The organism is Paenibacillus sp. MAHUQ-45, from assembly GCF_058133325.1.
Genome location: NZ_JBYUPV010000003.1, coordinates 526,629 through 583,280 on the forward strand (window position 1 = coordinate 526,629; position 56,652 = coordinate 583,280).

Here is a 56,652-nt window from a genome sequence, read left to right on the forward strand (position 1 = left end):
TCGGTCTTGCAATGACAGCATCAGCCATCTTCGGGATGAAGTCACTTGTCATTCTGGGTTATATCGCGGTTCCGGCGATTGCCATTCTTGGTGGTTACTCCATGTTCGAAGGTGCAAGTACGCTTGGTGGTCTGCAAGGGTTGTTCGATTACACGCCGACTCAGAGTCTCACTGCGGCAGCGGCATTGACTATTTGTATCGGATCATTCATTAGTGGCGGAACGCTGACGCCCGATTTTGCCCGGTTCTCCCGGACGTCCAAGCAGGCGGTTACTGCAACGGTAATTGCCTTCTTCCTGGGGAACTCACTCATGTTCTTGTTCGGCGCAGTTGGTGCAATGGCGTATAATCTGGCAGAAATCTCCGAGGTTATGTTCCTGCAAGGTTTGATCATTCCCGCGATCATCGTTCTGGGGCTGAATATTTGGACAACCAACGATAACGCTTTATACGCTTCCGGACTGGGCTTTGCTAATATCACTAAAATTTCGAAAAAGTTCTTCGTCATCGTAAACGGCATCGTGGGTACCGTATTCGCTATGTGGATGTACAACAACTTCGTTGGTTTCCTGAATGTACTGGGTGCGGCAGTACCATCCATCGGGGCTATCATCATCGCGGACTACTTCTTCGTGAAGCGCAGAAACTATAAACCGTTTGCCGATATGACTTTCAAAAGTGTAAACTGGATAGCGATGCTGGCATGGGCTATCGGTGTTGCATTCGCCCAACTGGCTCCTGGAGTAACACCACTAAACGCACTGATCGGTACGGCGGTAACCTATATCGTGTTGATGACTATCGTTCCTGCGAAAGAATCCAAAGAAAAGGGGAAGAAAAATGATTATACAGAACGCCAAATTGCGGGGTAAAGAAGGACTATGGAATATCCTTGTTAAGGATGGAAAGTTCGAGAAAATTACACAAACGCTTGAAGCTACTGCAAATGAGGAAGTAATTAACGTTAATGGCTCGCTTGTGCTGCCACCGTTCATTGAACCTCATATTCATCTGGATACCACACTAACGGCGGGCGAGCCGGAATGGAATTTGAGCGGAACGTTATTCGAAGGCATCCAGCGCTGGTCACAGCGCAAGGCATTCCTGACGCATGAAGATGTTAAAACGCGTTCCAAAACGGCACTGAAATGGCAAGTTGCACAAGGTATCCAACATGTGCGGACACATGTGGACGTTACAGACCCAAGTCTGACCGCAGTCAAAGCGCTGCTTGAAGTGAAAGAAGAAATGGCGCCATACATCGATATCCAACTGGTTGCGTTCCCACAGGAAGGCATTCACTCTTACCCGAACGGTGCGGCATTAATGGAAGAAGCATTGAAAATGGGCGTTGACGTAGTCGGGGGCATTCCGCACTTCGAATTCACACGGGAATACGGCGTTGATTCCATGAAGGTCGCATTTGATCTCGCAGAAAAATACGACCGTCACATCGACATCCATTGTGATGAAATCGATGACGAACAATCCCGTTTCTTGGAAGTGGTAGCGAAGGAAGCTTTCGAACGTGGATTGGGTGCCCGTACAACGGCAAGCCACACAACGGCGATGGGCTCTTACAATGACGCATATACGTACAAATTGTTCAGATTGCTGAAGATGGCTGACCTGAATTTTGTCTCCAATCCTTTGGTCAACATCCATCTGCAAGGACGTTTCGATACATATCCGAAAAGACGGGGACTTACCCGTGTCAAAGAATTGCAGGAAGCCGGCTTGAATGTATGCTTCGGTCATGATGACATCTTCGATCCATGGTATCCACTGGGCACGGGCAACATGCTGCAAGTGCTGCACATGGGTATCCATGCCTCGCAATTGCTAGGTTACGATCAGATCGTGAATTCAATTGATCTCATTACAAAGAACAGCGCTAGAACATTGCAGATCGAGGAAGTGTATGGCATTGAAGAAGGTAAGCCGGCCAACTTCATCGTGCTAGAAGCAGAGAATGAATATGAGGCCATTCGCAAACAGGCCGGAGTGCTTTATTCCTTCAGAGGCGGCCGCAAAATCGCAGAAACAAAGCCGCGGGAAACGTCGATTATTCTTGAGAACGGTTCGGAGAAGGTTACTTTCAATAAATAATGTAATGAAGCAAGCAATGCAACAAGCAGAGCCTGCGCATTAGTCAAAAATCCCCTCGTAGTGAACAGGGTAACGAGAGTTAGCGTGATTCTAAACTCTTCCTGTAAACTCGAGGGGATTTTTGAATTCTGGTAGGATGGAATCCTTTTTCACATTTCCACTGAAATAATGTATGTACACTTCCCATTTTCAAAATTTTGAAGTCGCCCAGAGTTTGCTTCAATAACCTTTCTTGATGATATGTTTAATTCATTACAGGTTAAGAGCAATTCTCTAATTTCCTTCTGTTTTGCCGCCTTAATCAATTCATTAAGAATAATCCTCCCGTATCCCTTGCCCCTCTCGCTTGGTCTAATGGTATAGCCGATATGTCCTCCTGATCTTCTTAAGTCGTCATTTAGATAATGGCGAAGCTTACCAATCCCGACAGGTCTCGAATTAATCAATAACCAGTATGTTGTTTGGGGGACACTCGACAATCATTTCATAAATGTCTTCACCGTCATCTTCGTTAGCTGGGCGTAACTCAATTAACAACTATCCCAACCTCCAGTCATAATATCGAGTTATATTTTAATTACACTAACCGTATTCCCGTGGTTCTTAATAACACTTAGTAAATCCTCAAGTGCAAGCCAGAGTGTGGCTGTATTTTCGTTGGGATGGATTCCAATGTTGATGAGCGGGAATAAATCCTCATCCATAATGACCTCGACTTTTCGATCTGTATCGTTCAGTATACCGAAAGGGGAAACTGCTCCTTTTTTTAAGCCCAGGTAATTTGACAGATCATCTTCTGAAGCAAAGCTGAGTGGTCTTGAATGAAGCAGATTACGCAATTCTTTAAGGTTCACCGTTTTATCCTTTTGAATGGTTAGCAAGAAATAACTTCTCTTTTTATCGTCTCGAATAAATAAGTTTTTCGCAATCTGATCTGCATGGGGCATTCCAAAGCTATCCATATCTTCAATGGTGTATACGGGTGGATGCTCAATGATATTATAGCTAATGTTTGATTGTTCAAGTAATCTTAGAATCTCATGTTTATTCATTTTCTTCGCCTGCCTCATAGAATATTAGGTAACATTACTAAATAGATTCCACTTTGTTTAATGATTTTGCCCAAAAATAGATCCCCATCCCGCATAAAACCATTAACCCACCTGCGAGTTGGAAGAATGGTATTGTTTCACTTAAGAATAAGTAAGCAAGAATGATAGCGAGAATAGGTTCGCCAATAATCCCTACTGAGACTGTGGTTGCCCCAACGGATTTTAACAATAGATTAAAAATATGTTGTCCAAAAATAGTTGGAAATATCGCCAGTAACAAAAAATAGGTCCATTCGCTAGAGTTGTATTCGATCAAGGAATACTGATTCAGCCCATTATAGACCAATAAGACAGCGCCACCAATGATAAAAACAATAACACTATATATATTTGCGTCTATTTTATGGCTTACTTTTTGTCCCGCCAACATATAGGTTGAAAATAATAGCATTCCTATAAAAGATAATACATCACCAAATTGCCCAGAATGTCGGTTTTAATCATGTCACTCATTTTATTCAATCTTTTAAAAAGCATCAGAGTAGAACGCCTAAAGAATTTCGTAAATACAGAATTGAGCAGATTCAATAAAGTAACCTGATCTAACCCGCAAACCCATTAGGTGAGATACAGGAAGGCAATAAAATGATTTGTATATGAAAACAAGAGCCGTGGGATAACTCCGGCTCTTGTTCGTCGTTTATTTCTCTTCTGCTTTTTCAAAATACACGATTTCACATAATCGAATGTGATGCTTTTTTCCTTCAACTACAAGAGCAACATGATCAAGGAAGACGTCATCCAGAGTACCTACCAATTTGCCGACAGTAGTTGTGATAACAATCATTAATCCTTTGTTATAAATTGAATTACACATCTATAACATATGACAAATACCTGCATGCTGTTAGAGCATCTATAAATCTTTTCTTAGGAAAAAACAGAGATCAAGGAACCACCGGCTGCCGATAACAACACGATCACCCAAGGGGGAAGCTTCCATAACATAAGTAAACCGAACGCTGCGATAGCAAGACAAAAGTCGTAAGGCGTTTGAATTGCCTTCATCCATACGGGATTAAATAGTGCAGCGAGCAAAATACCAACTACTGCGGCGTTAATCCCTTTAAGGCATGATTGAAAGTTCGGACGTCGGCGAATCGTATCCCAGAACGGTAATGCACCAGTAATCAACAGAAAGGACGGGAGAAACATCGCGATTAGAGCGATCAAAGCGCCGATCCATCCGTTCATAACGGTACCTAAATAAGCAGAGAAGGTAAATAAAGGCCCCGGTACAGCTTGGGCTGCACCATAACCGGCAAGAAATTGGGAATCCGTTAACCAGCCGGAAGACACTACTTCAGCTTGAAGCATTGGAAGCACAACATGGCCGCCACCAAAGACAAGCGAACCAACACGATAAAAGCTGTCAAACACAGCCAGCCAATGGGAAGAAACCACTGTTCGCAATAGCGGTAGTCCGATCAACAATCCGAAGAACAGAACCCAAGCACCAACCGCTGTACGGCGGCTAACGGATATACGAATATCAGGCGTTTCCGGAATTTCAGATTTTTTAAAATAAAATAAGCCAAATAGTCCAGCAGCGGCAATGAGTATCAATTGACCGTAAGCGAAAGGCCATAATAAGGTAAGGATAGCGGTTAAGATAGAGATCGTTCCCCGAGTACGATCAGGGGCGAGGCTTCGGGCCATCCCCCAAACAGCTTGTGCAACCACGGCGACAGCAACGATCATCAGCCCGTGAAGCCACCCGGCATTGCCTACATCGTAGTTGTTTAATGCCAATGCGAAGATCATTAATGCTAGTGCGGATGGCAAAGTAAATCCGATCCATGAAGCGATTCCGCCAAGCAGCCCGCCGCGCATCATACCGATAGAGATTCCGACTTGGCTGCTAGCCGGTCCCGGAAGGAACTGACACAAGGCGACCAGGTCGGCATAGCTTTTTTCATCGAGCCATTTCCTGCGTTTTACATATTCGTCGCGAAAATAACCTAAGTGGGCGATTGGACCGCCAAATGATGTTAAACCAAGTTTTGTGGATGCTGCAAGAATTTCAAGAATAGAACTTTTATGTTGCTCCTGGGTTTGTGTTTCAGTAAGCGATTTAGCATCCGTTTGGTTCGCCATCTTTTGTTCTCAACCTCTTTTAACAATTTATTAGTGATTACTAAAATCACCTAACTTAGCAGCTTGTTCTGGAACTGAATATATACATTTGATATACTAACCGAAAGCTTGTGTATGGAACTGTCAGATCCTAATAATGAGAGTATAACAAATTTAAAATAGAATGAGTTAGTGATTCTAAATCAGTTCTGATCGAAATGGGGATTTCAAAAAAATGATTTCATTACGGAATGTTCAACTTACGGATTTGGAGCATCTGCTTTTCATTGAAAATGAAGGTTTTTCCAAAGAAGAAGCGGCCACCAAAGAAGCTTTTGTGGAGAGAATTGGATTAATCGCTGACACTTTTATTGTAGCGGAACAAGAAGGGCAAATCATTGGTTATATTAATGGACCTATTATTAGTCAACCGTATATAACAGACGACCTTTTTACGAAAATAAAAGAAAATCCAAAGAAAGGAGGTTATCAAAGTGTTTTAGGATTGGTAGTATCCAAGCAGGCGAGAAATCAAGGGGTTGCGAAGTACTTAATTGATAAAATGGAGTATATTTCTTTAGAGAATGAACGATCAGGAATTACTTTAACGTGTAAAGAAGAACTTGTCCCTTTTTACGAGAAGTTAGGATTTGTGAACCACGGACTGTCTGAATCCAAGCATGGTGGGATAAGCTGGTACAACTTGCTGAAAGTCTTGTAGTAAAAAAGAATTGGAGAACTGGTTTGACACACTTAGCTTTTAGTTTGGGCAGTAAGGAAAAAGTCGATCTGTTAACCTGTCAACTGGCGGAGGCTGGATATAGAACGCTAAGGGGCCCCCGAACAGCAGGTGACGGTTACTACGAAAGTTGCTTCATTGGACTAGTGAATATCCAAATTGAACTTACGATTTAACTTAAGCCTCGGATAATATTTCCGAGGTTTTTATATTTCATCCTTGACAAAATGGTGGGGATCGAGCATATTAATACATAGTCTTTATAAAGTGTGTTTATTAAGTGGTTGAAGAATAAACCGATTCAGCTTCAGGCGTATTCACAATCATCAAGGGGGTAAAACTATGGTATACGTTATTTTATGTGCAATCATCTGGGGAGCTGCTTATGCATGTTTGTCCTTATCTAACGAGTCTGTAGAAGTAAAACCTATTCGCTCAATTAATGATTTGTTTGAATGATGTTTAATTGAACAAAAATTTAATATTCCCACTTGGGTTCGAAGATAAAACAAACCTATATCAAGGGGTTGTATAGATGACAGAAGAAGAGCGGATTTTTCGAGGCATGTTTTTTAGTCCTGGCCACCCTGAACTAAAAAAGATCAAACGGCGTGCTCACAACCTTAGCCAACAATATAGCAGTACGTTCGAGGAGCAGACTGAAGAACGTGAAGCCATCCTTCGGCAATTGGTTGCTCGTAAGGGAGAACACGGCTTTATGCAGGGTCCAATTTTTTTTCATTATGGAGTCCATACCGAGATCGGCGATCATTTCTTCGCCAATTATAACCTTACCGTGCAGGATGATGCCAAGGTTACGATCGGAAATCACACAATGTTTGGTCCCAATGTAACCATTGTCACCCCGAGTCACCCTTTCATTGCTGCAGAGCGTCAACAGATGATTGACCAGCATGGAGATATCAAATCCTTATGTTATGCAAAGCCCGTAACTATCGGAAACAATGTATGGCTCTCTGCCAATGTGACGGTTTGTGGAGGTGTAACCATTGGTGATGGATGCGTGATTGGTGCAGGGAGCGTTGTAACACGTGACATTCCAGAAAACTCATTTGCTGCAGGTGTTCCGTGCAAAGTGATTCGTTCTATTACCGAAGCAGATAGCATGCGTTATAAGCCCGAAATATTAGGGGATTGTCATATTCTTGAATGAAATCTGTAATCGGTGGGAATGCATGTGGTAATGAAGGAGAACTACTATGGATCATAAATTAACTATTAATCAAATTAGGTTATGGCGTCTTGCAATCTACGTTATTTTTGCATTGCCGGGTTTTGCAATATCCTCCTGGATTTCACGTACGCCAACAATTCGGGATGCATTAGGTGCTACTACATTACAAATGGGCTGGATTATTTTGGGCTTGTCGGTAGGCTCCTTTATAGGTTTGTTGTCTGCTAGCCATTTGGTTGCTCATAAAGGTGGACTCTTTATTATTGCATCAGGTTTGTTACTCAGTTGTATTGGAATATTCGTTGTAGGCATAGGCGGATCATGGTTGCCCAGTAGCATCACGGTGTTTCTGGGGTTAGCAATATACGGATTCGGGCATGGGATATGCGGCGTCGCCATGAACGTGGAAGGAACAGCTATTGAAAGAACTGTACAAAAATCCATTCTGACCAGCTTTCATGCTGCTTATAGCTTCGGGATGTTATTGGGTGCATTAGCCGGTGCCGGTGCAATTAAGCTGGGGATTTCAGTTCCAATTCACATGGGTTTTGCTATTGTAGTTATCATTGTTTGTGCTTTATATTCCTGGCGGAACATACCTGAAGGCACCGGGAAAGAGAACGGAGCTGATGTTACAGAAACGCCAATGAGTGCTAAGGAACGGATGGCCGTTTGGAAAGAGCGCCGAACCATTCTGATTGGAATTATCGTCCTTGGCATGGCTTTTGCTGAAGGTTCAGCAAATGATTGGATTCCACTTATAATGGTGGATGGGTATCATGTTACACCAGCTCTAGGCTCTATTGCTTACAGTCTATTTGTAGCGGCTATGACAATATTCCGTTTAACAGGCGATTTCTTGCTTAATCGGTTTGGTAGAGTTGCTATCCTGCGACTTTCATCCATTTCAGCAATTATTGGTCTACTCATTGTAATATTTGGCCAAAGCTATCATTTTGCTATTGTTGGCGTTGTGTTTTGGGGAATAGGCGCAGCATGTGGCTTCCCGGTAGGAATGTCTGCAGCTGGAGATGATCCACGCGGTGTAGCAGCAAGAGTGGGTGTAGTATCGACGCTCGGTTATCTAGCTTCACTCGCCGGACCACCTTTAATAGGAGTGATAGGGGAGTCTGTTGGTTTGCTTCGTGCGCTCATGATTATACTTATCGCGGTAACCATTGCCGGTTTACTGTCACAGGCAGCACGGCCCATTAGTGTGACAGGAAAAACTACGGGTCAATAAAATTAGTCGAATTTAATTTCCTTTCATAGGAAACAGCGGAAGTCTGGGATTCTTTTCTCTCAGGAATTCCGCTGTTTTTTTAATAATTCATTCAAATTTAGAGGTTAGCAGATTATTTCAAAGCTTTTATATACCACGCATTCATAGCAGAATGCTCAGAACCTGACAGTGGTTCAGGTAAAAGTGTAAACCCAAATTTCTCATATAGTTTGCATGCAGCTTTTAATTCATGCTGTGTTTCTAAATAGCACTTTGTGTAATGATCGGAGGCAAATAACAAAGCTGTCTCCATGAGTTTTGTGGCAAGTCCTAAACCTTGGGCTTTGGGGGTTAAGTAGAGCTTTTGCAATTCGCATACTTGTTCATGTTCGCTGAACGGTGCTATACCTATACCACCAACAACTTCGTTTTCCATTTCTACTACCCAGTAATTTGCGTGTTTAATATTATTATAATAATGATGAAGGTCGTTAAGTTGAGGGTCAAAGTAAGCTGTCCCAGGAATATCTAAGCCAAGCGATCGTAATGAATCTTGTATGATTTTTTTGATTTGTGCATTGTCTTCATCTTTAATTTCTCGAATATTCATATTTGATCTCCTTCATTTAAATGTTAATACAATGCAAGTAATTTATACTTAGAAAGTTGACTTAGTCCACGTTTAAAAGATATAATTATGTTAATGCTAAATGTGGACTATGTCAACTAAAGGAGCATGTGATGGATAAAAAAATGATTTATGAAATCAGAGAATTCAATCGATTTTATACAAAGATACTCGGTTTGTTCAATAATCATCTTTTAGATACGAATTATTCATTAACTGAAGCAAGAGTGCTATTGGAGATAAGTGCGAGGACTGATTGTATAGCGAATCAACTCGTGCAAGAACTTAATATTGATAGAAGCTATATGAGTAGAATTTTACGTAAATTAGAGAGGGAAGAATTAATAGAGAAAAAAAGCTCAACAACGGACAGTAGAAAAAGCTTTCTCTTGTTAACAAAAAAAGGTGAGGAAATATTAGGTGAAATTCATAGGCAGTCTGATAAACAAATTGATCAATTGTACAATGGACTGAGTGATAGTGAGGTTAATGAAATTCTTAATTCGATGATGAAAATAAAAGAAAAATTAGACAGTAAAATTAAACGCACATAAAGAGCTTTAAGTGGATGTTTATTTAGACAGATAGGGAGGAACTATAAATGGATTTAGGATTAAAGGATAAAGTTGCACTAATTACAGGCGGCAGCAAAGGAATTGGACTTGAGACAGCAGTAATCTTAGCAGCGGAAGGCGCAAAGGTGGCGATCGTTGCTCGTAACGTAGAGGCGCTTCAAGCTGCGGCCCAACATATTAAAGAAACTACAGGAGCAGATGCACTTGTCATCTCCGCAGATATTTCTGTAGAAGCAGAGGCCCGTGGTGCGGTAGAACAGACTGCACAGCATTTCGGTGGATTGGATATTTTGGTCAACAATGCCGGAAGATCTGCGGCGAAGCCGTTTGAAGAGACCAGTGCCGAAAGCTGGGCAACAGATTTGGATTTGAAATTGTTAGGACCCGTCCAAAGTTCAAAGGCAGCAGTTCCTCATATGCGTCGAAGAGGTGGCGGTGCCATTCTGAATGTGACAGCGATTCAGGGAAAGACGCCATCTGCGTCGTCTTTGCCGACATCAGTCAGCCGGGCTGCAGGACTTGCGCTTACGAAGGCCATGAGCAAGGACCTTGCCGGGGATAATATTCGTGTTAACGCCGTGTGTATCGGTCTGATTCGTAGTGATCAGATTGAGCGGATGTGGCAGGCTTCAGCACCAGAGCAAAGTTGGGAGGAGTTCGCGTCCAACCCGCGCCATGGTATTCCATTAAAGCGAATAGGTCAGACGGAAGAAGCAGCGAAAGTGATTGCTTTTCTGGTGTCGGGAGCTGCCTCCTACGTGACAGGAACTGCCGTGAATATAGACGGGGGTACATCAGCTGTATTGTGAGGAAGGCCGAGCTAGAATATATCAGAAGACAAGAACATAGTTTCAAAAGAACCCGCGCCCCGCGCGGGTTTTCTTTTACGCTTTTGTATTAAATTATTTATGTCCCTATCGTTTTTTCGCTTTGATTACAAACGTTACAGGGAGCATCTTTGCTTTTTTGGCAAAATCACTGCTTTCATCATGCGATTGCAAAATATCTTCATCGGATTCCTCAATCATTTCCTCTATGACAAATCCCGCTTTTGCCAGCGCATTCACATAGGTTGATAGTTTGCGATCCGATAAGGTTATTTCACCCTCACCAAGAGATACCGAATACCAAGATTCATCGAAATAACATTTTTTAAAAGCAAGCATATCATTTTCTGCAGCAACACATTTATGTATAGGGTGAGACCAGCTGAAAATAAACATACCGTCTTGTTTAAGATAAGAAGCAATCCGGCTAAAAGTACCCTCAAGATCAGTGGTCCAGCCTATGGCATAAACGGAATAAACAAAGTCAAAATAAGCCACGGGTATGCCACATTCTTCTTCCATAGGAGAACAGATAAACTCTGCTGAAAGACCGGAGGCCTCTAAATATTGCGCCGCCTTTTCGATTTGTCGTTCTGAGATATCTGTACCCCATAGCTCAGATGCTCCCCGTTCCCCCAGATAGTGTAAGGAATGTCCGCTTCCACAGCCGATCTCCAGCACTTTTTTCCCTGAAACATCACCGAAAAGCTGGAGTTTTTCTTCTGTGACAAATGCTCCATAGAGAGGGAGCGCGGTTGCTCCTATGACGTCATTTCCTTGTGTGTCCCAAAAAACACTGTTCGTTTTATGAATAGAATCCCTATCCATGTCAACCGAGATAGCGCTACCAACCTCACCAGCACCTATAATGTTTGTTCGATAAGCAGAATTGTTAGCCATGTCGATACCCTCCCAAATATAAATAAGATGAGACAAAATGTATGTCCCGACTTGCCCGTGATGCCAATAACACATATCGAACACGAACACCTGTGCTATTGATCCCAAAATAATGTACCACTTATCTATGTGAAAATCTACCCAAAATTATCCATTCGTACATTGTAGTCAGACTTAATCTGACCGTTCTTTCAATGTAGGGTTGCATTTCTAATATAGGTTAGCTATAATCCTTGATATATCAATTGATGTATCAATGATTAATGAGGTGATAATATCGTTAGGAAATGTTCTGACCGGGAAAAGGCGTTTTATCGCTTGCATGTATTGAATAAAGAAATGAACCAAGCCTTTAGCGCACAAGTTAACACGAGCTGCACCAAGCTCGAAATACTAGACTACATTCATGATCGTGGTGAGCTTAGCCAACCTGATTTGCAAGCGTTGATTGGTCTGGATGCTGCTGCCATTACAAGGCATTTACAGCAGCTGAAGCAGCAGGAATTGATTACAACGCGCAAGAGCGAAGCCGACAAGCGGATTACGCTGCTTTCACTGACCAAGCTGGGTGAAACAGAGCTGAAAGAGCTGTGGCAGCGCAGTGAGGAATTTTACCAGAAGATGACTGATGATTTTTCTGACGCCGAAATTCAGGCACTGACCGACTTTATTGAGCGTATATCACGCAATGTACACCAGAAATAAGGAGGTTTTACAACCTATGACAACCCGCAGCACACGTTTATCGATCCTTGATTTGGCGCCGGTAATAGAGGGCAAGACGCCTGCCGATTCTTTTCGCAATTCCGTTGATTTGGCACAGCATGCGGAGAAGTGGGGTTACCACCGCTATTGGCTGGCCGAGCATCACAATTCACTAGGTGTAGCCAGTTCGGCTACTTCATTGATTATTGGGCAGATCGCTGCCAATACAACCAAAATTCGCGTAGGTTCGGGAGGCATCATGCTGCCTAACCATGCTCCGCTGGCGATTGCTGAGCAATTTGGTACGCTGGAATCAATGTTCCCGGGACGTATAGATCTTGGACTCGGTCGCGCGACAGGTGCTGATTCTTCGGCCATACGCGCACTTAGCAGAGGCTTATCTATCAACAGTAACGATTTCCCCCTACAGCTGAATGAGCTTCGTTCCTATTTCAATCCAGCGCTTGGCGGCGCGGCACCTGGCGTCAGAGCCGTGCCCGGCGAAGGCTTGGATATTCCAATTATTTTGCTCGGCTCCAGTGACTTCAGCGCACAGCTAGCAGGTCAACTGGGCTTGCCGTTTGGGTTCGCGAGTCATTTTGCGCCCGACTATTTGCTGCAGGCACTGGAACTGTATCATCGGCAATTCCGTCCTTCCGCAGCACTGGAAAGCCCGTATGTCATTGTTGGTGTCAATGTGGTAGTCGCTGCTACGGATGAGGAAGCGGAGTGGCTGGCAACCTCGCAACAAATGCAATTTTTAAGCGTACTGCGCGGCAGGAACGGTCGCTTGCAGCCACCGACTGACAAGCTGGATGAAATGTGGAATGCGCAGGAAAAGGCGGTAGTCCAAGGCAGAATGCTTCGCTATTCCGCGGTTGGCAGTCCAGAAACGGTGCGGCGCAAGCTTGAGGCTATCGTTGAACAGACAAGAGCCGATGAGTTGATTGCAGCAGCCATGATTTATGACGATCAGGCAAGATTGCGCTCGTTTGAGCTGCTTGCAGACCTATTCTAACCAAGCTGTGAACAGGGGGGAAGGGAGAGTGGACATGGAGAATTTAATTAACAGGATTAATGAACTGTCCCGAAAAGCAAATCCAGCGGCTTGAACGAGCAAGAACTTGCTGAACGCGATGGCTTGCGAAAACAATACTTGGCAATTTTCAAAAGTAACTTCCGACAGGAGCTCAATCGGATCGAATTCGTCGACGATAACACAATCAAGCACTACTAGATAATTTGAAGGCCCATGGTGTTATACGCCATGGGCCTTTTCTATTTCCGTTAATAATCTTTGATGGTTCCTCATAATCCCAGTATCAAAGATCATACTTTTACATCCAAAAGACCTAACACCCTAATAAACTCCCGGAATGCGCTCGTCTTAGCAATATCTTTATGGTAAACGAACTTTGTTGACACCTTAGCGTATTCATTTGGCAATGCAAACTGTTTGATATTTTCATCCTGATTAAGATGTTCTGCAGCAGATTTGGTTAACAGAGAGATACCCAACCCTGCTTTAACACAACCGATCATTCCATCCAATGTGTTTAGTTCCATTAATTTTGATGTACCAATCCCCTTAGATTGTAACCACTTTTCAAATGTGTCCCTGTAAAAACACCCCGACTCAAATACGATCGTTGTTTGATTCTTAAGCTGGTCAGAATCTAGATCGGATAAAATGTTTTTCTTCGCAATGATGACCAGCTCTTCCTCAAAAACCTCTATTGCCATTAACTCCGAATGATTGACTTCCCCGGCAACAAAGGCTCCATCGATCTCACGATTCAATGCTGCTTTGATAAGGTCTTCTGTGGTTCCGGTTCGAAGAGATAACTCCACCTGAGGACACTCTTCGTGATACGTCGATAAAACATGGGGTAACCGTGTAGCAACAGTAGTCTCCATAGAACCGATAGATAATGTTCCGCTTGGGAATTCTGTGCTTTTCAATGTTTTTTCCGCTTCGTCCATCAATAGTAGAACTTGTTCGGCGTAAGACAAGAGGATCTTACCTGGAGAAGTCAGTGTGACACCATATCTGTGCCGATAAAACAGTTTATTTCCATAGAATTCTTCAAGTCGTTTCATTTTTGCCGTTACATTAGATTGAACAAATTTTAAGTTCTCAGCTGTTTTTGAAATATTACCTTCTTTAGCAACTTCTTTAAAGACACGCAGATCTTCGAGATTCATTTCTTTCTCTCCCTAATCAACCTAGATATTAAAAATAATGATGCCAAACAGCAAAAACCATCATTTTACTAGATATTATATCAGATTTATAATATTCCTAGGAAGCAATTAAACGAATAATTGCTAAAGGAAATAAATCATATTATATCCAAGGAGTGGACCCACATGAGTACAAAGGTAGGAAAAACAGATGCATTTGAGGAACTGATGGCCATTCGAGATGGGGGCAAACTTTCAGAGAAGGAAGTTACCTTCACCGGGGAAGATCCTTTGTTTGAAACTCCATTTCGTATCGGGGAAACAATAGCTGATGCATTAGCTGCGCGAGCTGTTGCCGCCAATGATTTATGGGAGCTTCGAACCGGCAGAAGACAAGCTATCGATATCAATGTGAGAGCTGCCGCGGCTACATGCCTCGGGGGAGAAGATATGACTCAACGTCGCAATGCCGATGGTCAGTATCAACCGATTTCCATATCGGATGATGTGGAGCACATGGTTGCGCTAACTCAGCCCTGGAAAACGGCGGATGGACGCTGGTTCGTACCACACTTCAACCTCCCACATCTTGAACGACGGGTACTGGATGTATTGAAATGTGAGCCTACACCGGAATCTGTTGCTAAAGCCGTAAGCCAGTGGAATGCTGACGATCTTGAAGAAGCTATAGCTGCCGCAAATGCCTGTGGAGGAATTGTTCGTACTCCAGAAGAGTGGCTTAAGCATCCTCACGGTGCATATCTGGCTACACGTCCTGTGGTCGAAATCACCAAAATCGCTGATGGGGAACCGGAACCACTTCCCAGCGATGGCTCTGAGCCGTTATCTGGACTTAGGGTGTTAGACTTAACCCGTATCTTGGCCGGTCCTACTGCGGGAATTGGAATGGCCGAGCATGGTGCGGATGTGCTAATGGTCACAGCTCCCGATCTACCACAAGTAGCAGGTTTCGTTCGGGATACAAGCCATGGGAAGCGCAGTTGTTTCCTAGACTTTACTAAAGCTGATGAAGCAGCGAGACTTAGAGAATTAGTACAAGAAGCTGATGTATTCATCGAAGGATATCGTCCTCATAGTCTTGAAGCTCACGGTTTTGGGGCTGAGGAACTTGCACAACTTCGTCCAGGCTTGGTGTATGTGACTGTGAATTGTTTTGGTTCTGGAGGACCTTTTGCTTCACGCGCTGGGTGGGATCAGGTGGCTCAAGCAGTGACTGGTGTCAGCTATACTCAAGGTAATGCAATAGAGGCTGGTCAGCCTAAGTTAACGCCCGTGTATCTGTGTGATTTTCTTACCGGTTTCCTCGGCACATTCGGTGCAATGGTTGCATTAGCACGTCGTGCCAAGGAAGGGGGATCCTACAGAGTGCAGGTCTCATTGAGTCAATCAGCAATGCTCATTCAGAGACAAGGATTATTGGAACACTTTACTGATGCCCCAGGACAATTGACTCCAGAAGAGTTTGAAGCGTATGCTGTATACGATAATAATACCTCCTACGGAGATTTAAAAAGCTTAGGACCCGTGATTCGAATGAGCGAGACTCCTCCTCAGTGGTCTAGAACTACTCCGGCGCTTGGTAGTGATAAAGCTGAATGGTTGCCGCGATAAAGAAATATTTCTCGATAACAGGAGGCGTTCATCAGTGTTTGAAACGGAGTTAACACGTACGCTTAAAATTAGGTATCCAATATTTCAAGCACCGATGGCAGGTGGTCCCACAACGCCTGAGTTAGTAGCAGCTGTTTCGAATGCTGGAGGCTTGGGCAATCTAGGAGCTGGATACTTAACGCCGGAACAGATCCGAAGTACGATCCACAAGATCAGAGAACGAACAGATAAGCCTTTCGGTGTAAATTTGTTTGTGCCTGAGCAACCGGAAGAATGTGAAGAAGCAGTCGTTCAAATGATGGATCAACTCAATAAATACCATGTCAGATATGGAATTACTCAAAATCCAGTGACCCCTAAGACTTTGGTATCGTTTGATGAGCAGGTGCAAGTATTGCTTGAAGAGAAGGTTCCGGTATTTAGCTTTACTTTTGGTATACCCGCACAAGATGTGATTCAAGCCATGAAGCAGCAGGGGACAGTCGTAATAGGCACTGCAACAACAGTTGAAGAAGCTAGACATTTAGAGCTCGCTGGTGTAAATGCAATCGTAGCTCAGGGATATGAAGCAGGAGGGCATCGCGGCACATTTTTAAAAAATGTCTCTGAATCCCTGATCGGTACCATGGCCCTTGTTCCACAGATTGTGGATTACGTGTCGGTTCCGGTCATCGCATCGGGGGGCATCATGGATGGTAGGGGACTTGTTGCAAGTCTCGCATTAGGGGCTGGAGCTGTACAGATGGGAACTGCATTTCTGGCGTGTCCAGAGAGCGGTGCTCATCATACGTACAAACAGAAGATCCTCTCATCCAATGAGGACTCCACTGAAATTACATGGGCATACTCGGGAAAAGCAGCAAGAGGGATTGTAACAAAGTTTATGAATGACATGCACCAATATTCCGGAACAATCCCTGCCTACCCCATTCAAAATGCATTAACGCGAGAACTTCGACAGGCAGCCGCAAAAGCGAATGACCCTGAGTATATGTCGCTGTGGGCAGGACAGGGTCTTAGGTTAGCCAGTAAGCAACCTGCAGAAACAATCGTCAAACAAATCATCGAGCAAGCAAGTATCGTACACAAGAACTTCCGCTAGTTAATGATTCAATTAAAAAGGAGATAACAACTATGCCGTTACTTCGTTTTGATCTTATTGAAGGGCGCGATAAAGCAGAACTGAAAAAGCTTTTAGATGTTGCTCATACTGTAGTCGTAGAGGTATTCGACGTTCCTGAGCGGGATCGGTACCAAATTGTTCATGAACACCCCGTAGAGCATATGATTATTGAAGATACGGGTCTAGGATTTAACCGTACAAATAATGTGGTTGTTCTATCCGTTGTAAGCAAAGCCCGACCAAATGAGAAGAAACAAAATTTCTATTTCTTACTTTCCAAACGGCTAGAAGCTGAATGTGGTATCGCTCCAAGTGATTTGATGATAAATATCGTAGAAAATACAAGTGCGGATTGGAGTTTTGGTCTGGGCGAGGCACAATTTTTAACCGGTAAGTTGTGAGGTGGAAGTATAAAGGAGACGATTTCATGGGAATGGGAAAGACATTTCAAGCTTTAGTCGTCGATAACAACGACACTTTCTCCGTCGGTATCAAAAATGTCTCGTTCGAGCAATTGCCGGCGGGAGGTGTGCTGATTAAAGTAGCATATTCCAGCGTAAATTATAAAGACGGTTTAGCAAGTATTCCGGATGGGAAGATTGTCAGGTCGTATCCTTTTATCCCAGGCATTGATTTGTCTGGTTATGTAGTTTCCTCCGCTGACCCTAGATTTCATAAGGGTCAGCGGGTGTTGGTCACTGGTTATGGATTAGGGGTATCACACTACGGCGGATTTAGTGAATATGCGCGTGTTCCAAGTGATTGGGTTGTGCCGCTTCCAGCCGGATTGACCTTAAAAGAAGCTATGATCTACGGTACGGCTGGGTTTACTGCGGCTTTATCCATCATGCGCTTGGAAGATAACGGAGTGTCTCCAGAGAGAGGTAAGATTTTGATTACAGGAGCAACTGGTGGTGTTGGCAGTGCAGCTGTATCCATGCTGAATAAGAAAGGCTATGAAGTTGTTGCTAGCACAGGAAAGCTGGATGCTATAGAATACTTGAAGTCACTCGGAGCAAGTGAGGTTATTTCTCGCGAGGATGTTTTGGAGAACAGCGGTAAGCCGCTCAATACACAGGTATGGCAAGCCGCAGTTGACTCTGTCGGTGGTCATATGCTCGCTGCCATTCTGAGCAAAAGCACGTATGGAGGTTCTGTTGCTGTTAGCGGCTTGACGGGAGGAACAGAGGTGCCGACAACCGTGTTGCCGTTCATTTTACGGAGAGTCAATCTATTAGGTATCGATTCTGTTTATTGCTCTGCAGAGCGGAGAGTTAATCTGTGGAAACTTATGGCGCAAGATTTAAAGCCGGAACAATTGGAAGCGATGGTGGATCGTGAGGTCACTCTGCAGGAACTGCCTGAAGCGCTCTCTGATATTTTGAAATCTAATACTTGTGGCCGCATTCTGGTACGTGTGTCTCAAGAGGAGGCCAGAATATGATCATTCTAATAGATGCTTACACGGAAGAGAAACTAACGGAAAGTCTGGCAGGACATCCCGGTTTTTTTAAGCTTTTTTATGATACCGAAAATTGCGGATGCAACGGGGTGTTGGCCATCGATATTCTTGAGCAACCGCTTGACACTGACATTACGGTTACGGTAAAAAACTTCACATTTCTGATCGACAGGCAGCAGGAAAGCTTGTTCGACAATGTACTGAAGCTAGAAGCAGACCCGACATACCCGTCATTCAAGGTGACCAGTGATTCGGCATTATACAGTACCAATGTCAGAATTAGAGACGTTAGGGACATCGCTAATAGGGAGTCACTTAGAGTTAGATGAACACTGGAGTATGTGTAATAAGACAAGAACAAATACACTTAATAGCCGCGTACTTGCGGCTTTTTGTGTTTTGTCTTCAAATGATTGTTTTGTATACCGCAAACATTTATGGGGTTAGATTTAAAGCGGCATGTAGCTGGCTATGGTGATATGAAGATGATGAAGCGCGTGCTATTGGAAAAGTTAGGTAGAGTACTGGCGCACCCAAAGAATTTTGGCATCCAACAAGTATTAGAGACTATAAAGAAGTACATGGTACAGTTAATCTAATAGAAGAAGCCTGTTCTCGATTGAGAGATGCTCTCCAGCGTGAAATCGCATAGTTCAGTTAAAACCATTTATTCAATTTTATTAAATTTTCTGTATGTTATTATTAAAATCAGCAATGCAAATTATGTTGTATGAAAATACAAACCAAAGATATAACAGGGGGATATTATGAGCGGAAATAACTTTCTGAATGATGTCGCTTTTGAAAAAATTAAAACAGAAATTTTAAATACTTATAATGTAAAGAACAATGTAACAAAACCAAAGGTGATTTTTAATGAAATTGATATAGCAAATGATAAAGAGCGAATGTACGATTCATTTTCTGATTCCTACATTCCACTGAAATATATTCAATTTGCAGACGGTGAAATTGTAATTTCAGTCATATCTGACTATATAGACTTCGCAAAAGGTTTTTATCGATTATTTTCTGAAAATCTCTTCAGTGAAGAAGCTTTTGATTACGTATTTGAATTTTTAAGTGTAGAAGTGAAAAGGTTTAAATTAGCCCCTTATACAGGGCATCAGGAAAAAGAAAAATATTTATCTATATTTGGATTAAGTGCAAAAGCTAATATTACATCCTCGAACATTCAAAATTCAACGATTCCGTTCAATTCAGACACTTCAAATAAAAACATAACCCATTCATATGAAGAATTAATGCTAGATAGAGTTTATTACGGTACTTTACACGACAATAAAATTGTTTCAATTGTAGGCTGTAATAACGCACCCTCATTATCTCCTATTGTTGTGGACATTGGCCTTGAAACACATGAGGATTACAGACAAAAGGGCTACGCTCTTTCAAATGTTGCCGCAATGTCTAATTATTTAATCAGCAATGGACATGTCGTTAAATATTGTTGTAATAATAAGAATACAAATTCAATCAAAACAGCTATTTCGAGCGGGTTTAAAGTCGTTGCAAATGAAAAGACCTTTTGGTGTGTAAATCCGTGATGATTAAGCTAGCTTTAATCAATTAGTTTGAAGAAAGGGGAAGTTTATGAATCCCATTTGTATTCGTGGTGCAAAGCTACATAATTTAAAATCTCTCTCTATAGATATTCCAAAGGGAAAGTTTGTCGTCATCACTGGCGTAAGTGGTTCAGGGAAGTCAACGCTGGCGTTTGATCTCATATATCAGGAAGGTAAGCGCAGGTACGAGCGTGCAGTTGGTTCATCTTATTTTACAGAAGAGGATAGTTTCGACGAAATAACGGGTTTAGTACCTACCGTGGCAGTAGAACAGAGAATCATTCGGCAGTCAAATCCTCGAAGTCTTGTAGGAACACGCACGCGATTACTTAGTCTGATGCAAATTGTATTTTCCTTGGCGGGAAATTACCGCTGTATTTGCGGTGGTGAGACGGATGAACAAAGGCTCTGTCATGATTGTGGCCTGACGGTAGAGCCGTTACCAGCGGCATATTTTAATTTTAACTCCCCGCTTGGAATGTGTTTGAAATGTTTCGGCACAGGACAAGTATCCACCTTATCGGTAGAACAAGCAATAAGTGAGCGGAATTTCGATAGATCGTCGGTTTTGCGCGGCACACCTGGCAAGTTGAAAGATGGAGTGAAACGACTTGCGAAGGCTTACGAATTCGATCCAAATGGCTCTTACTACAACTTGTCTGATAAAGCCAAAGCCGCATATCTAAATGGAGATTTATCTGCAGGGTATGAGGGATTGATGCCTTTTTTACATCGGATCAGCATTGGGGCAGAGGGGGGCGTTTCTTCTGTTTGTCCTTCCTGTCACGGCTCTAGAATTGGGCAAGAGGCTCAAAATGTGACCATTGAGGGATTACATATAAGTGCATTAGCCGAGAAAACATTAAAGGAACAAGCGGATTTCTGGGACGATGTATCGGGTACTATACTCGAAATAGAACCGTCTCTTCAAGGCGTTCTTAAGCGAATTGTGATGCAAATCAATCATCTATGTGACGTGGGACTCTCCCATCTATCACTGTACCGGCGGATGCCGACTTTAAGCGGTGGTGAACTGCAGAGATTATTCCTCGCAGCACATCTAGAATCAGAGTTGGAAGGACTAATTTATATTTTCGATGAGCCTACCGTCGGATTACATGAAAGTGAGAAAAATCAGCTTATAAAGAGGTTGACAGAATTACAAACTCAAGGGAACAGTGTCATCGTCGTTGAACATGATCTTGGCGTTATTCGGTCAGCTGACTGGATCATTGAGATTGGACCTGGCGCTGGAGAGGAAGGGGGAAGCATTGTCTATCAGGGGAATTACGCAGGCTATCTGAATTGTACGGATTCACAAATTACCCCTTTTCTTAGTCGGGATAACGAAATGACATGTGCAGGATTTCAGAGGGAACGACAAGCTTTTACTTTCACGGATGCAGTACCAAGGCTGAAGATTAAAAACGCTACAACCCATAATTTAAAAGACATTGATGTATCCTTTCCCTTAGGGTTCATGGTAGGGGTAGCTGGAGTTTCAGGGAGCGGCAAAAGTTCTCTGATTGCCTCAACGCTAGCGCCATTGCTGACTAAATCTTTTGGTTCTGTTAGTGCTGATAATAATCAGGAAACAGATGCGGAAGATGAACAAGGGTTCGCAATAGAAGCTAAGTCCGCTGTGCTTGAAGGCACTAGTTTATTGAAAGGGGTATCATTCATTACTCAGTCGTCTATCGGACGATCAAAGACATCTACACCTGCCAGTTATATTGGGATTTGGGATAGAGTTCGAACCCTATTCGCTAATCAGAATGAAGCCAAAGAGCTGGGGCTAACCTCGGGGGATTTTTCTTTTAACTCAACTGGCGGATGCTCTGAATGTAATGGAGAAGGGACGATCAAGAAAGAAACCCGGGGATTTACATTTGTATGGCCGTGCCATGCTTGCAATGGAACTCGCTACTGTTCGGATGTGCTAGATATCACTGTTAGTGGAAAAAACATTGCAGATATATTAGAAATGTCTGTAACGGAGGCTGCGGATTTTTTTCGTAATGAGGCCGTTATTTCTGGACCACTTCAGGTACTGGAAAAGGTAGGCATGGGATATTTGAAGTTAGGCCAATCCTCTACGACCATTAGCGGCGGGGAAGCTCAACGGATTAAATTAGCCAAGGAGCTAGGACGCAGCCGTACAGGTGGGATACTATATATATTGGATGAACCAACAACCGGACTAAGTTGTGTGGACGTGGAGCGACTTATGGAAGTATTGAGAAACCTTGTTGATCTAGGCAATACGGTGCTAGTTGTTGAACACGACTTGTCCGTTTTGCGCAAATGCGATTGGCTCATTGAGATGGGACCTGGCGGTGGAGACGCAGGTGGGTTGGTCATTGCGGAAGGTACTCCCGAAACGCTTGCCTTACTACCGAATTCTATCATCGGTTCATATTTTAGAGGAGGTGGGGGTTAATGTCGTGGAATATCTTAACTCCTGACGAAGGAAGACTCGATGCCTCGAAATTGGCACTTGCGGATCGAGAGATATTCGCTAAATTCCCCAATGTCTTAAGTATGTTAATCGTGCGAGACGGATCTATTGTGTACGAGCGATATTATCGAAATATGGGCCCGGATGATGCGGTTCCAGTTATGTCGGTGAATAAAAGCATCTTATCAGCATTAATTGGAATCGCGCTTCAAAAAGGAATATTATCTAGCCTTGATCAGCCTGTGTTAGACTTTTTTCCGGAAATGGTTATTCAGGATATTGATCCAAACGTACTAATCTTGAATTTGAGGCATTTACTTACCATGAGTTCAGGGTTGTATTATCCACGTTTAGCAGGTGACTCCCAGCCAATATGGCAGAGAACGATACTTAGCCGTAATTGGATTGAATTTAGTCTGAAGTTACCTGTACGTGATGCAATGGGGATGCAAGTTAACTACAAAAATACAGATGCTCTTATACTAGCTGCTTGTTTGTGCCGGGCGACCGATGCTACAATAGGCGATTTGGCACAGGAGTGGTTATTTGAACCTCTTGGTTTAAACATTCATCAATGGGAAGCAGAAGATCCTCAAAGACTTGGCATTGGAGCTTTAAAAATGACTGCGCGGGATATGGCAACATTCGGCCAGCTTTATTTGCAGAAGGGGACATGGGAAGGGTATCAACTAATTCCTGAAGAATGGATAGTAACATCTACAAGCTCTCAACTGGGGAATTTCGGATTTTTGTGGTGGATTGAAAAGGACGGTTTTTCTGCTTCCGGCGCTGGTGGTTCATTGATCAGAGTAATTCCTGAGAAGCGAATTGTAGTCGTATTTCAAACCAAACATCTCAAGCGATTCAAGGACCCGCGAGATATTATAGATCGCTACGTAAGGGCCGCAGTATATTAGATAACAGCTGTATGCATTTTTGCTTTCATTTTTAATTCTTCTGTGTACGCTTGAGGTGTCTGTCCTTTTTTTATACAAAAACCCCCTCCAAGTTCACTTGTTTTCTCATGTTAACGCAAGGTTATTTTGAGTGTCTATTTAAAGGGGATAATACCAGACCCGCGCTAAGCGCGGTTTTTTTGTGTTAAGGGATTAAGTTCTTGTCCTTTCGTAATTAGGAGCAAGGTATGTTTGATTAAGATTTTGATCATTATTCTGGTTTGTTGCCCACATTAAGATCGGTGACGCGGGTTTACCTTATTGCTTCGGGCTACCGGCGGTTTCTTTAGTAACCTTTAGGATTACGAAAAAAATTTATTCTAGACCGTTATTAAATCAATTAGAGGATTTCTGCTAATAATATGTATAGTTGGAAATCCTCTTTGTTTATGTCTGGCGTGAAGAATTTGTGGAGAACCATGAGCGGAATTGTAATATTAACATCACGATTTGCTCAAACTTGCTCCCTAGAATGAAGAAGAGACAAACAAGTTAAGGAGCGCTTAATGATGTGTGGAATTACTGCAATATATAACCGAAATCAAGTACCTGTACAGACACAAATGCTCAGACAGATGACGGAAATCATCACTCACCGTGGGCCTAATGACTCCGGTATACATGTGGATGGACATGTGGGACTTGGCTTTCGAAGACTGAGCATCCTTGACCTGGAGCATGGCGCACAACCGATGCACAATGAATCAGGTGAAATATCGCTTATTTTCAACGGTGAAATTTACAACTACCGTGAGCTTCGTGAATCGCTACAGAAGAAGGGGGTTCACTTTCATACAGAAAGCGATACAGAGGTCATTCTTCGGTTGTACGAAGCGGAGGGAGAGCGCATTGTCAAACAGTTGCGCGGAATGTTCGGGCTTGTCATCTGGGATCAAAGGCAGCAATTGTTGCTTGCAGCCCGTGATCCGTTCGGCATCAAACCCGTTTATTACTGTGAAACGCAGAGTGGAATCATGATCTCTTCTGAGATCAAATCCCTTCTAGCATCAGGCAAGCTTGACAGGGAAGTGGACGGACAAGCCTACTCCCATTATCTGACCTTCCAATACGTTCCGGAACCGGCCACGATGTTTAAAGGCATTAATAAATTGATGGCTGGACATATGCTAATCATCAAGCAAGATCAATTCTCCATCAAACCTTACTTTCAGGCATCTTTTTACGCGGAAGACAGTGTTTCTTTTTCCGATCTTGTGGAAGAGACCCGTACAGTGCTAATGGAATCAGTTCAGCTTCACCGGAATAGTGATGTGCCCAGAGGCGCCTTCCTATCCGGAGGAATCGACTCCAGCGGTCTGGTAGGAATGCTGCAGCGTTTGGAGCCGACCCGCACTTTCTCGGTTGGTTTTGATGTTCAGGGTTACAGTGAGTTGGAGCTTGCCCGTAAGACTGCTGCTTATCTGGGTACAGAACACCATGAGGTATCAGTAACTGCTCAAAGCTACCTCGAGGTACTTCCTCATATTCTTTGGCATATGGATGAACCGGTTGCTGATCCTTCAGCAGCTGGAATTTTCGTTGTTTCTGAACTGGCAAGCAGGCATGTCAAAGTGGTTTTCTCTGGTGAAGGAGCAGACGAATTTTTCGGCGGCTATAATATTTACCGGGAACCGCAATCCTTGCGTATGTTTGACTATATGCCAGCATCAGTACGGAAGCTTGCTGGTGCAATATCTAAAGGGATGCCGGATGGAATGAAGGGGAAGAGCTTTCTGGAGAGAGGGAGTCTAAAGTTACAGGAACGTTTCTATGGTAATGCCAAGATATTTCTCGATGCCGAGAAGAGAGAAATCATGCCTGATGACCTGACGGGAGCCTTTCAGCCGGCACAAGCAGTGACCATGCCGCTTTATGAAGCTGCTACCCATTATGACGATATCACTAAGATGCAGCACATTGATATTCATACTTGGCTACGCGGTAATATTTTGATGAAAGCGGACAAGATGTCGATGGCGCATTCTATTGAGCTTCGGGTCCCCTTCGTGGATCATCGGGTCTTTGAACTGGCTTCCCGTATCCCAAGCAAATACAAAGTGAATAGGGCAACAACCAAGCTGCTTTTGCGGGAAGCGATGAAGGATTTCGTACCGCCGGATGTGCAGAGTCGCAAAAAATTGGGCTTTCCGGTTCCCATCCGTATTTGGCTCAAAAACGAATGGTACCCATGGGCTAAAGAGGTTATCGGTTCTGCGGAAGACATCCCATGGCTTAATACAAAGCAAGCGCTTGGCATGCTGGAAGATCATCGATCGGGCAAAGTGGATGCAAGCCGCAAGCTATGGACGATATTAGTATTTATTTTATGGCATCAAATGTATATTGCTGCTCCAACGATTACAGGTACATTACACTAAAGGTAACGCAGGATGATTAAAGATTCCTTTAATCCGATCTGTTACTGCTACCGTTCTTGGTAAAATTCCGACGATGCTCGTTTTCACCTTTGTTGGCGTTTCCGCAGTATCCTTGGACGAGATTAATGGTAAATATACAGAATTACACTCATTCGAGAACGATCGGTAAATAATTAATATTGACCGATCGTTCTCAATATGATAAATTTGCTTTGAAAGGAGATGGGGTAGACAAACCAAGTCAAATTAAGCTTGACCTTAGCAAGGTGTCATCATTTCAAACTACTTCAATTCGGTTGCTACTTTCTTGTCGAATGTTCGACTTAAGCTAGTGCTGAGATTGTAAGTAGCATGCTATTGCCTTTTTGAGAATGATCGTTCTAAATTATTGTGCCGATTGTTCCAGCTAATTTGTTTTGAAGGGAGGGAGAAGGATGCCCCGGACAAAGGAATTTGACGAAGATGCTGTTTTGCTTAAAGGCATGCGGTTATTCTGGGAACAAGGATATGAGAAAACATCGTTACAAGAACTAGTATCACACATGGGAATTCATAAGAGGAGCATATATGATACCTTTGGCGATAAGAAATCCTTGTATATCAAAGCATTGAAACGCTATAGCGAAAAGTTAGAGCGATCGTCTAAACTTCAGGTGGATGGGCTTTCGGCAAAGGAAGCCATTCGAGTGTTGTTTGAAAGGGTGATTCATCCGGGGGAGGAGTCACCTGTGGGCTGCTTCATAGTGAATACCGCGGTTGAGTTGGCAAAACGTGATTCAGAGGCAAGCGAGTATGTTCATCAGTTTTGGGACTATACGGAACAGTTAATACATGACCTTATCATACAAGGGCAAGAGTCGGGGGAACTTTCCAAGACACTCGACGCCAAAGGACTTTCTCAATATTTTAACAATTCACTGATAGGACTTCGCGTTATGGTGAAAACTATAAAGGACAGGGAAAAATTACAACAAATTATTGAAATGACTTTGTCTGTATTAAAATGACGATAATCTAATGATGCTATAACGCTGAATAATAAACATTAATTGTTGAACAATATCAGGATGGGCGTTTCAATGATAATGGGATCTGGAGCGAGGACATCGGGTTTCTTTTTGAATAAAAACTATTGTTAACAATAAAAGGAGTGTACATCCATGACAAACGTGTACGATAAAACAACGACAGGTCTTCTTTTGGTTGATCCTTATAATGATTTTTTGTCAGAGGAAGGCAAACTTTATCCTCGTACGAAAGAAGTATCGGAATCCGTAAACATGATTGAACATTTAAAGCAGACCGTTGAAAGTGCTCGTAAAGCCGGCATTCGTGTTTTTTATGTGCCTCATCACAGATCTGAGCCGAATGATTTTGATACTTGGCTACATCCAACGCCTTATCAACTTAAAGCAAAACAAGGTCAGGTGTTTGCTAAAGATTCATGGGGAGGCGAATTCCATCCAGATTTCCTGCCTCAACAAGGCGATGTGATTATTAAAGAGCATTGGGGCAGCAGTGGATTCGCGAACACAGACCTGGATCATCAGCTAAAGATGCATGGTGTGCAAAAAATTATCGTTGTTGGTATGTTAGCCAATACTTGCATCGAAGCGACTGCGAGATTCGGTATGGAGCTCGGCTACCACGTTACGCTCGTCAGAGATGCTACATCAGCTTTTACAAAAGAAGCACTACATGCGGCGCATGAAATTAACGGCCCGACATTTGCCCATGCCATACTCACAACAGAAGAACTTCTTGCCAAACTATAAGAATCGATTTAAAACTTCTGATTCTGACTGACGTTATTGCAGCGATCATTCTTCCAACTGGTAGTCGTAAGAATGATCGCTGTCCATATCAATTTTGTGGAAAACTTGGCTTTCAGAAGTTCATCATTTGATAAACTGACCCTTAACGTGAGAGAATGCTTCTCATTTTTTCTTGAATAAACCCGTCTAAGCAGTCTGATAATAACCATGAAATTAAATTAATGAAGGAGGCTTTTGGAATGCCCGTGATTCGCCAAGACCTTACACTTACCCAATCAGTCTGTAGTCATGTTATCGACGTTCCTGTTGAGAAAATCGATATTGGGAAGTGGTTGTTCTCGCTTTCCGATGCTGAATATCAACGATGCTGCCCCCCTGATCATATTGCAGTAGGTGTTACTCAAACGGAAGATGGTCGTCCAATGTCTATCAATGTTGAGACAATCGGCACCAGTCTCGCTGTACAGCATTATGTCGGAGAAATCGTCAATAAGGATTTTTGCCGGCTTGTCTCTACATCTGACATCTTCCTTACCAACGGAAGAACACAAATGCAAGTCATATGGGAGCTTAGCGCAAAGCCCATTAATGACAATCAGACAGAATATACGAATTCTGTAAAATCACATCCTACCGAGGATTTTTTGAAAACCATCGAAAGTCAGGGGTTAGTATTCGAAGAGGTTGCCAAAGCTAGGCAAAAAATCGTAGAGGATCACAACGAACGTGAAACACCTCTTTTTGCAGAAAGCATCGCACGTGCTGCACGAAAGTAATTTCATCTGATAGTTCGCAACCTTTGATTACGGAAACTTGAAGATTTAGTTCTAATCTTGAGAATGAACGAGTTAACGAACGAAATATTACTTTAAAGTAGGAGGCTTGTTTATGTCCAAGATTCGCGAAGACCTAACGCTCGCAAAATCAAGTTTTAGTCACATTATCGATGTTCCAGTGGAAAAGGTCGATATTGGAAAATGGATATTTTCACTTTCTGAGCCCGAATATCAACGATGCTGTCCCCCGGACCATATTGCGGTAGGAACAACCACGACGGAAGACGGACGTCCAATGTCGATAAACGTGGAGAAAATTGGCACCAGTCTCTCGATCCAGCATTATGTCGGAGAGGTCGTCGAAAAACACAAATGCCGGATGGTCTCCACGACCGATATCTTTATTACGAACGAGCAACGAACCCAAATGCAAGTGATTTGGGAGCTTAGTGTAAAACCCGTCAACGCCAATCAAACCGAATTTACAAATTTTGTGGTAACCCATCCGTCGGAACATTTATTGAGTATTTTCGAGAGTCAGGGACTTACGTTTGAGCAGGCGGCCGAGTCCCGTCAAAAAATATCGGAAGATCATAACAGACGAGAGGCTCCTCTTTTCGCAGAAAGTATCGCGCGCGCTGCACGTGGGGAAGTGCATTAGATATTAGAAGCGACAAGATCGTTATCCTACCACATTTCTTCCAAAAAACCATCGTCAGTGGAAATTGACGATGGTTTTTTCGGTTTCGGTAAACCGAAAAGGTTAGAGTTAATGTATATGAAATGATAGTCTCATCCATCATCATAGAAAAGAAACTATATGTTATACTAGCCAGTATAACGAAATTACACTTCGATGAAGGGAAGGAAAGCACCAGTGCTTCAAGATGAGAAATTCATTAAAGGGGGCGGTCCTCCATGGAAGCTCTTTTTCGGGCTCAAGCTCATATTGGGTCTACTCGTCTCCGGCATTTTTTATTTTGAGACGTCAATTGAGGCCTTTTGGCGGTTCAGTTTCCTTGTATTTTCGGTTGCTGTGTTCCTTCTCGTTAATCTGTTCTACTCCAGGGCAGAGAAGCGGAAAAAATGGATGTTTCACCTGCTGATCCTGGATTTTCTGGTATCCGCTGCTTATGGCTATATCTTTATCGGCGGATATTTTCCGAATCAGTTATTTGTTGGGGTTACGGCATTGGCGATCCTCATGTTTTTTAACAATTTCCGCATGCTTATCATAACTTGCATTTTTTTGCTGATCCTCTACCTGGTGACAATGGGTAGTGTCGACTGGTATTTATATAAGCAGTTTGACAGCATGAGTTACTTCATTACCTGCTCATTCATTATATTCGCAGGCATTGTCAGTACACTGATCCATTTCTATCAGAAGGCGCGTAAGGATACACTGATGTTATATGAACAGTTGAAGGAATCTCATGAGCATCTTCAGGAGTATGCCATCAAGGCGGAAGAATGGGCAGTCTCCAGGGAGCGTGTACGGATTGCCCGTGAGATTCATGATACGGTCGGCCACAAGCTGACGAGCCTGATTGTGCAAATGCAGGCCGCCCGCAAGCTGAGCCTGGTAGATGCCAAACGCAGTGAGAGTGTCTATCTAGAATGCGAGGACTTGGTACGTTCTGCTCTTCAGGAGGTCCGGTTTGCAGTTCGGACGATCAGGGACGAACCGGTCCAACCGATGTTTTTGCATGAAAGCCTGGACAAGCTGTCGGTGGAATTCACAAAATATGCGGAGGTTGCGACTCGCTTTGAGGTCGAAGGCAGCGCTGTGCAATTGCCGGGCGAGCTTCAACTTACTGCTTACCGCATTGTACAGGAATCGCTCACAAATGCCAAGAAACACGCCGATGCAGCACATGCCCTCATTCGGATTGGCTATTCGGAGGGTGGCTTCTCGCTTTGCATCAGCAATGACGGTGACGTGCCAGACGAAGTTAAGCCGAGCTTCGGATTATTGAATCTGCAAGAGAGAGTAAAGGAATGGAATGGCTGGGTAACCTTTGGGAAGGATGACCATATGCAGTTTGTGGTCCAAGCGAACATTCCTTACCCAAATACAGACACGGGAGGACAGGTTCTTGAGAATACTGGTAGTTGACGATCAACGGCTAATGCGGGAGGGTCTGGCGACCATCCTCAATTTGGAGCTAGGTATGGAAGTAGTTGGAACAGCCGTCGATGGACGGGATGCGTATGCCAAAGTAACAGAACTGCAGCCCGATGTCGTATTAATGGACATTCGTATGCCAGGTATGGACGGTGTGGAAGGCTCCGAGCTGATTCTCAGGCACTTTCCCGAGACGAAAATATTGATTTTGACCACATTTGATGATGCAGAACTGATACTGCAGGTACTGGAGAAGGGTGTGCATGGCTATTTGCTGAAGGACATGCCCTCTGAGGCTATCGTCAGCGCTATTCAAACGATATACAATGGAGGAACGGTCCTTCAGCCTGATATTACGGCCATGTTGCTGAAGGAGTTGAATAAAATGCCGGCTATCCCATCCGTGCAGCCACCATTACTTAGTGCGAATGACGATGTGCTGCTGGGGAGTCTGACTGATCGGGAGAAGGAAATCCTGGCTTTATTGGGTCTGGGCCTGAATAATAAGGAAATTGCCGACCAGCTGTTTATTTCGGAAGGGACAGTCAAGAACCACGTATCCAGCCTGATGGCCAAACTCGGGCTGCGCGACCGAACGCAGGCAGCGGTATTTTCAGTACGTCATTTTAGGTAACCGTATAGCATGACTTTTGGCAGGGGGGTGAAAATCCTCCTGTTAAATCGCTTAAAAAACAGTTTAGAATTCATCAAATTCATGAAAACCCGCACATTTGCTGCGGGTTTTTTCTTGATAAAATTCAAATTAAGAAAAAGGAGGTGGCTGGATTTGAAGTTCAAAAAAACTCGATATTTCGTATTACCCGTTGCTTTTACTGTCGTCATGGCCTATTCCTTCTATAATGCACCTATTAAATCCACAAACATGATGGAGGAACATAAACCTGTGAATATCGCTCATGCCAGTTCCACAACGAAATATGAAACCGCAGTTTTTGCAGGAGGTTGCTTCTGGCAGCTAGAGCCGTACTTTGAGGACCTCGAAGGCGTTCTGAGTGTGTCGACTGGTTATACCGGAGGTCATACTCAGGATCCGACCTATAACGAAGTATCTTCTGGAGGAACCGGACATCTCGAATCTGTGGAAATCCGTTATAATCCGAGTCAGATTTCGTATAACAAGCTACTTCAGGTATTCTGGCATAGCATTGACCCTACGAATGCAGACGGCCAGTTTGACAACCTCGGTCCACAGTATCACACCGCTGTGTTCTATAACAGCGAGGAGCAAAAAGCCGCCGCTGAAGCTTCCAGAGATGAAATTGCTATCTCCGGTAAATTTAAAAAGCCAATTGTAACCGAGATTGCGGCTGCAACTAAATTCTACATGGCGGAGGAAGAGCATCAGGACTACTATAAAAAAAATCCGATCAGTTATAAGATTACCCAGTTTGTATCGGGTCGAGACGCCTATTTGGACCGTACCTGGGGAGCAAAACTTACAGTAGCGGTGGCTGATCAGGTGGGCAACGAAAAGGACTTCAACAAAGCGGAGAGGCTAAAAACATTGACAAAGCTTCAATACAATGTAACCCAGAACGACGCAGATGAGCGACCGTTCGAGAATGAATATTGGGATAACAAGCAAGAAGGCATATACGTGGATATTGTGTCCGGTGAGCCGTTATTCAGCTCCAAAGACAAATTCGATGCCGGAACAGGCTGGCCCAGCTTCACACAGCCGCTAGACAAGGAGCATGTTCTGCTGAAAGAAAAAGGTGGCTTGTTCTCGGCAGCTACCCAGGTCAGAAGCCGGGATGCCGATTCATTCCTGGGCGATCTGTTTGAGGATGGTCCTGCGCCTACAGGGCTTAGATATTGTATCAACTCGGCAGCGTTGAAGTTCATTCCAAAAGCTGAACTTGAGGCCAAAGGCTACGGCGCATATGCCGGACAATTTGAAGAATAGGTTAACCATTATGAGGAGGCAGGAAACATGAGAACAGATTTTATTTTCGACATTTTGAAGAATCGTCATAATCAATTCATAGAGCTGGTTGCTGAGTGTCCGGAGGACAAACGTAAACTTGTGCCAGAAGGCTTCAAGAACAGCATTCATTGGCATATTGGTCATGTACTTACCGTGACAGAGTTCCATGTATTCGGTCTTTCGGAATTCGCACAGAATAAGAGGCTTCCTGCAAGCTACCAGGACTTTTTTGCTTATGGGACGAAACCCGCGGATTGGCAGGATGAACCGCCAGCTTGGGATGTGTTGATTGATCAATTAAGAAAACAACCAGACGAGATCCTTGAATTGCTGGTGGACAAGCTGGACGTACGGGTAAAAGAAAACTTTTTGAATGCCGAGACGTTTGGTGAGCTGATTGTTTCCACGGTGCTGCATGCGACCGATCATATCGGCTTTGTCTCTGCTATGCTGAAGACATTGAAATAATCATCCGAGTCCGATCCATGACAGCAGTTCAAAGAGTACTTTGGACTGCTGTTTTTTCATCCGATTTCAATATACGATATGCTGTTTTGGGGCTGAAACTTAAGGAGCTCTACGGGGGGATAATCATGAAAACAAAGGCAAAACCAAATACAAGACAACGGCGGTTCACCATCCGGAATAAATTACTGGTCGTCGCATTCGCAATCCTGAGCATTCCGGCATTGCTAATAGGAAGCATTAGTATCTGGATTTCAGACCGTGAGAGTAATTTGGAGACGGAGACTAATCTCCGAAACACGGTTCATATGGCTGCGGTGCTTATCGATTCGTTCGAGGATGCCACCAAAAAAGATGCCCTAAGCAAGGAAGAGGCACAAGAGAAGATGAAGCAAATGCTGCTTGGGCCAAAACAGCTGGATGGTACACGGACAATCAATACAAAAATAGATATTGGCAAACACGGGTATTTTTTTGTTCTAAACGACCAGGGTGATCTTGTTGCCCACCCGACCCAGGAAGGGGAGAGCTTTTGGAACAAGCAGACCATTGACGGCTTCTATCATATCCGGGATATGCTCCAAAAGGGGCAGCAGTCTGGGGGTGGAGTTACACTATACAGGTGGCCGCTACCAGACTCGGGAGCTGACGCTATGAAAATTGCATATTCGTTAAGGGAACCAAACTGGGGCTGGACGATTGTAGCTGGCTCCTATATCAAGGATTATAACGCAGGACAGCAACATATAGTCCAAGCCACTGTGTATTCGCTGGTGGGCTGCATTGCAATCGGCGGGATTATTGTTATTTTGCTTGCGAGGCGTCTTACCAGGCCGCTTGTCCAGTTGACGCAGCAGGCGAAACAGGTCGCCTCTGGGGATTTGTCTCAAAGAGCGATTGACATACATAGCCAGGACGAAATCGGTGACTTGTATACTTCTTTCCAGACCATGCATAGCAGATTAAGAGATCTGACGCAGGGGCTGTTGTCCCATGCTGATGCCCTGTCATCAGCCTCCCGCAATTTGTCCATCACCTTCGGGGAAACGACATCGGCAACAGACCAAATTTCTGTATCTGCACAAGAAGTGGCCTTGAGCAATGAAACACAAAAGAAAAGTCTGAAGGAGAGCACCTATGCCATGGAGGAGTTATCAGCCAGCGCACAGCGCATCACATCCACTTCATCAACAGCCTTTGAGGCTTCACAAGTTACCTTGAGTCATGCTGAACATGGAAACGAGCTGATTACACAGTCAGCGGAGCAAATGCTTGCCGTATCCACAACGGTGGGCGACCTCTCACTAATCGTCAATCAGTTGAAAGAGCGGTCGCATCAGATTGGCGAGATTATTGATACGATGACGACTATTTCGTCGCAAACCAATCTACTGGCGTTGAACGCAGCAATCGAGGCTGCACGGGCTGGCGAGGAAGGCAAAGGATTTGCAGTTGTTGCGGATGAGATCAGAAAGCTAGCGGAGCGTTCCAGGATATCCGCAATGGAAGTTACTGAACTGATTCAGGTCATTCTCGCTGACATTAATAAAGTCGCCACGGCTATGGATCAAGGGGATCAGGAGGTACAATCTGGCGTTGATTCCATCCGTCACTCAGGTGAGGCTTTCCAAAGAATTCTTCTTGCAACACGCAGCGCTGTGTATCACGTACAGGAGACCTCTGCTGCCGCCGAACAAATATCAGCAAGCTCTCAGGAGTTCAATGCTTCTCTGCAGGAGATTGATCGTATGGCGGCTTGGTCCAACGATCTGGCACAGACGATTTCCACCGCCACGGCCGGACAGCTCACAGCTATGGAAGAAATCTCCGCATCGGCGGACTCGATGAGCCAGATATCCGAAGAAATGCTTCTGCTCGTGAAACAGTTCAAGTTATAGCTTAGGCAACTTTGAAGAGCCATAAGATGACCTCTGACGCCACCATGCTCCAAAAATCGTCTGATGACGAATGAGTGGTCGAACAAAGACAAGCCATACTCCGTATTGATTAGGGCATGGCTTGTGGTGCCGGAAGAATCGGACTCTTAAGAAGGTTCCTATTCTCTTTTGTCGTCAAGAGATCGCTCGATGGGTCTACTGCCGATTTGATACCACTTATTATTTGAGAACGATCGGTAAAATTATTCTTGACCGATCGTTCTCAATATGTTAAATTTGCTTTGGAAGGAGGGAAGGGAGCCAAGATGCTCAACGCGGAATGGCTTGCTCATTATTTAACAATGCTCGTATAGGGATTCACGTTATGGTAAAAATATATCGGACAGAGAAATGACATTAAATTTATTGAAATGAATCTGTCTGTATTCAATTAAATCTGATCAATCAGAAGGGAATGTATATCCATGACAAAAGTATACGATCAAACAACAACAGGGCTCCTTTTAGTTGACCCTTACAATGATTTCTTATCACCGGAAGGCAAGAGTTTCCCACGTGCTAAAGAAGTAGCAGACTCCGTACACTTGCTTGAACATTTAAAAGAAATCGTTAACGCTGTGAGAGAAGCAGGCATTCAAGTTTTCTTTGTTCCTCACCACAGATCTGAACCCGATGATTTTGAAAATTGGTTGTACCCAACACCTTATCAGCTTGGGGTTAAAGAAAGACAGACATTTGCTAAAGGTTCATGGGGCGGGGAATTCCATCCGGATTTTCAACCTCAGAAGAGCGATGTAATTATTAAAGAGCACTGGGGCAGCAGCGGGTTCGCAAACACTGACCTGGATCATCAACTTAAAATGCATGGTGTACAAAAGATAATCGTTGTAGGTTTGTTGGCGAATACGTGCATCGAAGCGACAGCACGCTTTGGCATGGAGCTTGGTTATCATGTCACACTTGTTAAAGATGCAACAGCTGCTTTCAGTAAAGAAGCTATGCGTGTCGCGCATGAAATTAATGGCCCTACCTTTGCACATGCCATTCTAACAACAAAAGAACTTCTTGCTGAGATGTAATAGCTTATAGACCTTACTTTAGAAGGGGAGAGATGTACCATGAAAACTGTTCAGCTAAAAAACACTAATATCCCGGCTGTGGCCCTAGGAACCTGGTCTTGGGGGACCGGTGCTAACGGAGGGGATGCAATTTTTGGGAATAACCTGATGGACCAGGATCTAAAGCCCATATTTAATGAGGCAATGAATGCCGGATTGAATCTTTGGGATACGGCCGCAGTTTATGGCATGGGCGCTTCAGAAACGATTCTAGGAAAATTCATTCTTGGGAGAGATGATGTCCTGCTCTCAACGAAATTCACACCGATGGGAGATCAGTCAGACGATGCTGTTGAACAGTCCTTCGCAGGAAGCTTAAAGCGCCTTGGAAAGGATCATGTGGATATTTATTGGATTCACAATCCTAAAAACGTTCGGCGTTGGACTTCCAAACTGATCCCGTTAATGAAAAGCGGAAAAGTCAAATATGTAGGTGTTTCTAATCACAGCTTAGAGGAGATTAAGATCGCGGTGGACATATTGGCACAAGAGGGACTTCAGCTCTCTGCCGTCCAAAACCATTACAGTCTACTCTATCGCTCCTCAGAAGAAGCAGGCATCATTGAGTATTGCAAAGCCAATGACTTGCTATTTTTCTCCTATATGGTATTAGAACAAGGGGCTTTGACCGGTAAATATAGTGCGCAGAATCCTTTTAAGGCTGGAACCCGAAGAGGAGACGCCTTCAATGAAGAGGTATTTACCAAATTAGAAGATCTGATCGAAGTGATGCGAGAAATCGGTTCCCGGCATCAAGTTAATCCTGCTGAAGTCGCTATTGCCTGGGCAATCACTAAGGGAACAGTACCGATTATCGGAGTGACTAAACCATCGCATATCGCCAGTGCTATATCTGCCGTTGACGTCAAGTTGACGAATAAGGAAATTGAAGACCTGGAACAAGCCGCTAAAGCGAGCGATGTGGAAATTCGAGGTTCATGGGAAAATAGCATGATCTAATATTGAAAAGGAGAGATCGAAAATGAATAAAATAGAAAAGAAATTGTATACAGCTACTGTGATGGTGGAAGGCGGAAGAGAAGGCAAAGCGGTGTCCAGCGATGGCATCCTTGATATTGACTTAAAAGTTCCTAAGGAAATGGGAGGCCCCGGCGGAGACGGAACCAACCCTGAGCAACTGTTCGCAGCTGGATTTGCCGCATGCTTTGAAGGTGCGCTGGGTGTTGTTCTGAGAAAACATAGAATCAGATCGGAAGGTATAAAAATAACGTCACATGTTACGATCGGCAAAGATGCAAATGACGGCTTTGTCTTGTCAGTAAACATGGACATCGCTATTAAGGGTGTAGAAACGAGCATTGCGAAACAAATCGTCGAGGAAGCTCACGATGTTTGCCCTTATGCTCGGGCAACCCGCGGTAATATCGAAGTCATCACGAACGTGGTAGGTTAATCTGATCTTAGAGTATGGATTATAGAGTTTACGATGATTGCAAAAATATCGAGGTTAAATGGTTTTAAATTTAAGAACGACCATTCGAAGGGGTTTTTGAATGATCGTTCTTAAATTGATTATTTTAGAAAGGAGGGGCAAGATGGCTCGACCCAAAGAATTCGATGAAGATGTCGTTCTGCTCAAAGCCATGCATTTATTCTGGGAACAAGGATATGAGAAGACCTCCATGCAGGAACTGGTCTCCCATATGGGTATTCATAAAGGGAGCCTATACGATACCTTTGGCGATAAAAGGTCCTTGTTCATTACAAGCCTAAAGCGCTATTCCGATATGCTCGAGCAATCGGTAACGCGAAGGCTGGCGGCAACCCGTACAGCCAAGGAAGCGATCCGGTTGTTGTTCGAAATAGCTATTCAACAGCGGGAAGAGTTACCCGACGGCTGTCTCATCACGAATACCGCAGTTGAGTTGGCCATGAATGATGACGAAGCCAGAGAATGTGTTCAACTGAATTGGAGCTTCACGGAACGGTTGATATGCGACCTGATAGTAAAGGGCCAACGATCGGGAGAACTTTCCAAGACTCTCCAATCGGAACAACTGTCTTCTTTTTTGAATAATGCCTTAATCGGACTTCGCGTTATGGTGAAGTCGAGCACGGACAAGGAAAAATTAGAAGGCATCGTAGAGATGAATATGTCTTTATTGGAATGACGCGGTTTTACTTTTTAAATAGAATCACGTGATGAAAGAAAGACTACATCAAGGAATAAACAACACGATAGGACGGTATTCACATGAAAGACAAGATCGTCATACTGGTATGGACAATCGGCACGTTCATCGTCATTATGAACACGACAATGTTTAATGTCTCCATTCCAAGCATCATTCGGGATATAGGAGTTTCAGCGGACCTCGGCTCCTGGATTGTTTCCAGTTACTCGATAGGCTACGCCTTGTCAACGGTCATTTATAGTAGGCTTTCCGACACGCTGCCGATTCGAAGATTGTTGTCAGTCGGGCTCGTGATACTCGGGCTATCTTCCGTTTTCGGCATATTCGCGAATAGTTTTCACACATTGCTAATAGCGCGGATCGCACAGTCCGCCGGTGCCGGTTCTATGGCGGGACTCGGTCTCATCATCGCCAGCCGATATGTTCCTTACGAAAGACGCGGTAGAGCGATTTCTATGATATCTGCGGGATCTGCTATGGCATTCGGGCTTGGTCCAATTATAGGTGGACTGATCAGCGAGTACATCGGTTGGAACGGTTTGTTTGCCATCACTTGCCTCGTGCTTGTACTTCTTCCGATTTTGCTGCGTTTGCTCCCTAAAGAGCAGCCCAAGCCGTTTAAGTTTGACATCACAGGTGCCCTTCTGACCGTCGTGAATGCCGTGACGATTTTGACAGCCGTATCGCAGCGCTCGATCGTATGGCTGGGTGCGGGCCTGTTATCGATTGCGGTCCATGCTGCCTACCTCAAACGTGCCAAGGCATCATTCATCAATCCAGCTGTATTGGCTTTACCCGCGTATCGAAAATTGCTTGTAGTTGGATTCTGCATTCTGTTCATGAATCTCGGCAATCTGTTTTTAATGCCGCTTGCGCTAGCGAACCTATTCGGCAGATCACCGCTGGAAATCGGCTTTACGATCGCGCCGGGGGCTGTTTTATCCACCATCCTCACGAGTTTCGTAGGACGCTGGATCGACCGCTACGGAAATTTGCGGTTTCTGTTGATCGGGCAAGTCATTTTGGCTTTGGTATTGATCACTTTTTGGACGAGCCTCGGCGTGTCTTCGGCTGTCATTCTCTTCGGGTATCTTTTCTTCTCTCCGGCAGTCTCGACCTCATTATCGTCTTTAAATAACGAAGCCTCTCGTATTTTGCCTGCTGAGCTGATCGGTTCGGGTATGGGCTTTATGCAGCTAATTCAATTTTTCGGCGGTTCATTTTCCGTTGCCGTTTGCGGAATGCTACTTACTTTTCAAGATAAGGTTTCGCTGGTTCATGCGTACAAATATGTGTATGTAGTCTTAACTGTGATCAGCATTTGCTCATTAATCGTGCTGCTGCGGTACTATGTATCCGGTCGTCAACACGCCCAATCCAATTAAAAAAAGGAGAATTTGATATGAATGCAAACACTCAACTAACTGTCAATCGCAAAACGCCTGCTTACTGGCGCATAACGTTTCATAATCCACCGATTAATTTGGTCGATCCTGATACGGTGTATGAGCTTTTGGAGCTCATGGATCAGATCGAGAGTGACCCCGAGTTGAAGGTCGTCGTATTCGATAGCGCCGATCCTGATTTTTTTATCTCTCACTATGACATGACACGCGCCGGAGAGAAACAAAAAACGCCGAAAGACATCGAACTCCCAGCGCTAATTGACTTCACGACACGGCTTTCCAAATCTTCGGTTGTCAGTATCGTTGAAATTCGGGGCCGGATCCGTGGAGTCGGCAGCGAGTTTGCCCTTGCATGCGACATGCGGTTTGCCAGCCTAGAGAAAGCCGTCTTCGGACAGCCGGAACTGGCAGTCGGTGTCGTGCCGGGTACTGGTGCGATTGAGCGATTGTCACGTCTATCAGGTCGTGCGCGAGCGTTGGAAATAGTCCTGGGAGCGAACGATTATGATGCCTTGACGGCGGAACGTTACGGATGGATAAACAGAGCGATCACCGACTCGGAATTGGGGGGATTCGTGGAAAACTTGGCTCTAAGAATTTCAGCCATGGATCGCCAGGTGTTAACTGATGCTAAAAACCTAATCAATCGTATCGGATTACCCGAGACTTCGGAATTACAAGAATCTAGATCGGCATTTATCAAGGGAGCTATGTCCCCAGGAACGCAGGAAAAAGTTTCGAAAGCAATAGCACTCGGATTTGGACAACAAGGGGACTTTGAGCTTAATTTAGGGCAACGATTGCTGGACGTAAATTAAGCTGAGTGCTAGGCAACGGATAGATCCCTCGCATCTTCAGATGAACGAAAAGGAGCACATTAGGTTTTCAACCGTGTGCTCCTTTTCTATTTTGTCTAATGACACAAAATCTAAAACCACGAAAACATCGCACCATATGGGCAGTTTGATAACTTTTCTAAACTTATGAGAGAAGAGAAGATAGAATTATTGCCCAACATCAGACCTTCCTCTGTATTCACTTGGAGTTAGACCTACGAACTTTTTGAATTGCCGCATAAAATGTACGTCGTTCTCATAACCGCAAATGCCAGAAATATGGCTGATTGTATACGATGTGTTCTTCAATAAATAGGAGGCATACCCTAGTCTGTTAAGGATGATATCGTTAATTACCGGTATGCCGAAGATTTGCTTGTACATATGCTGAAAATAAGACCTGCTCATATTCATCTTATCTGCCAAGAATTCGACAGTATACCAAGTAGTAGGAGAGCTGAACACTTCATTTCTCAGGTTTAAGAACGAATCATAGTATTTACTAATTTGATTGTGGGGCTCCACATGATTTCGAATATCGCTAAGCTTCATGAACAGAGAACGAATGGTATAATCGATAATCTCATTGCGAAAGGTTCCGTTCTGCAGATTCTCCCAATGAATCTCATTCACTTTTCTGGAAATATAGAAGGGATCGTGTGCTCTGATTAAGGTATCCAGAGGCAGATTCAGCCGAGCAAAAAAAGCATCTGCAGCCTCCATCTCAAAATGGAACCAGTCATGGATCAGAGGACGTTCGGCATCTCGGTAGAAATAGGGGCTGTTTTTGTTAAAAATAATAAAGGAATTTGGTTCAGCAAATACCGTTTGTGATTGAATTCTAAGCTCCATTCTGCTCCGGAATAATATAAAGACGTAATCCCCTGACCCGGCCGGTCGGTCGACGGTAAAGCCCTCAGGATGGATTACATTATATCCACACCGCTTTAAGTGTATCAATGGATTTCGCTCCTTAATAGGATAATAGATCAGTCATTAGATAGGATAAATCATTTTCTTTCTCTGAACAAGATAGTAATCTGTGAAAGGAATACAGATAATACTTCAGTGACCAGAGAGAGGAACGATGCAATAGTGAACGCAGCAGCTACGAAATTTTATATGAGAAACTATCCGAGACCCCAATTTGTACGGAGCCAGTGGCTGGATCTGAACGGGGAGTGGGATTTCAGCTTCGATGATGACAAAGTCGGCGTTGCCGAACGTTGGATGGACCATTTTCCGGCCGCACTCAAAATAAACGTTCCGTTTACCTATGAAACTAAGGCGAGCGGGATCGGCAACGAGAAATTTCATCCACAGATCTGGTATCGGAGAAACCTGACGCTTTCTCCAGAGGCGGTAGGGAAACGGACGATATTGCATTTTGAAGGTGTGGATTATAAAGCTACCTGCTGGGTGAACGGTAGTTTTGCGGGGGAGCATGAAGGAGCGTACGCCCGTTTTTCATTTGACATAACCGATCTGCTGGGGCAAAACGGCGAAAATGAGATTGTACTGAAGGTGGAAGACAGCCACAGCTGTCTGCAGCCCCGGGGCAAGCAACGCTGGGCCGGCCGGAACCATGACTCGTTCTATGTACAGACAACAGGTATTTGGAAAAGCGTCTGGCTCGAACATGTCCATGAAACCCATCTGGATCTGGTGAAAATGACGCCGGACATTGACCGCCAAATGATCCGCTTTGATTTTCGCATGCACGGTACGACAAACAAGAAGGATCTCCGGCTAGATACAGAAATTACATTTAAGGGCGAAACGGTAAGAAAGCTGAGTCTTTCGGCCGACAGCGCCTGGCTAACGGTGGAAACCAGCATGATGAACGGCATTAACGGACCTTGGCTGCAAAACCTGTGGTCACCGGGCAATCCGAATCTGTTTGACGTGGAATTTGTGCTGTACGAAGGCGAACGAGAAATCGACCGGGTGGGTTCTTATTTCGGCATGCGCAAAATCTCGATCAAAGACGGCCAAATCCTGCTGAACAATATTCCCCTATACCAAAGATTGATCCTGGATCAGGGTTACTGGACTGAAAGCCATCTGACGCCTCCGTCTGAAGAAGCGCTAATTGAAGATCTCGAAACGATTGCCAAGATGGGCTATAACGGTGTGCGCAAGCATATGAAAATCGAAGACGCCCGGTTCCTGTACTGGTGCGATGTTAAAGGTATGCTGGTCTGGTCTGAAATGGCGGCAGCTTATGAATATAATGATGAGGCCGTGGAGCGTTTTACCAAGGAATGGCTGGAGGTCGTGCAGCAGCAGTACAATCATCCCTGCATTATTACCTGGGTGCCTTTTAACGAATCCTGGGGCATTCAAAATATTCTCCATGACGTGCGGCAGCAGAAATTTACGGAAGGCATTTATCATTTGACCAAATCCTTTGATCCGTATCGCCCGGTTATCACCAATGACGGATGGGAGCACACCGTTTCTGATATTTTGACCCTCCATGATTATGTGGAGCGGGGCGAAGACTTGTACAATACTTACAAGGATAAAGACTCGATCACAGGTAGCAGCGGTACGTACAACGAGTGGAAATTCGCATTCGCCCAGGGCTACAGTTATAAAGGCCAGCCCATTATCATCAGCGAGTTTGGAGGAATTGCTTTCAAGGGTGAAAAGGGTTGGGGGTACGGCAATCAGGTGGATAGCGAGGAAGCTTTCCTGGAGCGGTTTGGCAGCATAACCGGAGCGATTAGAGCCATACCGTTTATTTCTGGCTATTGTTATACACAAATTACGGACGTGCAGGATGAGGTAAACGGCCTGTTGACCGAAGACCGTAAACCGAAAGTACCGTTGGAGAAGATTCGGGAGATTAATTTGGGATAGAGGCCCGATTCAAAGAGCTATTTAACTATTGTCAAAAAAAGTTTATTCTCTTACTGAACCTTTTTCCCCACGGGAGCGAATTAAGAGTTGTAACATGTTCAGGAGGGGCCCCCATGAATGATAAAGAGTTACTCTCGTGGCTTGAAAAAGCGACATTAGGCGACGAGTCATCTTTTCATCTTGTCTATCAAGCGACTCACCAAGACGTCTATCGGACGGTTGCTTTTCTCGTCTACAACAAACAGGACATTGAGGATATCGTAAATGAAGTTTACATGCGCTTGTGGCGGTCGTTTGACAAATACGACCCGAGCCGGCCGTTTCGATTTTGGTTGCACGGAATCACAGTCCGTCTTGTCCAGGATTGGAAAAGAAAGGCCTGGCGGCGAATTCGTCTATTTGAACGAAACCGCCAGATGACTTGTGAACAGCTTGACTGGACAGACAAAGCTGTCTTGCAGTCCGAAATGCAGCAAGATCTGTTCAGTCTTGTCCACCAGTTATCGTACAAACTACGCGTGGTCGTCATCCTGCGCTATTTTCACGACTATACCATGGAAGAAATCGCTGACATGCTGCAGATCCCCGTGGGCACAGTGAAATCCAGGCATCATCTGGCACTGAAAGAACTCCGGAAACGATTCGAAATGGCGGGAGGAGACGCATATGTCCATTGACAAGGAATTGCGTGAGGAGCTTCGCCAGGCTGCAGATTCGATGCACTGCCCACCGGGATTGTATGGACGTGTCAAGCAGTCCTATCAAGACTATGTGAGCGAAAAGAGAGGTAGATCTCCCATGAAAAAACGCATACTGACAAGTATTGTCGCAGTAGCAATCCTGATTCCGTCTGCCGCACTAGCTGCTTCTTATCTGGCCGATGATATTTTCGGTTCTTCTGCGGCCATTGAACAGCGCGGTGGTACACAAGAAGACTATCAAGAGATTGAAGAATTCATTCAGGCCGCAAAAGGTAAGCTCACCAAAGACGAATTCAAGGAGTATGTGGAGCTGACCAAGCAATTGATGCAATTAAAGCTGAAGATCACCGATGAAAAGGGGATCCCGCATGAGGAGAAGCTGACCAAAGAAGAACAGCAGCAGTGGCAGCAGCTCGCCTCCAAACTGGGTCCGTACTTCGAGAAGATTAACGAAACCGCCAATCCGTAAGAAAATGCAGGGACCCGTCCGAGGTGGATGAGGTCCTTTTTCTTGTCCAGGAAGTTTAGTGTTATCACAGCGCCAACCGTGGCACGAGAATACTAGGTGTTTCGATACCAGAATGTGTTAAAATATGTTATTGACTTCATTAAGGTGGCGATTAGAATCAATCCATTATTAATAAGTGACCTGCTGGATATCAATGAACCTGCCGATCATCAGTTGATGTAATATAAGTGCTTTGATACACTATGAGGACAGCAATTTTAGAGAGTGGTAGGTGTTTGAATTGACAACAATGCGTAAAAATGCGCGGCAGCGCATCTTAGAAGTGGCTTGCGATATGTTTTATCACAAAGGTATACGTTCGGTAGGTGTTGATACAATTGTTGAGAAATCCGGAGTTGGCAAGGCGACCCTTTATCGCCATTTTCCAACCAAAGATGATTTAATAGCCGCATACCTCTTGGAATTGGAAAGACATGACTGGAAACAATTTGACGAAGTAATTGCAAAGCATGAGGGATCCCCAAAAGAGCAATTGTTAGCTTTTATCGATGTAATTGTGAATACAATGATGAGTCCCGATTATCGTGGCTGTGCTTTTTCAAACGCGCTTGCGGAATTTCCCGAAGAGAGTCATTTTGTCAAGCAATTGACTGTTGAATACAACTCTGCAATGCGTTTACGCTTGAACCAATTGACTCGGCAGGCCGGTGCGAAAAATGAAATTTTGACGGATCAACTGATGCTTGTAATCACTGGAGCACTGTCGTTAGCTCATGCACTGGGCTCTGCCGGTCCGGCATCCCAACTCAAAGCACTTGCAACACATTTGATTGATTTGCATATAGCTTAAATCCTTAATTAAGAGATCATAATATATACACTCCTAAGAATACCATTGAATCTAATGTTCATTCTAAGGGGTGTATTTTTAAATTTTCATGACTCTTGACACAGAACAAGACTGTATTGTATTCTAAATTCGGAACAGAACAGTTCTGTTCCGTTTAAAATGGTGTTTAGCACCATTATATATAAAACGAATAAAGGAGAACATACGATGTCAGAAACTATTTCTGCAGCACATGCGGGCACTATTTCAATAGGTGATTTCACTGTCAATCGAATTGGCTTGGGCACCAACCGCATCACCAACACACCGGATGCACATAATTTACTTAAACGTGCGCTAGAACTAGGCATCAATTTTATTGACACAGCACATCTCTATGGTGATGGAGAAAGCGAGGAAGGTATTGCCAGCGCACTTGTACCTTACGGTAACGGCCTATTGGTGGCTACAAAAGGTGGTGCGAAAGGGAATGACCCCCAACAATTACGGCGCGAGTTGGAAGATAGTTTGAAGAGACTCAAAGTAGACCGCATTGACCTTTATCAACTCCACCGTGTAGATGCTAATATTCCACTGGAAGAAACGATACAGTTGCTTAAAAGCTTCCAAGATGAAGGGCTTATTAAGCACATTGGCTTGTCTGAGGTAACGGTTGAGCAGCTTCAACTGGCACTGCAAATTGCACCGATAGTTAGCGTTCAGAACGAATTCAATGTGTTCAATCGCAAATATGAGGATCTTGTAAACTTTTGTACCGAACACCAGATTGTCTTCATTCCTTGGTTCCCTTTGGGTGGCTTGTTTGGTGATACTGCCAAGGTAGAAGAAAGGGTAGCAGATATCGCCCGCAAATTGAATGCTACAACGCAGCAGGTGGCATTAAAATGGCTGCTCCAGCGCTCACCTATAATTTTACCGATTCCTGGGACACTTTCTCCTGTTCACTTGGAAGACAATCTGCGTGCAGCCACTCTCGAACTAAGTGAGGAAGATTACGCAGCTCTAACAAACTAATTAGAGAAACAATGCACTAGGCAATAACAAATTCGTAACCAACGGAGGTAATTATGAAAGTTGCTGCTATTGTAGGAAGTATCCGAAAAGATTCTTATAACCTTAAGCTTGCTCAATTTATCAAGAAGCGTTACGGCGATAAGTTTGATCTTGAAATCCTAAGCCTTAACTTACCGTTTTATGACCAAGATATTGAGAATGATCCACCTGAAGCCGTTCGGGAATTTAAAAATCAAGTGGCCGATGCAGATGCAGTGTTGTGGGTGACGCCAGAATACAATGGTACGATTCCGGGTGTGCTAGGGAATGCCATCGATTGGTTGTCCCGTGTGGACAGAGTGATGAATGGTAAACCATCATGGATCGTCGGAGCCTCTATGGGTAATTTAGGAACCGTTAAAGCCCAATTGCATTTGCGCGAAATTTTATTCTCCTTTGGTATTTCATCTCCGCTTCTTCCTGGAAATGAAGTCTATATAGGGGCCGTTCATGAAAAATTTGATGAAGCGGGTAATCTAACGCACGAGCCGACAATTCAGTTTTTGGATTCCGTGGTAGATAACTTCTTGACTTGGTTTAATCAAAATAATCGATAATTCAAATATGATATTAAAAGGAGTTGTTCAACGGTCCATTAAGGGACTTAAGGACAACTCCTTTTATTAATAATAACAACTGGGGCAATAATACTCGAATCAAAGCTATTCAGGAGCTGTGGGAGTGGATATGAAAATGAAGCCTGAAAAATTTTCTACAATTGACGTAAAACCGATTATTTCAAGCGATAGTCAGGGATGGAATAAAATTAAGCTATCCAAGTGGGATGATATTTCTCCCCATCAAGCATACGATACCTCACTGGATTCCAAACATCTTATAACAATACATGGTTCTTCGGAGCCGGTTAAAATAAATCATTTTGAAAATTCAGGAGTGAATGAAGGTCTTACGAAACCAGGCGACATTCAAATAATGCCATCTGGTCAAAACACATATTGCCAATGGGAGCAAGCGATATCTTTTTTGAAAATGGAAATCACACCTTCTTATATGGATGAAGTTGCGTATGAATCAGGATTAGGATGGACAGGCCATATTGAATTAGATCATAAATTTCTTGTGCAAGACCCTAAATTGCTGCAGCTTAGCCAGTGGATGTTTGAAGAGCTCAGTAATAACGGGGCAAGCGGAAAATTATATATAGATTCTTTAGCGAACATGACGATTATTCATTTGCTTCAGCATTACACGACAAGCTCCCAAAAATGTTTGAAACCCAAACATGTGACCAACCAGCAAATCTCCTTGGTTATTGAATACATGCATGCTCACCTTGAAAAGGACATTTCTCTTGATGAAATATCTGCCGTAGCAAATGTTAGCACATCCCATCTTGTTCGGCTCTTTAAGCAGCACACCGGGTTTACGCCGCACCAGTACTTAATTCAGCTACGGATCGAACGATCTAAGTTTTTGATTCGGTGCGGAAAAATGAGTTTTAAAGAGATAGCGGCTCAAGTCGGGTTTTCAGATCAAGGCCATTTCACCAAACTTTTTAAGCGGACGGTTGGTTTAACACCTATGCAATTTGCCAATATATCACGGTAACAAAAAGCCAGTTGTGACAGTTGTTTTGTTGAGCATTTTATACAAATACTAACGCCTTTTGCTCAATCCTTCATAGCCGTATAAGACTATACTTTAGTTAGAGTTCTTAATTGAACTCAGCACACTAAGTGAAAAGGGGAAAACAATATGAACGCAACAGAGATCGTCGTAAAACTTTTTGAAGCAGAAAACAATCAGGATGTACAAGCCATGGCTGCACTTATGGCTGACGATATCGCATATGAAACGCCTTTTGCCCTGCCAGGAGTACCAAATCGTGTGGAGGGAAAAGAAGCCTTAGTACAGATGCTGGATCAGTTTATCGGTAAAGAACAAGGAATGTATTCTTCGTGGAATATTTTCAATGTTAAGGTGTATCCTGCTGGCGAACCGGATTTGTTTTTTGCTGAAATGGATGGAAACGGAGTTGTGGCTCAGAGTGGCCATTCATACGAACAATCCTATATTAGCTTGTTGCGCATAACAGACGGTCGTGTCAGCCTCTGGCGTGAGTACTTTAATCCTATCCACCTGAAGAATGCACTCGCTTCTCTTCAAGCTTAATATGAAAGTGCCGGGATTATGGTATCGTAATTGAACAGCCGATTTGATTGCTAAAGCTTACTTCGAAGACGGGCTTGATATTGGTAATATCAATGTATTATTGCAAATTGCCGGTGACGCCGGATTGGACCAAGTTGACATAAAGAGAAGGTTACTGAACAAAGAAGGGGTTTCAGAAATAAATGAAGATGTAAGGTTTGCACAAAAAGCAGGCATACGGTCGATTCCATATTTTATTATCAATGATCGATATGCGATCCAGAGTCCTCAGTCTGCCGACACCTTCCTGCAAGCTTTTCAACAAATTCAAACTCAGGAAGTGAAAAAGCAGGATTAAAATATAAGCTTTGATAACGGGCTATGATTCTACCATATTTTCATATCGTGTTACCATTATATAAGGACATCCACAAAAGAGAGTGTGGGTGTCCCTTTTTTGTGGAAAATAGAGCGTGGCGGTTAATTAAAAATCTAATTTTTTATGACGGTAGTATTCTGTATGATTTTTAAAAGGATTTAAAAGATGATCAATTGACATTAAGTGAACGATCATTTATTATTCATTTATGAGAAAAAGGAACATCTTCTCTTTAAAACTTACTTAAAACTACAAGGTACGCCGAGTAATGTTGCGTTCATATTAACGTTTAAAAATATAATGATGATGGAAAAATAATATAATATTGTTTTTTAAAAGAAAGGGTGTCCGTATGAAAGTAATCTTATATGGTGCAACAGGTATGATAGGACAGATAGCATTAAGAGAATGTCTATTAGATCCAGAGGTTGAGCAGGTCGTGGCAATTGTTCGTAAGCCAACGGAAAAACAGCACCCTAAATATCAAGAAATTGTGTTACCAGACATCTCAGACCTCTCTTCCGTAAAGGAAAAAGTGACGGGGTTTGATGCATGTTTATATCTGATTGGTGTTTCCTCGACGGGTATGTCGGAGGCTGAATATACACGTATCACCTATGAAATGACGATAAAGGCTGCTAAGCAATTAGTGCAACTAAATCCGAATATGAAAATCATCTATGTTTCTGGAATGGGAACAGATAGCACAGAGCAAGGAAAAGAGATGTGGGCACGAGTAGAAGGGAAAACGGAAAACACATTACTGAGTATGCCATTTGAAGCTGCCTACATGTTACGTCCAGCTGCAATTTTGCCTATGAATGGTGAACGTTCAAAAACAACTCAGTATCGTATACTATACAATTTAATGAAACCATTAAATCCGTTGTTAAAACGCATGAAGTCGGTAGTAACTTCTGAACAATTAGGTCAGGTCATTTTACATTTAGCTAAAAAAGGAACAACAAAAGAAGTTCTGGAAAGAGAACAACTAAAAGAACTAGCAGTATCGATTCAATAAGACTTGTGAAGATGTCAGAAGACAAAAACATAGTCCCATAAGAACCCGCGCCTAGCGCGGGTTTTTAATTTTGAGGAATCAGTTTGGTCAAAGTGTCAACAAATTAACGTACGATATTGATATAATCATAACCAATTTTGAAAGAAAGAACGCAATATTTATACTATTCTCAAAGTAAGGAAAGAAGGATGTGAGTGTAGGGAAGTGACGGACAGGAGGGGTTGCGAAAATGAACATTCTAATTATTGATAATGATCCCATAATTAGAAAAGGTATGATCCGTACCCTATTTAATCTTTATTTAGAGCATAACCTGTATGAAGCGGCTTCCGCGAATGAAGCTTTGATGATTATGGAGAAGGACAACATACATATCGTACTTACAGATATCACTATGCCAGGAATGGACGGGCTGACATTCATTGAAGCTTACCGCAACAGGTTTCCAGATACTCAATGGGTAGTAGTATCGGCGCTAAGCGGATATATCCACGTTAGAAGAGCGATGAAGCTCGGTGTCAAGGATTACTTATTAAAACCTTGTGATGAAGCATTGCTGTCTGAAGTATTAGATAAGCTACTTTATGTAAGGTTCGATAAAAATTGATTATAACTATTTAGCACCAAACGAAATATCAATAAAATGATAAAATTATAACGTTATAACAAGAAATGAAAGTGGGAATCGCGTTGATTGAACATAGCAATCTCGAAGAATATCAAGATCCGGTAAATTACGATCTTGAATTTGACGGTGAAATAGACAAATATCAGTTCTATCTTGAGCTTGCTAGATCGAGTCCTGGAGAAGTATTAGAACTTGCTTGTGGTACTGGTTTAACAACGATACCCCTGTCGAAAGCCGGCATAACGATGACCGGTGTAGATATCTCTTCAACGATGCTCGCATATGCGCGTTTGAAGTCAGAAGGGTTGACTGTTACTTTTATGGAAGGCGATGCCCGTACGTTCAAATCAGACAAGCGATTTTCGATGATTTATTTGACTGGTAATGCATTCCAGGCATTTTTAAGTGATCAAGATCAGATCGATTTGCTCACGACCGTTCACAAGCATTTACAACCCCATAGTATTTTTGCATTCGAGACCCGCAATCCGGAGGGAACGGATTTATCCGATCAAGGGGAGACAGAATGGGGAGCATTTATTGATAAGGATGGGAATTACGTCAAGGTATCAGGCACACAATGTTACGATGCTACCCAGCATATCATGCATTGGGTCACGATGCGTGATTGGGGGTATAAGCGAACAACTTCCAGAATTGCTTGTCGTTTCACGGATCAGGATACGCTGCATTCTTTATTAACTCGTCACGGCTTTCGTGTCGAACATCAATATGCTGACTGGAATAAAACGCCGTTCTCTCCGTCATCTTCATCTATTATTAGCGTTTGTAGGAAATGTTAGGAGAGACGTAAAGCATTGCAATAGAAAATTGAAAGTCGCTATTATAGCGGCTTTTTTTATTTCAAAAAAGCACGTTCATGTATATAAAGAGGTGGATTCTATTGTAAACCTTTCATTTGTTACGGGTTGACAATTATGAATCAAGAAGAATATAATGCATCTGCATCCATAATATCAGAACTCATGGCGAAAAGTAGCCAAGTGTAATTCCGCCAATTCCATTAGGCTTTATTGAAGGTACGGTGCGAGAGCTCGTAAGGTAAATTTCTTTAAGTAGGTGAAAATTGTAATGAATCTACTAACTTTTCTACTAAGTCATTCTTCACGAATACCCGATCGGGTTGCCATCAGCCACGACCGGGGCAGTCTTACCTATTCGGCATTGGCAGAGCGGGTCCAGAGAATTGCTAATGGTCTGAAGCGACACGGTCATAGCAACCGGAAAGTAGCGATCTTGACTGGCAATCGAGTGGAGTTTGTGGAGATTTTTCTAGGGGCTGTCTACGCCGGGTATGTACCTTTACCTTTGGATCCCAAGTGGAGTTCTAATGAAACAAACGCCGTGTTACGGCAATGTGAACCGGATATTATTTTTACAGAAGATTCTTATGCTCAACATATTCATTTGTCTAGCGGGCAAGCTGGTCAAGTTGAAATCATTACTTTATCTCAAGATAACTCGGGGACTTATGATCAATGGGTAGCCTCTTTCCCGCCGGGAGCAGAACTGAACGCCAGTAATGAATTGCTGTTCATCGGCTTTACTTCAGGAACTACAGGTGTTCCGAAGGGATATATGCGAACTCCGCTCTCTTGGCTAACAAGCTTTGAAGCCGCGAAGGAAGCATTCCAACTCGATATGCAGCATTGTATGGCCCCTGGACCCCTTGTGAACTCGTTGTCGTTGTTTGCCTTGATGCAAAGCCTTTACTTCGGTGCGACCTTTCATCTCGTCGAGCAGTTTCAAGCGAATAAGGTGCTGGAGCTATGTATGGCTGTTCCTGATATGATCTTGTTTGTCGTCCCAACGATGATTGAATCTCTTCTGCAACAGGCTGATTCCCGAAGAACGTCTATCCAAGCCCTCATCAGCGGAGGCGGAAAGTGGTCAGAGCAGTCGAAGCAACAGTGTCAGGAAGTGTTTGGACCGTCCAAGCTGTATGAATACTATGGCTCTTCTGAGGCGAGTTATATCAGCTACATGGACATTAATGAGGCGAAGAGACCTGACTCTGTGGGGCGGACTTTTCCTGGTGTTGAAATATCGATTCGCGATGATCATTTTCAGGAGGTTCCTACCGGAGAGGTGGGCCAGCTTTACGTTCGAAGCAGTATGATGTTCTTGGGGTATTATCAGTTAAGCGAAGAGACTTCAGCGGTATTTCGAGAGGGATGGCTTATGACTGGGGATTACATGTCAGTCGATCTTGACGGGTATTTATATTTGGCAGGTCGTTCTCAAAATAAGATGGTCAGCGGCGGCCTGAATGTTTTTCCTGAAGAAGTGGAGACGGTATTGCAGCAGCTTCCCGCTGTTCAGGAGGTTATGGTATTGGGAATGCCGGACGAGCACTGGGGGGATAAGGTAACCGCAGTTGTTCAATGGCGTGAAGATCAACGCTTAAGCCTGAATGAAGTGAAGGAACACTGTCGGGGCTATTTGGCCAACTACAAGGCTCCCAAGCAGCTCATTACCGTGGATCAATTCATCTATACAAGCAGCGGTAAAATAGCGCGTCAGCAGATGAAAGAATATGTGAAAGAGGTGATGAAATGACAGAGGTTGTAATGGTCATGGCTAAACGTACGCCTATAGGGAAAATTGGCGGTCAATTCAGTACGCTGGAGCCTGAGCTTTTGATAGCACCGTTAATTCGCCATATCATTGCAGAGACACAAGTGCCCCCGGAGTGGATTGATGACGTGATCCTCGGTAATGTTGTAGGACCTGGGGGGAATATTGCACGGGTTACTGCTCTGGAAGCAGGGCTTCCCGTTACAGTGCCGGGTCTGACGATTGACCGCCAATGCGGTTCGGGACTGGAAGCTATTCATCTCGCTGCCCGTTTTATTCAGAGTGGGGCCGGAGAAGTTTACCTGGCGGGCGGGGTTGAGAGTACAAGCCGGGCACCGTGGAAAATGTTCAAGCCTGAAGTGCTTACAGGTACACCTCGGCTGTATACACGAGCTCCTTTTACACCAAGTAGTTATGGTGATCCTGATATGGGCGTGGCAGCAGAGAATGTTGCCCGTAAATACGGAATTTCCAGAGAAGATCAAGACCTGTACGCCTTGAAAAGTCATCAGAAGGCCGTTCACGCACAACAAACAGGCAGATTTCTGCAGGAAATTGTGCCTCTTCAAGTGAACGGCCACTGGGTTACAGAAGATGAATGTCCAAGGCCGGATACCAGCATGGAGAAACTGCAAAAGTTAACGCCTGTCTTTATGGAAGAGGGCACCGTAACCGCCGGCAATGCATGTCCCATGAATGATGGAGCTGCTCTTGTACTGCTCATGTCACGAGAAAAGTGCGAACAGCTCAACCTGCGACCTGTATTACGCTTCGTAGATGCACAGACCGCTGGTGTCGATCCCCATTATTTAGGGATTGGACCTGTCCCAGCTGTACATAACTTGCTAAGCCGCCAGCAGCTCAGAATCACCGATTTGGACCTTGTAGAATTCAATGAAGCTTTTGCTTCCCAAGTTCTAGCGTCGCTGGGAGAGCTGCAAATTCCGCAGGACAAGGTTAATCCTGGAGGTGGGGCGCTAGCGTTAGGACATCCTTATGGAGCATCGGGCGCTATTCTGATGACTCGCCTTTTCGCTGAGATGCTGCAAAATCCCTTTAAGCGGGGGATCGCTACATTAGGGATTGGCGGAGGAATGGGGCTTGCCGTATTAGTGGAGGCGGCCAAATGAACAGCATTCGATTCCAGGTTCATCTTACTGAGGATGCTATTGTTCAATATGCAAACTGCATTGAAGCACCCTTGCAACGGATGGGCGGCGTTTTGATCGCACCCTCTACCATGCCGATCACATTCTGGAAAATATCTGACGCCCCATGGCTGGATATGCCTGGACCGCTGATTCACGGGAAACAACAATTTCATTATGAGGCGCCGCTGACAGCAGGCATGGAATTGGATTGCGATCTATCTTTAACCAAGGTGGAGAAAAAGCACGGTCGTCAGGGCATTATGGTTTTTTACACACATGCTCTGACCTGTACATGCGCTGGTAAACATATCGTTACCGTGGAAACTGTGTTGATCTCAGTAGGTGACCAATGATGAGAAAACAAATGTTGAGAAAACGAATTACGGCAACAGCCATTCGGAAGTATGCAGATCTCACCGGAGATCGGGCACCGATTCACCTTCAGGACGAAGCAGCAAAACAAGCCGGGCATCAAGCTCCGATTGCCCATGGGATGTATCTGATGGGACTGGCACAGTCTATCTATTTGGCAGAACATCCCACCCATTGGATTCAGTCCTATTGCATGAAGTTTCACAAGCCGCTCATTCAGAATACAATGGCATACTTTGGATATGAAGCTTGTAACGATGAAATTCAGGTCACGATTACGGTAGAAGAAGAAAAGGGGGAAGTCATCGCTACAGGTGTTTTCTCCGTGAAGGAGGGGATCTGCTCACCATGAGAACAGTATTGGTTACCGGAGCAAGCAGGGGGATTGGTCGCAGCATCGCAATGGAGCTCGGGCGCGGCGGCTATCAGGTTGCGGTTAATGGTTTACATGAAGAGCGGATAAGCTCTGTCGTGGAGGCCATTCGTCAAGCGGGAGGTGTAGCCGAGGGTTACTGTGCGAATGTTGCGGACCCTACAGCGGTGACGGTGATGATGGAGGCTGTTGCGGCACGTTTTGGTGCCATAGATGTCTTGATTCATAATGCGGGTCACTTGCAAGATCGCAAATGCGAGCAGATGACAGATCAAGAATGGACATCCGTTCTGGATGTTCATTTGAGTGGGGCCTTCTACAGTATTCAGCGAGCCCTCCCTTTCATGAAGCCACATGGGGGTGACATTCTGCTGATGACTTCAACAGCGGGATTAATGGGCTCTGTGGGTCAAGTCAATTATAGCGCATCGAAAGCTGGTATGCTCGGGATGGTGTGGACACTCGCAGAGGAGCTACGACGAGAGCAGATACGGATCAATGCGGTTGCTCCTGCGGCCTTGACTGATATGACACGCCCGGTTATTGAATATTTAAAAGAAAAACACGCTAAACGCAACGAGCCGTTACCGGCATTCTGGCAGGTTGGCGAAGCGGAGGATATCGCTCGGTTTGTGAGCGTGCTTTTGCAGCAGCAGGATCCGAATCTGACCGGAGAGGTCTTTGGAGTTAACGGTTCTCAAGTAACCCGCTGGCAGAAGCCGCAGCCTGTCATGACCGTCAATGGAGCAGAGGCTTTCTTTGCAGCATGGAATCATCAGGAGGAATCACAATGAATTGGAGTACACGGTTGACTGATTTGCTTCAAATCAAGTTTCCGATTATTCAAGGCGGGCTTGCTTATTTAGCTTATTCTGATCTTGCGGCTGCTGTCTCCAATAGCGGAGGATTTGGCCAAGTTACCGCCATGAGTCTTCCAGATGCTGATGCCTTGCGAAAGGAAATCAGACGCACTCGCACTCTGACTGACAAGCCTTTTGGCGTCAATTTTGCCATCGGTATGCATCCCGGCGACATTGAGGAGCGGCTTCGAATTGCTATGGAGGAAAACGTTTCGGCGGTTACCCTTACAGGTGGTAATCCTGCACCATTTCTCCCTCTACTGCAGTCAGCAAATCTAACAACGCTCGTATTAGTCTCGTCACGCACACAGGCTCAAAAAGCCGAACAGCTTGGCGCATCCGCAGTAATCGTTGTCGGGCATGAGGGGGGAGGGCATTTAGGGCGTGATGAAGTCGGGACGATGGTTCTTGTTCCCCAGGTAGTGGATGCTGTACGAATCCCCGTTGTCGCTGCAGGCGGTATTGGCGATGGTCGAGGCTGGATGGCTGCCCTGGCCCTAGGAGCGGAAGGAATTGTAATGGGAACTCGGTTTATTGCCACTCGGGAATGTGTGCAAGCTTCCTCTTCCTATCAAAATGCTTTAGTCAAGGCGTCTTCAGCAGATACCGTTGTTATCAAACGTTCCATCGGTTTTCCTGCTAGGGTGCTGAGAACCCCTTTAACCGACAAGATTTTGGAGATTGAAAGTGAAACGAATGACTATGAGGCACTCAAGCCTTATATCAGCGGAGAAACGAATAAGCGCTGGATTTATGAAGGCATTCAAGAAGAGGGTTTCGGCTGGGCTGGTCAATCCGTTGGCTTGATTCATGATGTACCGGAAGTTTCTGAGCTGATCCAGAGGAT

General features: G+C 44.1%; 61 protein-coding genes and 1 pseudogene (2 of these 62 running past the window's edge). 53 read left to right on the top strand and 9 right to left on the bottom strand.

Going from position 1 to position 56,652, the window contains the following annotated elements; translation table 11 throughout:
* Window positions 1-872: the 3' portion of a cytosine permease gene (codB, locus tag AC3Y23_RS09660; protein WP_379198093.1), read on the top strand. The gene continues 406 nt to the left of window position 1, outside the view; only the last 872 of its 1,278 coding nucleotides appear in the window; its start codon lies beyond the left edge, outside the window; its stop codon occupies window positions 870-872.
* Window positions 841-2,109 (top strand): cytosine deaminase, encoded by a 1,269-nt coding sequence (locus AC3Y23_RS09665; protein WP_379198095.1) that lies wholly within the window; start codon window positions 841-843, stop codon window positions 2,107-2,109. The genes codB and AC3Y23_RS09665 overlap by 32 nt, the downstream gene beginning before the upstream one ends.
* 149 nt (window positions 2,110-2,258) lie before the next feature.
* Here AC3Y23_RS09665 and AC3Y23_RS09670 read toward each other — a convergent pair whose 3' ends face one another.
* From AC3Y23_RS09670 to AC3Y23_RS09680, 3 genes are all read right to left on the bottom strand, one after another.
* Entirely contained in the window at window positions 2,259-2,588 is a 330-nt protein-coding gene (locus AC3Y23_RS09670; protein WP_379198097.1) for a GNAT family N-acetyltransferase, read from the bottom strand.
* A gap of 87 nt (window positions 2,589-2,675) precedes the next feature.
* Window positions 2,676-3,161, bottom strand: coding sequence for a prolyl-tRNA synthetase associated domain-containing protein (locus AC3Y23_RS09675; protein WP_379198099.1), 486 nt, complete (start codon window positions 3,159-3,161; stop codon window positions 2,676-2,678).
* A 37-nt stretch (window positions 3,162-3,198) separates the two neighbouring features.
* Window positions 3,199-3,591, bottom strand: coding sequence for an EamA family transporter (locus tag AC3Y23_RS09680; protein WP_379198101.1), 393 nt, complete (start codon window positions 3,589-3,591; stop codon window positions 3,199-3,201).
* A gap of 44 nt (window positions 3,592-3,635) precedes the next feature.
* Here AC3Y23_RS09680 and AC3Y23_RS09685 point away from each other — a divergent pair.
* A pseudogene (locus AC3Y23_RS09685) lies at window positions 3,636-3,752 on the top strand (AraC family transcriptional regulator); the annotation flags it as partial.
* A 109-nt stretch (window positions 3,753-3,861) separates the two neighbouring features.
* Here the strand turns inward: AC3Y23_RS09685 and AC3Y23_RS09690 are convergent.
* Window positions 3,862-4,038, bottom strand: coding sequence for a DUF2642 domain-containing protein (locus AC3Y23_RS09690; RefSeq protein WP_379198103.1), 177 nt, complete (start codon window positions 4,036-4,038; stop codon window positions 3,862-3,864).
* A 53-nt stretch (window positions 4,039-4,091) separates the two neighbouring features.
* Window positions 4,092-5,318, bottom strand: a complete 1,227-nt coding sequence (locus AC3Y23_RS09695; RefSeq protein ID WP_379198105.1) for a chromate transporter — start codon at window positions 5,316-5,318, stop codon at window positions 4,092-4,094.
* Window positions 5,319-5,532: 214 nt separating this feature from the next.
* On the opposite strand from AC3Y23_RS09695, the gene AC3Y23_RS09700 reads away from it, so the two are divergent.
* The 3 genes from AC3Y23_RS09700 (at window position 5,533) to AC3Y23_RS09710 (ending at window position 8,474) form a co-directional block, all read left to right on the top strand.
* Window positions 5,533-6,018 carry a GNAT family N-acetyltransferase gene (locus tag AC3Y23_RS09700; RefSeq protein WP_379198107.1) on the top strand — a complete coding sequence of 162 codons (486 nt, stop codon included), beginning with the start codon at window positions 5,533-5,535 and terminating at the stop codon, window positions 6,016-6,018.
* Window positions 6,019-6,571: 553 nt separating this feature from the next.
* Window positions 6,572-7,210 (top strand): sugar O-acetyltransferase, encoded by a 639-nt coding sequence (locus AC3Y23_RS09705; protein ID WP_379198109.1) that lies wholly within the window; start codon window positions 6,572-6,574, stop codon window positions 7,208-7,210.
* A 46-nt stretch (window positions 7,211-7,256) separates the two neighbouring features.
* Entirely contained in the window at window positions 7,257-8,474 is a 1,218-nt protein-coding gene (locus tag AC3Y23_RS09710) for an MFS transporter (RefSeq protein ID WP_379198111.1), read from the top strand.
* Between the two features lie 112 nt (window positions 8,475-8,586).
* Here the strand turns inward: AC3Y23_RS09710 and AC3Y23_RS09715 are convergent, their stop codons facing one another.
* Complete coding sequence (locus tag AC3Y23_RS09715; RefSeq protein ID WP_379198113.1) at window positions 8,587-9,063, bottom strand: GNAT family N-acetyltransferase; 477 nt, start codon at window positions 9,061-9,063, stop codon at window positions 8,587-8,589.
* A gap of 131 nt (window positions 9,064-9,194) precedes the next feature.
* Between AC3Y23_RS09715 and AC3Y23_RS09720 the strand changes: the two genes are divergently transcribed.
* Both AC3Y23_RS09720 and AC3Y23_RS09725 read left to right on the top strand, forming a co-directional pair.
* A complete protein-coding gene (locus tag AC3Y23_RS09720) occupies window positions 9,195-9,635 on the top strand; it encodes a MarR family winged helix-turn-helix transcriptional regulator (RefSeq protein ID WP_379198115.1) in 441 nt (146 codons plus the stop codon).
* 47 nt (window positions 9,636-9,682) lie between these two features.
* A complete protein-coding gene (locus tag AC3Y23_RS09725; RefSeq protein ID WP_379198117.1) occupies window positions 9,683-10,465 on the top strand; it encodes an SDR family NAD(P)-dependent oxidoreductase in 783 nt (260 codons plus the stop codon).
* Window positions 10,466-10,570: 105 nt separating this feature from the next.
* Here the strand turns inward: AC3Y23_RS09725 and AC3Y23_RS09730 are convergent, their stop codons facing one another.
* Entirely contained in the window at window positions 10,571-11,383 is an 813-nt protein-coding gene (locus AC3Y23_RS09730; protein ID WP_379198119.1) for a class I SAM-dependent methyltransferase, read from the bottom strand.
* Window positions 11,384-11,722: 339 nt separating this feature from the next.
* Here AC3Y23_RS09730 and AC3Y23_RS09735 point away from each other — a divergent pair, with 339 nt between their 5' ends.
* The 3 genes from AC3Y23_RS09735 (at window position 11,723) to AC3Y23_RS09745 (ending at window position 13,325) form a co-directional block, all read left to right on the top strand.
* Window positions 11,723-12,088 (top strand): MarR family winged helix-turn-helix transcriptional regulator, encoded by a 366-nt coding sequence (locus AC3Y23_RS09735; RefSeq protein ID WP_379198121.1) that lies wholly within the window; start codon window positions 11,723-11,725, stop codon window positions 12,086-12,088.
* Between the two features lie 16 nt (window positions 12,089-12,104).
* On the top strand, window positions 12,105-13,106 hold the full coding sequence (locus AC3Y23_RS09740) for an LLM class flavin-dependent oxidoreductase (protein WP_379198123.1): 1,002 nt from the start codon (window positions 12,105-12,107) through the stop codon (window positions 13,104-13,106).
* A 123-nt stretch (window positions 13,107-13,229) separates the two neighbouring features.
* Entirely contained in the window at window positions 13,230-13,325 is a 96-nt protein-coding gene (locus tag AC3Y23_RS09745; RefSeq protein WP_379198586.1) for a hypothetical protein, read from the top strand.
* A gap of 92 nt (window positions 13,326-13,417) precedes the next feature.
* Here AC3Y23_RS09745 and AC3Y23_RS09750 read toward each other — a convergent pair whose 3' ends face one another.
* Window positions 13,418-14,293, bottom strand: a complete 876-nt coding sequence (locus AC3Y23_RS09750; protein ID WP_379198125.1) for a LysR family transcriptional regulator — start codon at window positions 14,291-14,293, stop codon at window positions 13,418-13,420.
* Window positions 14,294-14,413: 120 nt separating this feature from the next.
* On the opposite strand from AC3Y23_RS09750, the gene AC3Y23_RS09755 reads away from it, so the two are divergent.
* The 24 genes from AC3Y23_RS09755 to AC3Y23_RS09870 all read left to right on the top strand — a co-directional run bounded on the left by AC3Y23_RS09755 (window position 14,414) and on the right by AC3Y23_RS09870 (window position 40,355).
* Window positions 14,414-15,904: a CoA transferase gene (locus AC3Y23_RS09755; protein WP_379198127.1), complete on the top strand. Its 1,491-nt coding sequence runs from the start codon at window positions 14,414-14,416 to the stop codon at window positions 15,902-15,904.
* Window positions 15,905-15,938: 34 nt separating this feature from the next.
* Window positions 15,939-17,006: an NAD(P)H-dependent flavin oxidoreductase gene (locus AC3Y23_RS09760; RefSeq protein WP_379198129.1), complete on the top strand. Its 1,068-nt coding sequence runs from the start codon at window positions 15,939-15,941 to the stop codon at window positions 17,004-17,006.
* A 32-nt stretch (window positions 17,007-17,038) separates the two neighbouring features.
* Complete coding sequence (locus tag AC3Y23_RS09765) at window positions 17,039-17,428, top strand: tautomerase family protein (protein ID WP_379198131.1); 390 nt, start codon at window positions 17,039-17,041, stop codon at window positions 17,426-17,428.
* 32 nt (window positions 17,429-17,460) lie between these two features.
* On the top strand, window positions 17,461-18,471 hold the full coding sequence (locus tag AC3Y23_RS09770; RefSeq protein WP_379198588.1) for an acrylyl-CoA reductase family protein: 1,011 nt from the start codon (window positions 17,461-17,463) through the stop codon (window positions 18,469-18,471).
* Window positions 18,468-18,818 carry an iron-sulfur cluster biosynthesis family protein gene (locus tag AC3Y23_RS09775; protein ID WP_379198133.1) on the top strand — a complete coding sequence of 117 codons (351 nt, stop codon included), beginning with the start codon at window positions 18,468-18,470 and terminating at the stop codon, window positions 18,816-18,818. Before AC3Y23_RS09770 ends, AC3Y23_RS09775 begins: the two co-directional genes overlap by 4 nt.
* Window positions 18,819-19,256: 438 nt before the next feature.
* Window positions 19,257-20,057 carry a GNAT family N-acetyltransferase gene (locus AC3Y23_RS09780; RefSeq protein WP_379198135.1) on the top strand — a complete coding sequence of 267 codons (801 nt, stop codon included), beginning with the start codon at window positions 19,257-19,259 and terminating at the stop codon, window positions 20,055-20,057.
* A gap of 46 nt (window positions 20,058-20,103) precedes the next feature.
* Window positions 20,104-22,515 carry an excinuclease ABC subunit UvrA gene (locus AC3Y23_RS09785; protein ID WP_379198137.1) on the top strand — a complete coding sequence of 804 codons (2,412 nt, stop codon included), beginning with the start codon at window positions 20,104-20,106 and terminating at the stop codon, window positions 22,513-22,515.
* Window positions 22,515-23,450: a serine hydrolase domain-containing protein gene (locus AC3Y23_RS09790; RefSeq protein ID WP_379198139.1), complete on the top strand. Its 936-nt coding sequence runs from the start codon at window positions 22,515-22,517 to the stop codon at window positions 23,448-23,450. The genes AC3Y23_RS09785 and AC3Y23_RS09790 overlap by 1 nt, the downstream gene beginning before the upstream one ends.
* A 545-nt stretch (window positions 23,451-23,995) precedes the next feature.
* A complete protein-coding gene (gene asnB / locus AC3Y23_RS09795; protein WP_379198141.1) occupies window positions 23,996-25,867 on the top strand; it encodes an asparagine synthase (glutamine-hydrolyzing) in 1,872 nt (623 codons plus the stop codon).
* 434 nt (window positions 25,868-26,301) lie between these two features.
* Window positions 26,302-26,874: a TetR/AcrR family transcriptional regulator gene (locus tag AC3Y23_RS09800; protein ID WP_379198143.1), complete on the top strand. Its 573-nt coding sequence runs from the start codon at window positions 26,302-26,304 to the stop codon at window positions 26,872-26,874.
* 153 nt (window positions 26,875-27,027) lie between these two features.
* The gene (locus AC3Y23_RS09805) at window positions 27,028-27,642 is read left to right on the top strand and encodes a cysteine hydrolase family protein (protein WP_379198145.1); all 615 of its coding nucleotides are present in this window, start codon (window positions 27,028-27,030) and stop codon (window positions 27,640-27,642) included.
* A gap of 239 nt (window positions 27,643-27,881) precedes the next feature.
* Window positions 27,882-28,418: a hypothetical protein gene (locus AC3Y23_RS09810; protein ID WP_379198147.1), complete on the top strand. Its 537-nt coding sequence runs from the start codon at window positions 27,882-27,884 to the stop codon at window positions 28,416-28,418.
* 112 nt (window positions 28,419-28,530) lie between these two features.
* Window positions 28,531-29,079 (top strand): hypothetical protein, encoded by a 549-nt coding sequence (locus AC3Y23_RS09815; RefSeq protein ID WP_379198149.1) that lies wholly within the window; start codon window positions 28,531-28,533, stop codon window positions 29,077-29,079.
* Between the two features lie 195 nt (window positions 29,080-29,274).
* Window positions 29,275-30,537 (top strand): histidine kinase, encoded by a 1,263-nt coding sequence (locus tag AC3Y23_RS09820; RefSeq protein WP_379198151.1) that lies wholly within the window; start codon window positions 29,275-29,277, stop codon window positions 30,535-30,537.
* 13 nt (window positions 30,538-30,550) lie between these two features.
* The gene (locus tag AC3Y23_RS09825; protein WP_379198590.1) at window positions 30,551-31,180 is read left to right on the top strand and encodes a response regulator; all 630 of its coding nucleotides are present in this window, start codon (window positions 30,551-30,553) and stop codon (window positions 31,178-31,180) included.
* Window positions 31,181-31,432: 252 nt separating this feature from the next.
* On the top strand, window positions 31,433-32,473 hold the full coding sequence (gene msrA / locus AC3Y23_RS09830; RefSeq protein WP_379198592.1) for a peptide-methionine (S)-S-oxide reductase MsrA: 1,041 nt from the start codon (window positions 31,433-31,435) through the stop codon (window positions 32,471-32,473).
* 27 nt (window positions 32,474-32,500) lie between these two features.
* Window positions 32,501-32,962: a DinB family protein gene (locus tag AC3Y23_RS09835; RefSeq protein WP_379198153.1), complete on the top strand. Its 462-nt coding sequence runs from the start codon at window positions 32,501-32,503 to the stop codon at window positions 32,960-32,962.
* 125 nt (window positions 32,963-33,087) lie between these two features.
* Window positions 33,088-34,857: a methyl-accepting chemotaxis protein gene (locus AC3Y23_RS09840; RefSeq protein WP_379198155.1), complete on the top strand. Its 1,770-nt coding sequence runs from the start codon at window positions 33,088-33,090 to the stop codon at window positions 34,855-34,857.
* 464 nt (window positions 34,858-35,321) lie between these two features.
* Window positions 35,322-35,936: a cysteine hydrolase family protein gene (locus tag AC3Y23_RS09845; protein WP_379198157.1), complete on the top strand. Its 615-nt coding sequence runs from the start codon at window positions 35,322-35,324 to the stop codon at window positions 35,934-35,936.
* Between the two features lie 39 nt (window positions 35,937-35,975).
* Window positions 35,976-36,935, top strand: coding sequence for an aldo/keto reductase (locus AC3Y23_RS09850; protein WP_379198159.1), 960 nt, complete (start codon window positions 35,976-35,978; stop codon window positions 36,933-36,935).
* Window positions 36,936-36,957: 22 nt separating this feature from the next.
* Complete coding sequence (locus AC3Y23_RS09855; protein WP_379198161.1) at window positions 36,958-37,389, top strand: organic hydroperoxide resistance protein; 432 nt, start codon at window positions 36,958-36,960, stop codon at window positions 37,387-37,389.
* Between the two features lie 142 nt (window positions 37,390-37,531).
* Window positions 37,532-38,107, top strand: coding sequence for a TetR/AcrR family transcriptional regulator (locus tag AC3Y23_RS09860; protein ID WP_379198163.1), 576 nt, complete (start codon window positions 37,532-37,534; stop codon window positions 38,105-38,107).
* A gap of 83 nt (window positions 38,108-38,190) precedes the next feature.
* On the top strand, window positions 38,191-39,516 hold the full coding sequence (locus AC3Y23_RS09865) for an MFS transporter (RefSeq protein WP_379198165.1): 1,326 nt from the start codon (window positions 38,191-38,193) through the stop codon (window positions 39,514-39,516).
* A gap of 17 nt (window positions 39,517-39,533) precedes the next feature.
* Entirely contained in the window at window positions 39,534-40,355 is an 822-nt protein-coding gene (locus tag AC3Y23_RS09870; protein ID WP_379198167.1) for an enoyl-CoA hydratase/isomerase family protein, read from the top strand.
* 186 nt (window positions 40,356-40,541) lie between these two features.
* On the opposite strand, the gene AC3Y23_RS09875 is transcribed toward AC3Y23_RS09870, so the two are convergent.
* Window positions 40,542-41,225: a helix-turn-helix domain-containing protein gene (locus AC3Y23_RS09875; protein WP_379198169.1), complete on the bottom strand. Its 684-nt coding sequence runs from the start codon at window positions 41,223-41,225 to the stop codon at window positions 40,542-40,544.
* 270 nt (window positions 41,226-41,495) lie between these two features.
* Between AC3Y23_RS09875 and AC3Y23_RS09880 the strand changes: the two genes are divergently transcribed.
* The 18 genes from AC3Y23_RS09880 to AC3Y23_RS09965 form a co-directional block, all read left to right on the top strand.
* Entirely contained in the window at window positions 41,496-43,238 is a 1,743-nt protein-coding gene (locus AC3Y23_RS09880) for a glycoside hydrolase family 2 protein (RefSeq protein ID WP_379198171.1), read from the top strand.
* 113 nt (window positions 43,239-43,351) lie between these two features.
* A complete protein-coding gene (locus AC3Y23_RS09885; protein WP_379198173.1) occupies window positions 43,352-43,915 on the top strand; it encodes a sigma-70 family RNA polymerase sigma factor in 564 nt (187 codons plus the stop codon).
* The gene (locus tag AC3Y23_RS09890; protein WP_379198175.1) at window positions 43,905-44,408 is read left to right on the top strand and encodes a DUF3600 domain-containing protein; all 504 of its coding nucleotides are present in this window, start codon (window positions 43,905-43,907) and stop codon (window positions 44,406-44,408) included. Before AC3Y23_RS09885 ends, AC3Y23_RS09890 begins: the two co-directional genes overlap by 11 nt.
* 289 nt (window positions 44,409-44,697) lie before the next feature.
* Window positions 44,698-45,258, top strand: a complete 561-nt coding sequence (locus AC3Y23_RS09895; protein ID WP_379198177.1) for a TetR/AcrR family transcriptional regulator — start codon at window positions 44,698-44,700, stop codon at window positions 45,256-45,258.
* Between the two features lie 207 nt (window positions 45,259-45,465).
* Window positions 45,466-46,272, top strand: coding sequence for an aldo/keto reductase (locus tag AC3Y23_RS09900; protein WP_379198179.1), 807 nt, complete (start codon window positions 45,466-45,468; stop codon window positions 46,270-46,272).
* 53 nt (window positions 46,273-46,325) lie between these two features.
* Window positions 46,326-46,868 carry an NADPH-dependent FMN reductase gene (locus AC3Y23_RS09905; protein ID WP_379198181.1) on the top strand — a complete coding sequence of 181 codons (543 nt, stop codon included), beginning with the start codon at window positions 46,326-46,328 and terminating at the stop codon, window positions 46,866-46,868.
* A 130-nt stretch (window positions 46,869-46,998) separates the two neighbouring features.
* Window positions 46,999-47,880 (top strand): helix-turn-helix domain-containing protein, encoded by an 882-nt coding sequence (locus AC3Y23_RS09910; protein ID WP_379198594.1) that lies wholly within the window; start codon window positions 46,999-47,001, stop codon window positions 47,878-47,880.
* 147 nt (window positions 47,881-48,027) lie between these two features.
* Complete coding sequence (locus AC3Y23_RS09915) at window positions 48,028-48,444, top strand: nuclear transport factor 2 family protein (RefSeq protein ID WP_379198183.1); 417 nt, start codon at window positions 48,028-48,030, stop codon at window positions 48,442-48,444.
* Between the two features lie 43 nt (window positions 48,445-48,487).
* Entirely contained in the window at window positions 48,488-48,781 is a 294-nt protein-coding gene (locus AC3Y23_RS09920; RefSeq protein WP_379198185.1) for a DsbA family oxidoreductase, read from the top strand.
* A 373-nt stretch (window positions 48,782-49,154) separates the two neighbouring features.
* Window positions 49,155-49,823: an NAD(P)H-binding protein gene (locus tag AC3Y23_RS09925; RefSeq protein ID WP_379198187.1), complete on the top strand. Its 669-nt coding sequence runs from the start codon at window positions 49,155-49,157 to the stop codon at window positions 49,821-49,823.
* Window positions 49,824-50,052: 229 nt separating this feature from the next.
* A complete protein-coding gene (locus AC3Y23_RS09930; RefSeq protein WP_379198189.1) occupies window positions 50,053-50,430 on the top strand; it encodes a response regulator in 378 nt (125 codons plus the stop codon).
* A gap of 65 nt (window positions 50,431-50,495) precedes the next feature.
* Complete coding sequence (locus tag AC3Y23_RS09935) at window positions 50,496-51,254, top strand: class I SAM-dependent DNA methyltransferase (RefSeq protein ID WP_379198191.1); 759 nt, start codon at window positions 50,496-50,498, stop codon at window positions 51,252-51,254.
* Between the two features lie 289 nt (window positions 51,255-51,543).
* A complete protein-coding gene (locus AC3Y23_RS09940; RefSeq protein WP_379198193.1) occupies window positions 51,544-53,031 on the top strand; it encodes an AMP-binding protein in 1,488 nt (495 codons plus the stop codon).
* Window positions 53,028-54,179: a thiolase family protein gene (locus AC3Y23_RS09945; RefSeq protein ID WP_379198195.1), complete on the top strand. Its 1,152-nt coding sequence runs from the start codon at window positions 53,028-53,030 to the stop codon at window positions 54,177-54,179. Before AC3Y23_RS09940 ends, AC3Y23_RS09945 begins: the two co-directional genes overlap by 4 nt.
* Entirely contained in the window at window positions 54,176-54,553 is a 378-nt protein-coding gene (locus tag AC3Y23_RS09950; protein WP_379198197.1) for an FAS1-like dehydratase domain-containing protein, read from the top strand. Before AC3Y23_RS09945 ends, AC3Y23_RS09950 begins: the two co-directional genes overlap by 4 nt.
* Window positions 54,553-54,924, top strand: coding sequence for a MaoC family dehydratase (locus tag AC3Y23_RS09955; RefSeq protein WP_379198199.1), 372 nt, complete (start codon window positions 54,553-54,555; stop codon window positions 54,922-54,924). The genes AC3Y23_RS09950 and AC3Y23_RS09955 overlap by 1 nt, the downstream gene beginning before the upstream one ends.
* A complete protein-coding gene (locus tag AC3Y23_RS09960) occupies window positions 54,921-55,739 on the top strand; it encodes an SDR family NAD(P)-dependent oxidoreductase (protein ID WP_379198201.1) in 819 nt (272 codons plus the stop codon). The genes AC3Y23_RS09955 and AC3Y23_RS09960 overlap by 4 nt, the downstream gene beginning before the upstream one ends.
* Window positions 55,736-56,652: the 5' portion of an NAD(P)H-dependent flavin oxidoreductase gene (locus tag AC3Y23_RS09965; protein ID WP_379198203.1), read on the top strand. 43 nt of this gene lie beyond the right edge of the window; the window shows 917 of its 960 coding nt (coding positions 1-917); its start codon is at window positions 55,736-55,738; its stop codon lies off the right edge, out of view. Before AC3Y23_RS09960 ends, AC3Y23_RS09965 begins: the two co-directional genes overlap by 4 nt.

Excerpts from the sequence above, each read along its gene's own strand:
- AC3Y23_RS09665 (WP_379198095.1), top strand. The coding sequence starts at position 841 with ATGATTATACAGAACGCCAAATTGCGGGGTAAAGAAGGACTATGGAAT.
- AC3Y23_RS09895 (WP_379198177.1), top strand. The coding sequence starts at position 44,698 with ATGCGTAAAAATGCGCGGCAGCGCATCTTAGAAGTGGCTTGCGATATG.
- AC3Y23_RS09815 (WP_379198149.1), top strand. The coding sequence starts at position 28,531 with ATGTCCAAGATTCGCGAAGACCTAACGCTCGCAAAATCAAGTTTTAGT.
- AC3Y23_RS09935 (WP_379198191.1), top strand. The coding sequence starts at position 50,496 with ATGAAAGTGGGAATCGCGTTGATTGAACATAGCAATCTCGAAGAATAT.
- AC3Y23_RS09905 (WP_379198181.1), top strand. The coding sequence starts at position 46,326 with ATGAAAGTTGCTGCTATTGTAGGAAGTATCCGAAAAGATTCTTATAAC.
- AC3Y23_RS09960 (WP_379198201.1), top strand. The coding sequence starts at position 54,921 with ATGAGAACAGTATTGGTTACCGGAGCAAGCAGGGGGATTGGTCGCAGC.
- AC3Y23_RS09690 (WP_379198103.1), bottom strand. The coding sequence starts at position 4,038 with ATGTGTAATTCAATTTATAACAAAGGATTAATGATTGTTATCACAACT.
- AC3Y23_RS09880 (WP_379198171.1), top strand. The coding sequence starts at position 41,496 with ATGAGAAACTATCCGAGACCCCAATTTGTACGGAGCCAGTGGCTGGAT.
- AC3Y23_RS09875 (WP_379198169.1), bottom strand. The coding sequence starts at position 41,225 with ATGGAGCTTAGAATTCAATCACAAACGGTATTTGCTGAACCAAATTCC.
- AC3Y23_RS09810 (WP_379198147.1), top strand. The coding sequence starts at position 27,882 with ATGCCCGTGATTCGCCAAGACCTTACACTTACCCAATCAGTCTGTAGT.
- AC3Y23_RS09740 (WP_379198123.1), top strand. The coding sequence starts at position 12,105 with ATGACAACCCGCAGCACACGTTTATCGATCCTTGATTTGGCGCCGGTA.
- AC3Y23_RS09945 (WP_379198195.1), top strand. The coding sequence starts at position 53,028 with ATGACAGAGGTTGTAATGGTCATGGCTAAACGTACGCCTATAGGGAAA.
- AC3Y23_RS09845 (WP_379198157.1), top strand. The coding sequence starts at position 35,322 with ATGACAAAAGTATACGATCAAACAACAACAGGGCTCCTTTTAGTTGAC.
- AC3Y23_RS09750 (WP_379198125.1), bottom strand. The coding sequence starts at position 14,293 with ATGAATCTCGAAGATCTGCGTGTCTTTAAAGAAGTTGCTAAAGAAGGT.
- AC3Y23_RS09700 (WP_379198107.1), top strand. The coding sequence starts at position 5,533 with ATGATTTCATTACGGAATGTTCAACTTACGGATTTGGAGCATCTGCTT.
- AC3Y23_RS09855 (WP_379198161.1), top strand. The coding sequence starts at position 36,958 with ATGAATAAAATAGAAAAGAAATTGTATACAGCTACTGTGATGGTGGAA.
- AC3Y23_RS09765 (WP_379198131.1), top strand. The coding sequence starts at position 17,039 with ATGCCGTTACTTCGTTTTGATCTTATTGAAGGGCGCGATAAAGCAGAA.
- AC3Y23_RS09840 (WP_379198155.1), top strand. The coding sequence starts at position 33,088 with ATGAAAACAAAGGCAAAACCAAATACAAGACAACGGCGGTTCACCATC.
- AC3Y23_RS09930 (WP_379198189.1), top strand. The coding sequence starts at position 50,053 with ATGAACATTCTAATTATTGATAATGATCCCATAATTAGAAAAGGTATG.
- AC3Y23_RS09955 (WP_379198199.1), top strand. The coding sequence starts at position 54,553 with ATGAGAAAACAAATGTTGAGAAAACGAATTACGGCAACAGCCATTCGG.
- AC3Y23_RS09925 (WP_379198187.1), top strand. The coding sequence starts at position 49,155 with ATGAAAGTAATCTTATATGGTGCAACAGGTATGATAGGACAGATAGCA.
- AC3Y23_RS09725 (WP_379198117.1), top strand. The coding sequence starts at position 9,683 with ATGGATTTAGGATTAAAGGATAAAGTTGCACTAATTACAGGCGGCAGC.
- AC3Y23_RS09790 (WP_379198139.1), top strand. The coding sequence starts at position 22,515 with ATGTCGTGGAATATCTTAACTCCTGACGAAGGAAGACTCGATGCCTCG.
- AC3Y23_RS09805 (WP_379198145.1), top strand. The coding sequence starts at position 27,028 with ATGACAAACGTGTACGATAAAACAACGACAGGTCTTCTTTTGGTTGAT.
- AC3Y23_RS09705 (WP_379198109.1), top strand. The coding sequence starts at position 6,572 with ATGACAGAAGAAGAGCGGATTTTTCGAGGCATGTTTTTTAGTCCTGGC.
- AC3Y23_RS09860 (WP_379198163.1), top strand. The coding sequence starts at position 37,532 with ATGGCTCGACCCAAAGAATTCGATGAAGATGTCGTTCTGCTCAAAGCC.
- AC3Y23_RS09865 (WP_379198165.1), top strand. The coding sequence starts at position 38,191 with ATGAAAGACAAGATCGTCATACTGGTATGGACAATCGGCACGTTCATC.
- AC3Y23_RS09820 (WP_379198151.1), top strand. The coding sequence starts at position 29,275 with ATGAAGGGAAGGAAAGCACCAGTGCTTCAAGATGAGAAATTCATTAAA.
- AC3Y23_RS09825 (WP_379198590.1), top strand. The coding sequence starts at position 30,551 with ATGCGGGAGGGTCTGGCGACCATCCTCAATTTGGAGCTAGGTATGGAA.
- AC3Y23_RS09900 (WP_379198179.1), top strand. The coding sequence starts at position 45,466 with ATGTCAGAAACTATTTCTGCAGCACATGCGGGCACTATTTCAATAGGT.
- AC3Y23_RS09710 (WP_379198111.1), top strand. The coding sequence starts at position 7,257 with ATGGATCATAAATTAACTATTAATCAAATTAGGTTATGGCGTCTTGCA.
- AC3Y23_RS09850 (WP_379198159.1), top strand. The coding sequence starts at position 35,976 with ATGAAAACTGTTCAGCTAAAAAACACTAATATCCCGGCTGTGGCCCTA.
- asnB (WP_379198141.1), top strand. The coding sequence starts at position 23,996 with ATGATGTGTGGAATTACTGCAATATATAACCGAAATCAAGTACCTGTA.
- AC3Y23_RS09730 (WP_379198119.1), bottom strand. The coding sequence starts at position 11,383 with ATGGCTAACAATTCTGCTTATCGAACAAACATTATAGGTGCTGGTGAG.
- AC3Y23_RS09775 (WP_379198133.1), top strand. The coding sequence starts at position 18,468 with ATGATCATTCTAATAGATGCTTACACGGAAGAGAAACTAACGGAAAGT.
- AC3Y23_RS09870 (WP_379198167.1), top strand. The coding sequence starts at position 39,534 with ATGAATGCAAACACTCAACTAACTGTCAATCGCAAAACGCCTGCTTAC.
- AC3Y23_RS09915 (WP_379198183.1), top strand. The coding sequence starts at position 48,028 with ATGAACGCAACAGAGATCGTCGTAAAACTTTTTGAAGCAGAAAACAAT.
- AC3Y23_RS09715 (WP_379198113.1), bottom strand. The coding sequence starts at position 9,063 with ATGAATATTCGAGAAATTAAAGATGAAGACAATGCACAAATCAAAAAA.
- AC3Y23_RS09675 (WP_379198099.1), bottom strand. The coding sequence starts at position 3,161 with ATGAATAAACATGAGATTCTAAGATTACTTGAACAATCAAACATTAGC.
- AC3Y23_RS09890 (WP_379198175.1), top strand. The coding sequence starts at position 43,905 with ATGTCCATTGACAAGGAATTGCGTGAGGAGCTTCGCCAGGCTGCAGAT.
- AC3Y23_RS09735 (WP_379198121.1), top strand. The coding sequence starts at position 11,723 with ATGAACCAAGCCTTTAGCGCACAAGTTAACACGAGCTGCACCAAGCTC.
- AC3Y23_RS09885 (WP_379198173.1), top strand. The coding sequence starts at position 43,352 with ATGAATGATAAAGAGTTACTCTCGTGGCTTGAAAAAGCGACATTAGGC.
- AC3Y23_RS09770 (WP_379198588.1), top strand. The coding sequence starts at position 17,461 with ATGGGAAAGACATTTCAAGCTTTAGTCGTCGATAACAACGACACTTTC.
- AC3Y23_RS09910 (WP_379198594.1), top strand. The coding sequence starts at position 46,999 with ATGAAAATGAAGCCTGAAAAATTTTCTACAATTGACGTAAAACCGATT.
- AC3Y23_RS09680 (WP_379198101.1), bottom strand. The coding sequence starts at position 3,591 with ATGTTGGCGGGACAAAAAGTAAGCCATAAAATAGACGCAAATATATAT.
- AC3Y23_RS09720 (WP_379198115.1), top strand. The coding sequence starts at position 9,195 with ATGGATAAAAAAATGATTTATGAAATCAGAGAATTCAATCGATTTTAT.
- AC3Y23_RS09835 (WP_379198153.1), top strand. The coding sequence starts at position 32,501 with ATGAGAACAGATTTTATTTTCGACATTTTGAAGAATCGTCATAATCAA.
- AC3Y23_RS09800 (WP_379198143.1), top strand. The coding sequence starts at position 26,302 with ATGCCCCGGACAAAGGAATTTGACGAAGATGCTGTTTTGCTTAAAGGC.
- AC3Y23_RS09780 (WP_379198135.1), top strand. The coding sequence starts at position 19,257 with ATGAGCGGAAATAACTTTCTGAATGATGTCGCTTTTGAAAAAATTAAA.
- AC3Y23_RS09950 (WP_379198197.1), top strand. The coding sequence starts at position 54,176 with ATGAACAGCATTCGATTCCAGGTTCATCTTACTGAGGATGCTATTGTT.
- AC3Y23_RS09695 (WP_379198105.1), bottom strand. The coding sequence starts at position 5,318 with ATGGCGAACCAAACGGATGCTAAATCGCTTACTGAAACACAAACCCAG.
- AC3Y23_RS09785 (WP_379198137.1), top strand. The coding sequence starts at position 20,104 with ATGAATCCCATTTGTATTCGTGGTGCAAAGCTACATAATTTAAAATCT.
- msrA (WP_379198592.1), top strand. The coding sequence starts at position 31,433 with ATGGAGGAACATAAACCTGTGAATATCGCTCATGCCAGTTCCACAACG.
- AC3Y23_RS09940 (WP_379198193.1), top strand. The coding sequence starts at position 51,544 with ATGAATCTACTAACTTTTCTACTAAGTCATTCTTCACGAATACCCGAT.